This window comes from Planktotalea sp., assembly GCF_049680325.1.
In the GTDB taxonomy this organism is placed as follows: domain Bacteria; phylum Pseudomonadota; class Alphaproteobacteria; order Rhodobacterales; family Rhodobacteraceae; genus Planktotalea.
On sequence record NZ_JBAUHO010000091.1, the window covers coordinates 1 to 42,991 of the forward strand.

Genomic DNA, 42,991 nt, shown 5'->3' on the forward strand with positions numbered 1-42,991 from the left:
GCACATTGCCGATATAGCGAGCAAGCTGCACATAAAAAGGTTGATCGAGCCCGTAGTCGGCGCGAATGCGATCTAGCACTTCTTGGTCGGCACCGCCCATGCTTTGGCTAATCGTATCAGCCACATCACCCGGGGCCATATGCATCATCGAGAAGTTAAGCACCAAGACAGCCAGCAGCAAAATCACTGCATAGCCTGCGCGAATGCCAAAGTTTTGCAAGATCTGCATAATCGCCCCTCAAGGGTTTGAAACTTTAATTGAAAATGTGAGGGCGCAGCACAGACTGCGCCCTCGGTTAGATCAACTTACTCGTCGATCCAGACCATATCGATTGGCGTAGACGTGCCCCAAATGCCCATCGGCGCGTTCTTCACCTTGTTGTTGAAGACCGTGTGATACGGCAGCGTGTTCACGTGATACACAGGCAATTCCGTCGCGATAATCATCTGGAACTCGTCATAGAGCGCCTTACGTTTCGCCGGATCACTTTCTTTGGCCGCCATATCCAAAAGCTCGTCTACACGTGCATTGGAATAGCCTTGCGTGTTGGACCACACGCCTTTGCCGATGTTTGAGCTGACATAGGTACGGTGAACACCGATCACTGGATCACCCCAGTTAAACACGGTGTCCCAGCTCATGTCGAAGTCCATCTCACCCATGCGCTTGGCCCATGTGGGGAAGTCAGCAGAGGCACGGACAGTCACATCAATGCCGACTTTCTTCAGCGAGGCTTTGACATATTCTACCTGCGGCTTCACATCTGGCCAGCCGAAATCAATCGTTAGCGCAAAGCGTGTGCCGTCTTTCAAAGGAAAGCCGGCTTCGTCCAGAAGCGCGTTCGCCTTGTCCAGATCAAGCGGGTAATCTGGCACATCGCCGTTGTAGAGCGGGCTATCAGGGTGAATACCTGTACGGCTGTCCGCCGCCGTGCCTTGCATAATTGCCTTGTGAACAAAGTTCTTGTCCACGGCATGGGCAATCGCCTGACGCACGCGCACATCCTTTAGCGGGCCGCTTTGCGTGTTCATCGCGAGCCAATCGAGCGGACCGATTGCACCGTAGCCTTTCGGTGTGACCGTCAGGCTATCGACCTTCTTCAAACGGTTGATGATACGCGGAGCTTGCTCGAAAGCGCCCAACATAATTTCGCCGTTCTCATAGGCAATCGCGCGCGCAGCAGGATCAGCAATGATGCGCATGACAACCTTGTCTAGGTACGGACGTCCTTCCATAAAGAAATCATCAAAGCGCTCAAGGATCACATGCTCGCCGCTCTTGTATTCAAGCAACTTGAACGGACCCGACCCAACAGGGTTCTCGTTGTTGCGCGGGTGCGTTTTGACTTCCTCAACAGGCACATCGCCATAGATGTGTTTCGGGATGATCGACATCAACTGACCTGACATCGCCAGCATCAGCGCAGGGTGCGGCTGGCTGAGATTCAGAACCGCAGTATGCGCATCCGGCGTGTCCACGCTTTCCACAGGTGCAAACATGGATTTGAACGGGTGGTTCGCCTTGATGACATCAACCGAGAAAGCGACATCTTCCGAAGTCAGTGGAGTGCCATCATGAAACTTGGCATTCTTGACAAGGTTCAGCGTAACAGTCAGCCCGTCTTCAGAAACGTCCCAGCTTTCGGCCAGATAGGGCTGCGGATCCCAGTTTTCGTCATACCGCAAAGGCGATGCAAAAAGCTGCGAACCGGGGAAACCCGTCGCGATGCCCGACTGCACAGCCGAGTTCAGGTTACGCACATTGGTGCCGATCACAGTAACCAGCGTGCCACCTTTCTTGATTTCTTCAGCGACGACGCTCGTCGCCATGACTGCGGCAAGCGCAACGCTTGCGGTCAGCCCTTTGACAAAATGCTTCATGATAACTCCCGTGTTGGTTGGATTGTTATTTTTCTTGTTTTTGTAAGGTCAGACTAAACGCCTCCTTTACGTTTATGCAACTGTTTTCCCTGTCTTGACCAAGAACGTAACGGCAAAAGGAATATGTGCAAAATTTGTTTGCACACGAACAAAACCCGCTTACGGTGAAGAAACTGACCCATGTGCTGCAAAGGGATTCCTATGAAAACCACCGTATTTTCTGCCAAAAAAATTGTGACGATGAACCCTCAAAAGCCCGACGCCAGCCATGTGGCGATTCGCGAAGGGCGCATTTTGGCGGTAGGTTCCTTGGAAGAAGTCGCGAAATGGGGTGACTTTGAACTTGATGAACGCTTTGCAGACAAGGTGCTGTTTCCGGGTCTTGTTGAAGGCCACGCACATACGATGGAAGGCACGCTTTGGCGGTATGTGTACTGCGGATACTTTGATCGCATGGACCCCGACGGCAAGGTCTGGAAAGGTAGCCAGAGCATTGAAGAGGTGCTCGAAGCCTTGAAGGCAGCCGAGGCAAAGCTGGAAGACCCTGACGCACCTTTGACGGGCTGGCAGCTTGATCCGATCTATTTGGAAAACAAACCCGTCACCCGCGCCCAGCTGGATAGCGTTAGCACGACGCGACCTGTCGGCGTGATGAATGCCTCTGGTCATATCCTTTATGTGAATACAAAGGCTTTGGAACTGGCGGGCCTGATGAAGAGCGGTATCAACCACCCCGGCATCACGCTTGGCAGCGATGGCAAACCTACTGGCGAACTCAGGGGCCCCGATGCGATGACACCTGTCGGTGTGCACGTAGGCATGAACCGCTCGATGACCGACGCTGACGAGCGCGGCTTGCGTGACTTCGCGCGGCTTTGTGTGCGCACCGGCGTTACGACCGTGACCGATCTGGCCGCACGTCTTGAACCCGATTCTGTCGAGATGCTGCTGCGCGTTACGGGCGAGGCGAGTTTTCCCGCATGTGTCGTGCCGCTGCGCTTCTTCCTCGGGCTGTCGCCGTCCGAGCTTATCCCCGAAGTCGCGCGTTTGAAAAAGTTATCGACCGATCGGCTCAGCCTCGGACGGATCAAATTGGTTGCAGATGGGTCGATCCAAGGCTTTTCCGCGCGTTTGCGCTGGCCTGGTTATCACAATGGCGCACCGAACGGACTTTGGTACGTTTCGCCCGAACAGATGCAAGAGATTTACGAACTCGCCTTAGAAGAAGGCTTGCAAATCCATACGCATACGAATGGCGATCAGGCCACCCAGCTTGCCATTGAAAAGCTTGAACTGGCGCTGAAGAAACACCCCTCGAACGATCACCGCTTTGTGCTACAACATTGCCAGTTGGCGGACCGCGCACAGTTTGAAAAAATGGCCAAGCTGGATATGTGCGTTAACCTGTTTGCGAACCACCAGTTCTATTGGGGCGATGAACATTACAACCTGACTGTTGGTCCCGACCGCGCGCTTCGTATGAACGCGGCGCGCACCGCGCTGGATTGCGGCGTTCCGATTGCAGTGCATTCGGATGCGCCGATCACGCCACTTGGGCCTTTGTTCACCGCATGGTGCGCCGTGAACCGCCTGACGCGTTCAGGACGCGTTCAGGGCGAGCACGAGAAGATCACAGTAGATGAGGCGCTCTGGGCGATCACGATGGGCGCAGCTTATACGCTACATATGGATGGGGAAATCGGCTCGATCGAGGTCGGCAAACGCGCTGATTTTGCCGTGCTGGAAAGCGATCCGCGTGAATCGAAGCCCGAAGATCTGAAAGACGTTGACGTCTGGGGAACCGTCCAAGGCGGGCGTGTGTTTGCTGCCGCCGATGCCTGAACCGATCCCGGTCACGATCATCGGCGGATATCTGGGCGCGGGTAAAACCACGCTCGTGAACCATTTGCTGCGCACCGCGAACGGTCGCAAGCTGGCGATCCTTGTGAACGAATTCGGCGCTCTTGCGATTGATGAAGACCTGATCGAGGCGCAAGGCGATGATCTCATCTCAATCGCTGGCGGATGCATTTGTTGCTCTTTCGGATCTGATCTAAGCGCAGCGTTGATGGATATGACCAAGCTTGCAACGCGCCCCGATCAAGTTGTGATCGAATGCTCTGGCGTCGCAATTCCATCCGCGATCTCTGCCTCCGTCAGCCTGCTGGATGGTCTTGTTCCCGACGGAACTGTTGTTCTGGTAGATGCAGAAACCGTTCGCACCGCTGCCTCGGATGAATATATCGGTGACACGATCACGCGCCAGTTGGCCGATGCTGATCTGGTGGTGATGAACAAGACTGATCTGATTGATGATGTCGCGCCCCTGCAAGAGTGGTTGAGCCTGATTGCGCCGCATGCGCGATCTCTGCCGGCGGAACATGGCAAAGCCCCTATCGAAATGATCCTCGGCCTTGGCGCAACGCCTCAAACCGGTGGACCAGCAGGGCATGCCGACGGCCTTTTTGACAGCATCGCCCTGCCCTGCACCGAAGCGTTGGATGGCGAGGCGTTGGTGAAGGCCCTTACTTCTGAGGGCATGCATGTCACCCGTGCGAAGGGTTTTTTCGACCCTCTCCCCCATGGCCAACGCAAAGCCCTACACATCGTTGGCAAGCGCTCAGAGATCACCGAAGCACCCGCGAATGCGCCTTTAGGGATTGTGTGTATCGGCATCAAAGGGCAGTTTGACGGCGATCTGATACGCGAGACCGTCAGCGAGGCATCATGACCAACCCACTATTTGACGCACTCTTTGCTCCGCATTTGGGTAAGGATACAGCTTTTTTGCATCTGCTCGATGGCTCGACCCTGAGCCACGATGCTTTTTTGCGCATGGCGGCACAAATTGGCGGGGTGTTAGACGCGATCGGTTTGAACGCTGGCGACAGATTGGCCCTGCAGGCTGCGAAGTCGCCCGAGGCACTCGCGGTCTATGCTGCCTGCGTGCAAAAGGGCGTTATCTTCCTGCCCCTTAACACCGCCTACACAGCGCATGAACTAGCGTATTTCATCGAAAATTCCGAGGCGAAACTCGTCGTGTGTGATCCAGCTAAAGAGGCTGATATTGCCAAGATCACAGCACGAACAAACGCCCGACTTATGACCCTTGCCGCAGATGGTAGCGGCACGCTGATGCAGGCTGCCGCAAAGCAACCGGAAACAACCCAAACCGTCGCGCGAAGTGCGGATGATCTGGCTGCCTTCCTTTATACATCAGGTACAACGGGTCGCTCCAAGGGGGCCATGCTGACGCAGGACAACCTTTTGTCCAATAGCGAAGTTCTGAAGGATTACTGGGGCTTCACTGAAAGCGATGTGTTGCTTCATGCGCTGCCAATTTTCCACACGCATGGTCTTTTCGTTGCCAGCAATGTGATGTTGCTTGCGGGCGGGGCGATGGTTTTCATGCCCGCGTTCGACCCTGACACGATCCTGGCACACATGCCGCGCGCCACGTCGATGATGGGCGTGCCGACTTTCTACACGCGTTTGCTGGATCATGATGGATTCACCCGCGAGGCGGCGGCGCATATGCGTTTGTTCATCTCAGGCTCTGCGCCGATGCTCGCAGAAACCCACGAACAATTCGAGGCGCTCACAGGTCAACGCATCCTTGAACGCTACGGGATGACCGAAACCAATATGAACACTTCCAACCCGCTAATTGGGACACGCAAGGCCGGCACGGTCGGCTTTCCATTGCCCGGCGTCGAGCTGAAAGTATGCGATCCCGTCACCGGCGCAGAATTGGCGCAGGGCGAAATTGGTGTGCTCGAAGTGCGCGGACGCAATGTGTTCAAAGGCTATTGGCAGATGCCTGAAAAAACCCGTGAAGAGTTGCGCGAGGATGGTTTCTTTATAACTGGTGACTTGGGTTTGCTCGATGAAGACGGCTACGTTCAGATTGTCGGACGCGGCAAGGATTTGATTATTTCCGGCGGCTACAACATCTATCCTAAGGAACTGGAACTGGTGATTGACGCGCAACCCGGCGTGAAAGAAAGCGCCGTGATTGGCGTCCCGCATCCAGATTTCGGGGAAAGCCCTGTTGCAGTCGTGGTGTCCGACGGCGACGGACCTGACATGGCCCAGATCATGGCCGCTTGCAACGTAGAGCTTGCCCGATTCAAGCACCCCCGCAGAATAATCGTCATCGACGCACTGCCCCGCAACACCATGGGCAAAGTCCAAAAGAACGCTCTTCGCGAGGACTACAAAACCTTATTCACTCCAAAAGAAAGCTGATTCAATGAGCGATACGACTGAATATACTCCCCCTGAAGTTTGGACATGGGATCAGGAAAGCGGTGGCAAATTCGCCTCGATCAACCGACCGATCGCCGGGCCAACCCACGACAAAGATCTGCCGCGCGGCGAACATGACTTGCAGCTTCACTCCTTGGCGACGCCCAACGGCGTGAAAGTCACGGTGATGCTGGAAGAGCTTCTAGCCGCAGGCCACACAGGCGCTGAGTACGATGCGTGGATCATCAACATTGGCGAGGGCGAACAGTTTTCATCGGGATTTGTCGATGTGAATCCTAATTCGAAAATTCCTGCGCTGATGGATTTCTCTGGCGATACGCCTGTTCGCGTCTTTGAAAGTGCTTCGATCCTGATGTATCTGGCCGAAAAATTCGGGGCTTTCATTCCCGAGGGCCAAGCGCGCGTCGAATGCTTTAACTGGTTGTTCTGGCAAATGGGTAGCGCGCCCTATTTGGGGGGCGGATTTGGCCACTTTTACGCCTATGCGCCTTACAAAATGGAGTACCCGATCAACCGCTTTGCAATGGAAGTGAAGCGCCAGATGGACGTTCTGGATCGCCACTTGGCCGAGAACGAATATCTAGCAGGAAGTGAGTATTCCATCGCAGATATGGCAACTTGGCCTTGGTATGGCCGTCTGGCCATGGGCGGTGCCTATGATGCGGGCACATTCCTTGATGTGAAAAGCTACAAGCACCTGCAACGCTGGACGGCGCAGATTGGCGCGCGCGAGGCCGTGAAACGTGGCAAGATCGTCAATGCGTCATGGGGTGCAGAGAACGAACAACTTCCCAACCGACATAGCGCCGCCGACATCGATGCGGTTTTGGCAAAAGGTTGAAAAAGCCAACAAACGGGGCCCTGCGCAATGCGAGGGCCCCGATCCTTATTCGTGCTTAAAACAGAACCGATGGCAGCCAAGTTGCAATCGATGGCAGAAACCAGATCAAGATCACCCCGACAGCCTGAATCCCGATAAAAGGTACGACGCCCGCATAGATATGTCCTGTCGTGACCTCTTTCGGCGCGGCCCCTCGCAAGTAGAACAACGAGAACCCAAAAGGCGGTGTTAGGAAACTGGTTTGCAGGTTGATCGCGATCAGCACGCCCAGCCAGATCGGGTCATGTCCCAACAGAATAAGCGTTGGTGTAACAAGGGGTAGAACGATGACCGAGATTTCAACGAAGTCCAAAAAGAACCCCAGAAAGAAAATAAAGATCATACAGAACACCAACGCCCCGGTTGCACCGCCCGGCATGTTGCCGAGGATGGCCGCGACGCGCTCTTCTCCGCCCAGACCGATAAAGACCAGGCTGAACATCCCTGCTGCCAGAATGGTCGCAAAGATCATTGAGGTCATCGTCAAGGTTGATCCAATCGCCTCGTGCACGACTTTCTCTTTGAACGCGCTGCGCAAGGCCAGAAGAACCGCAATCGCGCCGCTTACTGCCAGGGCTGCATAACCTATGCCCAGCGCGAAAGTGCCCGTGCTCAGATCATTGCGTTGAAACCTGACCGGAAAGATGCCCGCCAGAATACCCAGCGCAATAAAGGCGAAAGTACCCAGCAAGATCAGTTTTGGGTTAACGCCCAAACGATGACCCGTCATCAGCAGCGCGCCGACAGCACCCACAGACGCGGCTTCGGTCGGGGTAGCAATACCGCCAAGGATAGCGCCAAGCACTGCGAAGATCAGCAGAACAGGTGGAACAACAGCGCGGATCACTTCAGCGCGATCGGGTTTAGCCAGATCAGCGGGTGCAGGCGGCATGTCCTGCGGACGCCACCAGCCGCGCAAAAGGATATAGATCAAGTAAAGGCTGACCAGCATCAATCCTGGAATGACCGCGGCCGCGAAGAATTGGCCAACAGACAGCGCCTCAACAGTGAACTTGCCTTGCTCGTATTGCGCCTGCTGAAATGCATTCGACATCACATCCGCAAGGATAATCAACAAAGTCGAAGGCGGGATGATTTGCCCGAGCGTCCCTGCCGTGCACACGATACCAGAGGCAACGCGCGGATCATAACCAGAGCGCAGCATCGTTGGCAGCGCGATCATACCCATGGCAACCACAGTCGCGCCCACAATGCCCGTCGAAGCTGCAAGCAGCGCACCAACCAAGACAACCGAAATGCCCAAGCCGCCGCGAAGCTGACCGAATAAGCGGCCCATCGTGTCGAGCAATTCTTCTGCGATGCGACTTTTTTCAAGCACTGCACCCATAAGAACGAACAGCGGGATCGCAATCAGAACGTTGTTGGACAAAAGGCCAAACACCCGTTGGCCCATGGCACCAAGAAGGGTGACATCCATATGCCCTGTGTACCAGCCGATATAGGCAAAAATGATGGCAACACCCGCAATAGAGAAAGAAACGGGAAAGCCCAAAAGGATCGCGCCCATAAGCGCGGCGAACATTATAAGGTCAAGATATTCCATCATGATGAGGGCCTTTGCATAAAGAGCCGGATCAACAAGGACACGGATTGAAGCATCACAAGAACGCAAAAAGCGGGGATCAGCGTCTTCATCAGAAAGACCGCTTCAATGCCGCCAACTGAAAGGGGGCCTTCGAGAATTTTCCAGGAATTGCGCACAGAGGGCCATGACCAGTAAAGCAGCGCGGTCATGGACGGCAGCAGCAAGAACAGATGGCCGAAAATGTCGATGCGTCTTTGATTTTGCGGGCTGGCCTTGGCGTAAAACACATCCACGCGCACATGCTTATCGACCAGTAGCGTATAACCAGCACCCAGCATGAACAAAGTGGCATGCATATATAGCACGCTTTCCTGGGCCGCGATGGAGTTCACACCAAACGCATATCGCCCAACCACGATGGTGAATTGCACCAGCACCATAAATAGCGCCAGCCATCGCGCAACATGCGCAACACCCGTGTTAAAAGCGTCAATTGTATTCGCTAGTTTTTCCATCTGCGCCTCCCAAAGCGGTGAAATGCCCGCGCGAAAAACTCCGCGCGGGCAAGCGTCTTAGTAACCCATGACCGCCGCACGTGCGTTCATTTGGCCGTTATCCGCATAGACCATGTAGGCACCGACGGAATCGCGGTAGGAGATGAAGCTCTCTGTGATGCGCTTGACCAGCTCGTCGTCGTCCTGACGCAGCTCGTCGATGACTTCACCAGCAGCTTTACCCATCGCTGTGATGACGTCCTCCGGGAACATTTTCACCTGAACGCCTTCATCGGCAACCAATTTCTTCAACGCCGCCGCGTGCTTGGTTGTGTATTCGGTCCAGACCGGGTTGTAGAGGCTTTCGCAGGCAAGGCTGACAACCTGTTTCAGATCATCTGGAAGCTCGTTGTAAGCGCCGTTGTTGACGCCGCATTCCTCTGCAGAAGAAGGTTCGCCAACACCGGGCCAGTAGTAGTTCTTAGCAACCTGATGGTAGCCAAGTGCGCTATCGGTCCAAGGGCCGATAAACTCGCCCGCATCAAGAGCGCCGGTTTGCAGCGCCTGGAACATTGCAGGGCCGGACATGGCTTCAGCGGCCATTCCCAGTTTCGCCGCCATTTCAGAAGCTAGACCGGTTGTGCGGAACTTCAGCCCCTTAAGATCTTCGGCAGAGTTGATGTCGTTGCGGAACCACCCGCCCCACTGTGGGCCAGAGTTACCGCAAAGGAATGGCTTGATGCCAAAACGTCCATACATTTCGTCATAAAGCGCCTGACCACCACCGTGGTAAAGCCAACCGAACTGTTCGTCTGCGCGCAGACCGAAAGGCTGGGAACCGAATAGAAGGATACCTTTGGACTTGCTGCCCCAATAGGCAGGAACGGCGTGATAAAGCTCGGCCGTACCCTCGCTGACCGCGTCAAACACGCCGCGACCCGGGACAAGTTCACCTGCTGGAAAAAGACGCACTTCAATGCGGCCACCAGACAAGGTTGTGATGCGATCTGCAAGAGTTTGGGCAGCAACGCCCGGGCCAGGCAGGTTCTTTGGCCATGCTGTGACCATTTTCCACTGGCGCTTGTCTTGCGCAATCGCTGGCGCTGCAAGTGTTGAAGCGACGGTGCCGACACCTGCAGCAGCGAGAAATTTACGTCTATCCATTGGTATTCTCCTAGTTGGTATTGGTTGAGGTTGGTTTTCCTTCGAGGCCGTCTTCCGCGACCCCTGATGCGCTTGGAATGCGCATTTCGAACGTCTCGCTGATGCGAGCGTAATCGTAGTAACCCATGCGAGCGATGGGTTGGATTTTGGGGATGTCGATCTTGCCCGAAGGCAAAATTACCTCGTCAGCCACATGAATGCGCATGACCTGCCCGTAGACCACATCTATGGTGCCAACCGGGCTATTGCCCGGCAGACGATGCGTAGACAGATACTTACACTCAAAGTGACAGGGACTTTCCGCGACCCGCGCACCCGGTGCATCCATGCAGGCTGCTTTGGTGACGCCAGCACGCTCGAACTCGTCCTCATCACGCGCAAGCGCCATCGCAGAGATATTCACCGCTTCGCGCAGATCATAGGTTGCCATGTTCCAGACAAACCAACCGGTTTCTTCTGCGTTCAGCACCGTGTCTTTGCGCCGCCCGTCGGGATACTGGTTTGCTGCAAACATCACCATGGGCGGATCAAAGGTCAGGTTTTGCCACTGACTATAAGGTGCCAGGTTGTGAACGCCGTCCTTACTGACGGTCGAGAGCCAGCCAATCGGGCGCGGCACAGTACAGGCCTTAAAAGGCGAAAAGGGCAGCGGGCAGTCTTCTGTAGTGGGATCGTAATGCATGGGCCTTAATTCCCCAGGATACGTGGCAGGCGAAGTCCGTTAACCTTTGCGCACTCGATGGCTTCCGGATAACCGGCATCTGCATGACGCCATACGCCTGAGGCCGGATCATTCCAAAGCACACGCTCGATCCGCTTTGCGGCTTCGGGCGAACCATCGGCACAGATCACAACACCGGAATGCTGCGAGAAGCCCATGCCAACGCCGCCGCCGTGATGCAGGCTGACCCATGTGGCACCAGAAGCGGTGTTCACCAGCGCATTCAAAAGCGGCCAGTCAGACACAGCGTCAGAGCCATCCATCATCGCCTCTGTTTCGCGGTTAGGCGAGGCGACCGAGCCTGAGTCCAGATGGTCGCGGCCGATGACAACGGGGGCTTTCAGCTCGCCGTTGGCAACCATTTCGTTGAATGCAAGGCCCGCACGGTGGCGATCCCCCAGGCCGATCCAGGCGATACGCGCAGGCAAGCCTTGGAACGCAATCCGCTCACGCGCCATATCAAGCCAGTTGTGCAAGTGTTTATTCTCGGGGAAGAGTTCCTTCATCTTCTGGTCGGTCTTGTAGATATCTTCGGGATCACCGCTAAGAGCAGCCCAGCGGAACGGGCCGATGCCGCGGCAAAACAGAGGCCGGATATAGGCAGGGACAAAACCCGGGAAGGCAAAGGCATCTTCAAGCCCTTCTTCCAAAGCCATCTGGCGGATGTTGTTGCCGTAATCGACGGTCGGTACGCCAGCGTTGTGGAAATCAACCATCGCTGCAACCTGTGTCTTCATCGACGCCCGCGCAGCTTTTTCAACGGCCTTAGGATCGCTTTCGCGCTTTTCCTTCCACTGCGCCATCGTCCAGCCTTGGGGCAGATAGCCATTGATTGGGTCATGCGCGCTGGTCTGGTCGGTGACGATATCGGGGCGAATACCGCGCTTGTAGAGCTCGGGGAAGACATCAGCCGCATTGCCAAGCAAGGCAACGGATTTAGCTTCGCCAGCGGCAGTCCATTTTTCGATCATCGCCAAGGCTTCATCAAGGTTGTCGGTTTTTTCATCGACGTAGCGGGTGCGCAGGCGGAAATCGATGCTGTCAGGGTTACACTCAACCGCAAGGCAGCAAGCACCAGCCATGACCGCCGCGAGAGGCTGTGCGCCGCCCATGCCGCCAAGCCCGCCTGTAAGAATCCATTTGCCAGTCAAATCACCATCGAAATGCTGACGTCCCGCTTCAACAAAGGTCTCGTAAGTGCCCTGAACGATGCCTTGTGAGCCGATGTAGATCCACGAACCGGCGGTCATCTGGCCGTACATCGCCAGACCCTTTTTATCGAGCTCGTTGAAGTGATCCCAAGTAGCCCAATGAGGCACGAGGTTAGAGTTGGCGATCAAAACGCGCGGGGCGTCTGTGTGTGTTTTGACGATGGCAATCGGCTTGCCCGATTGCACGACGAGCGTTTCGTCCTCTTCAAGATCTTTGAGGCTGGCAACGATCGTGTCAAAATCTTCCCAAGTGCGTGCCGCGCGTCCGATGCCACCATAAACCACCAATTCATGCGGGTTTTCAGCCACATCAGGATGCAGGTTGTTCATCAGCATCCGCAATGGTGCTTCGGTCATCCAGCTTTTCGCGTTCAATTCGGGTCCAGTGGGGGGATAGATATCGCGTGTATTTTTACGTGGATCGCTCATGCGGGCCTCCAAGCTGTTAGTGTTTCAAGAATAATTTTGAGATGTCCGCGCAAGCGATTGGCGCACTCATCAACGTAGATCCAAGGAGGTTCCTCGCCCATGTAATTTGCTTGGGCGATTTCCATCTGAATAGCGTGCTGGCCATTTGCGGGCTGGCCATAGTGGCGCGTTGTCCAGCCGCCTTTAAAGCGACCGTTCAGAATAGTGCTGTAAGCTTTGGCATCTTGGCAAATACCGACGACAGCGCTTTCAATTTCAGGCGCGCAAGTGGTGCCCAGATTAGTGCCGATGTTGAAATCAGGCAGCGTTCCGTCAAACAGAAACGGAATGTTGCTGCGGATGGAATGGCAGTCATACAGGATTGCAAATCCGTGGATTGCGCGAACGCGGTCCAGCTCTGCTTGCAAAGCCGCATGATAAGGCGCGTGATACGCAATGCGGCGGCGCTCGATCTCTGCTGCATCCGGCTCTTGTCCGTCGCGATAAAGCGACAGCCCGTCAAAGTCCGTCAACGGGCAAAGCCCCGTGGTGTTTTGCCCAGGATAAAGACTTTCGCCTGAAGGATCGCGATTGGTATCAATCACATAGCGATGGATCGGCGTGCGTACACTGCTTACGCCCTCAACCAGCCCTTCATAAAGCGTATGTATATGCCAGTCCGTGTCCGAAATCGCGCGGCCTGTTTCGTTCAAGCCCTCAAGAATACCCTCTGGGATATGGGTTCCAGTATGGGGCAAACCTAACACGAGCGGGCTATTGCCCCGAGTGATTTCAAGGTCGATCATAACGCCAACATCGCCCCGCTCGCCCGTGTGAAAATCCCGGATGATATCAGCTCGGCAGCCGCCTTGATGTCACCTGCCATGTAGCGATCATCTTCAAGCCGCGTAACTTGGCTACGGAAGGCCTGCACTGCTTGTTGAAGTGCATCTGAGGTTTTGAGCGGCCCGCGTTCTTCTACGCCTTGGACGGCACACATTGCCTCAATTCCCAAGATAACGGCCAGATTTTCGTTCATCCGCTTGAGCCTGCGCGCACCATGCGCGGCCATGCTGACGTGGTCTTCCTGATTGGCCGAGGTCGGTGTGGAATCGATGCTGCACGGATGTGCGAGATGCTTGTTCTCGGACATCAGCGCTGCCGTCGTCACCTCTGCAATCATAAAGCCGGAATTGATCCCGGGCTTGGGTGACAGGAATGCTGGCAAATCGAATGAAAGGGTCGGATCAACCATCAAAGCAACACGTCGCTGCGCGATAGAACCTATCTCGGAAACAGCCATGGCAATCTGGTCGGCTGCAAAGGCTACCGGCTCGGCATGGAAATTGCCGCCCGACACGATATCGCCGCTCTCGCTCAATACCAGCGGGTTGTCTGTGACCGCATTGGCCTCGATCTCTAGCGTGCGCGCCGCAAATCGAAGCAGATCGAGCGCAGCCCCCGTGACCTGTGGTTGGCAACGAATGCAGTATGGGTCCTGCACTCGTGTGTCACCGTCGCGGTGGCTTTCGCGAATTTCGCTCCCGTCAAGAAGAGCGGACATAGCCGCCGCAACGTCGATCTGACCTTGATGTCCGCGTAGTGTGTGAATTTCCGAACGCAAAGGCGCGGTCGAGCCCATGATCGCATCGGTGGATAGGGACGCCGTAACGAGGCAAGCCTCAATCAAACGCCAGCTATCGAAAAACCCGGCCAACGCACAAGCGGTCGAAAATTGCGTGCCATTGAGCAGCGCCAGTCCTTCTTTGGCCTTCAACTCGATCGGCGTAAGTCCAGCCTTTTCGAGTGCCGCTGCGCCGCTCATAACCTGCCCATGGATGGCAGCTTCACCTGCGCCCATCATAACAGCAGCCATATGGGCCAACGGAGCAAGATCGCCAGATGCGCCAACTGATCCCTGCACGGGAACAAGCGGCATGACATCCGCTGCAATCATCTGCTCTAATAGGGTGCATACCTCGACACGCACGCCAGAGGCACCGCGCCCGAGGGACAGTAGTTTGAGGACCATCATCAACCGCGTTGTGGCGCGCTCCAATGGTTCACCCACGCCACAGCAATGGGACAGCACCAGATTACGTTGCAACTGCGCCGTATCTTCCGGCGGAATCTTCACCGAGGCCAGTTTGCCAAAGCCGGTGTTGATCCCGTAGATCGCTTCCTTGCCTTGCGCTGCAGTTGCAACCAATTCGGCAGAACTTTGGATTGCAGCATGCGCACTTCGAACGAGCGCAACAGGTTCAGTACCACGCCAAATTCGCGCAAGCGTTTCGAGGTCAGTTGATCCAGGAAATAATTCAATGCTCATAGCTCACCCCCGAAAATGCGTTTGTGCAGTGGATTGATGCCAATGCCGTAAGAAAGTTCCGCAGGGCTTTGCACATCCCAGATCGCCAGATCGGCGCGCATGCCCGCGGCCAGCACACCGCGATCCGCCAGACCCAGCGCGCGCGCTGCGTTTTTGGTGGCACCGCTCAGCGCCTCGGCGGGTGTAAGGCGGAACAGAGTGCAGGCCATGTTCATTGCCAACAATAGCGATCCCAGAGGCGAAGAGCCGGGGTTCCAGTCCGTCGCAACCGCCATGGGCACACCATGCTTGCGAAACGCATTAACAGGCGGGGCTTGTTCTTCGCGAATGGCATAGAATGCGCCGGGCAAGATCACCGCGACGCTTCCCGATTTGGCCAGCTTGGCCGCATCCGCGTCTGTTGCATATTCCACATGATCGGCAGAAAGCGCCCCGAATTCTGCGGCTAGCGCGGTGCCGCCAATGTTACTTAGCTGCTCGGCGTGTAGCTTTACTGGCAATCCCAACGCTTTGGCCGCCACGAAAACCCGGCGCATTTGCGCGGCATCAAATGCAATACCTTCGCAAAATCCATCCACCACATCCACAAGGCCTTCAGCGTGCGCCGCTATGAGCGTGGGAATGCAAATTTCGTCAATATAGACGTCCGCATCACTGCCAGCAGGCACAGCATGCGCACCCAGAAAGCTGGTCGAGACATGGATAGGGCGCTCTTTCGCAACAGCGCGCGCAACGCGCAGCATTTTTAGTTCCGTCTCTTGATCCAGGCCGTAGCCGGACTTGATTTCAACAGTTGCAACGCCCTCGGCGATCAGAGCGTCAACGCGGCGCAAGGCACTCGCCAGCAAGTCAGCGTCACCCGTGTCGCGTGTCGCTTTCACCGTCGAGACGATGCCGCCACCCGCCCGTGCGATCTCTTCGTAACTGGCCCCTTCAAGGCGCATCTCGAATTCTTGCGCGCGATTGCCGCCATGAACAATATGGGTGTGGCAGTCGATCAAAGCCGGTGTAACCAGCCGCCCGCCGCAAGGATACTTGTCGAACGAGGCATATTCACCCGGACACTCTGCCATAGGGCCGATCCATGCAATTTTCCCCTTCTCAATCGCGATGCCTGCATCGGTTACAAGACCGTAACCAGCCAGTTCATCAGCCATCGAGGCTGCCGTTAGATCAGTGAGCAGGATCGTATTGGTCATTGATGCACCTTGATTAAGAGCGTACTTTTAATTAATATGTAGCTACATAATTAAGTCAAGGAATTCTTGTCGTGCAAAAAATCATCGCCAAACAAGCGCTTACGCCAAACGGTTGGGAACAGGACGTCGAAATTGGCGTGCAAGGTGGACGAATCGTGCATCTGCAAGCTGCCCCTGCTGGTGCCAAGCCCACCGTTGGACTGGCGTTGCCAGCACCGCTTAACCTGCACAGCCACGCCTTTCAGCGCGCGATGTCGGGGCTGACCGAAGCACGTGGCCCTGACCCGCGCGATAGCTTCTGGACGTGGCGGCGGTTGATGTACAAGTTCCTCGATCAACTGACACCAGATCAGATCGAGGCCATCGCAGCACAGGTATTCCTTGAGATGCTAGAGGCTGGTTATGCGGGCGTCGCAGAGTTCCACTATCTTCACCACGACGCAGGTGGCGTGCCCTATGCCAATCTTGCAGAGCTTTCCGAACGTATCATTGCAGCCGCAAGCCAGGCGGGGATTGGTCTGACCCTGCTCCCCGTGCTCTATCAGTTTGGCGGTTTGGACAAGCGCCCCTTGGCAGGCGGGCAGCGCCGATTTGGAAATGACCCTGAGCAATTCACCCGCTTGCACGAAGGCGCGCGCCAAGCCATCGCCGCTGGCGCGCAAGATTTCCGCATCGGCGTCGCCCCACACTCGCTTCGTGCAGTGGATAAATTCGGCTTGGACCGCTCCGTCGACTTGGGTGGGTCAGGCCCGATCCATATGCATCTGGCCGAACAGGTCGCTGAAGTGGACGAAGTGCTGGCCCACGTCAACGCACGTCCGACTGAATGGCTTTTGGCGAATTACAACGTCGATCCGAACTGGTGCCTGATCCATTGCACCCAAATGACCGAACAGGAAACCCAAGCGCTGGCGCACACTGGCGCAGTTGCAGGCCTTTGCCCGATCACCGAGTCCAATCTTGGCGACGGGATTTTCAATGGCACGCACTATTTGGGCCTGAATGGCAAAGTCGGCTTTGGCTCGGATTCAAACGTGCATATTTCGCTCTTTGACGAATTGAAAACACTCGAATATTCGCAACGCCTTCGCGACAAAAGCCGCGCGGCACTGGCAACCCCGGATCGCTCGACTGGTCGTGTGTTGTTTGATGCTGCAGTCGTTGGCGGCGCACAGGCAGGCGGGCGCGACAGCGGCGTTTTGGCTGTGGGCAAGACCGCAGATATTCTCGGCCTCGATCTGGACAACGAATGGGGTGCGAACCGCACAGGAGATATGGCGCTGGATACGCTCATCTTTGGCGGAAACGGGCAACACTGCATCAGCGATGTCTGGAGCGCGGGGCGTCATATGGTTAAACAGGGTCGCCACATCGCCCGCGAGCAGATAACAAAGACTTTCATCGCCACAATGGCAGAGTTGGAGCAAGATATTTGACCCAAGGCACACGACAGTCCTGGAAAGAAGTACGCGACCAGATCCGTGCCAGCATACTTAACCGCACTTATGCGCCCGGCGACAAGCTACCGCGCGATGCGGACATTGCCGCTCAGCTGGGATGTGCACGCTCTACTGTGCAGCGCGCAATGCGCGATTTGTCTGACGCAGGCATTGTCGAGCGCAAGCGCAAGGGCGGCACCAACGTGCGTGCCGACCCGGTCACCCGCGCCACATTGGATATCCCCATTACAAGGCGCGAAGTCGAAAAGCGCGGGAGCGTCTATGGCTATCAACTGATAGATCAGCGATTTGCTGAAGTTCCGATCGAAATTGCGGGCAAGTTCGAGCAACCGGAACCAAGCACAATGCTGCGCGTTAGGGCGCTACATCTGTCCGATCACAAGCCGCATATCTACGAGGATCGCTGGATTAGCACCAAAACCGTTCCCGATATCATCGATGTCGATCTGAACCGTGAAAGTGCAAACGAGTGGTTGGTTAGAAACAAACCCTACACGCGCTGCACGCTTAGGTTCTATGCAATTTCCTCGGATGAGGCGTTGTCCGAGACCTTGAATATCCCCGAAGGTAGCGCGCTTTTGGTTATTGAGCGAACAACGTGGTTTGCTGAGGAGCCAATCACTTTGGTCAAAGCCTATACGACACCGGGTTACGAGCTTTTAAGCTCAACCTAGACCATATCGGGCGCGCGTTAACCCAACGCTTTTCAATCGTCAGGCTACCCGTTATCCCGCCAGCGGTTTACAATCGGATAACGCCGGTCAAGCCAGAACGCGCGGCGCGACAGGCGCGTACCGGGCGCGGATTGGAAGCGCTTGTATTCAGAAATATAAAGCAGATGCTCGATCTTTTTCACAACAGCACGGTCATATCCAGCCGCCACACAATCGGCGACAGATGCATCGTCATCGACCAACATTTCCAAGATTCCGTCAAGGATCGGGTAATCTGGCAGACTATCGCTGTCTTTTTGGTCAGGGCGCAGTTCTGCCGATGGTGGTTTGTCGATGATTGAGGGCGGGATCACTTCGCCCTTTGGGCCCATCATCCAGTCAAAGTGGTTCTTATTGCGCCAGCGGCACACCTCGAACACGCGCACTTTGTACATGTCCTTGATCGGGTTATAGCCGCCAGACATGTCGCCATAGATCGTTGCATAACCAACGGCGACCTCGGATTTATTGCCTGTCGTCAGCAACATAGAGCCGAATTTGTTGCTCATCGCCATAAGCAGTAGCCCCCGCAAACGGGACTGTATGTTCTCTTCGGTTACATCCGCCTCATAGCCCTCGAACAAAGGTGCAAGCGTATCTGTGATCGCATCGCGCCCACTTTTGATCGGTACGAAATTATACTCTGCTCCGATCCGCTCTGCACAATCTTTCGCATCATCCAGCGACCCTTGAGAGGTGTACTCGGAGGGCAACATTACGCAGCGCACATTTTCACCGCCCAGCGCATCCACCGCGATGGTCGCAACCAGCGCACTATCAATCCCGCCCGACATACCAAGCAAGACTTTCTTGAAACCCGTCTTGCCCATATAATCGCGCAACGCTTGCACACAAACGCGGTAATCTTGCTCGAACTGGCCAGGGATGATCGCTTTTGCACCATCTTCGATGCGCCAGCCCTCTTCGGTCCGCGTCAAATCAACATGTGCAATTTCTTCATCAAACACAGGCAACTGCATCGCAAGCTTGCCGCCCGGGTTAAGCGCGAAAGAACCCCCATCAAAGACCTGATCGTCCTGGCCACCAACCATATTGAGGTAAATCAACGGCAAACCCGTTTCGATTACGCGGGCAACCATCTGGTTCATACGGACATCGAATTTGCCGCGGTAATAGGGGGAACCATTCGGAACAAGCAGAAACTCTGCGCCCGTCTCTTCCAGCGTTTCAGCCACATCTTCATGCCAGGCATCTTCACAAATCGGGCTGCCGATACGCGTATTTCCAACGGAGTAAGGGCCGCCCAAAGGTCCGCTGTCAAAGACGCGCACTTCGTCAAAAACGTCCTCGTTGGGCAAGTGATGCTTCAAAGATTTACTGCTGATCTTGCCTTTGCGGCAGATGAAATAAGCATTGTAGAGCTTGCCACCTTCGACAAACGGCCCCCCGATTGCCAAAGCTGGACCGTCCGCACACTCATGCGCCAGTGCTTCTATCGCGGACAGACATGCCGCTTGCACAGCGGGCTTCAGCACCAAGTCCTGCGCGTTGTACCCCAGAATGAACATTTCCGGCAGCGCCACAAGATCAGCACCGGCTTCGCGCCCGGCCTGCCAAGCCGCTCGTGCTTTTGCAGCGTTGCCAGCGATATCGCCCACTGTCGGGTTCAACTGACCAAGGGTTATGCGAAAGCGATCAGAGGATGGGACAGACGTCATAGTATGCGCTCCGGCAGTTCATGTTTTTGCAGATGTATCACAGCTAGGCGCGAGGGAAAGAGCCACGCAAAGACACGCGCCGAAAATCCATTGTTCTTGCAGGGGGCCTGATTTAGGCTCTGCGCAAAGTTATTGACCCAAACATTGGATGCCTTTCATGCGCTTCGCTACACTTGCCATAGTCTCCAGCCTTGCATTGGCCGTTCAACTGCTCCCGCTTGCAGCCCAGAACAGCGGCGTTCAGACCAAGCAATATGACGATGGCGGCGTTTACGAGGGCACTTTCAAGGACGGCTTACAGCATGGTGCGGGTGCCTACAGTTTACCTAATGGCTATTCGTACTCAGGCGAATGGGTCATGGGCGAGATTTTGGGGCTTGGACGGGCGCAGTTTCCTGATGGTGCCGTCTATGAAGGGGCATTCGCCAAGGGCAAGCCCGAAGGCATCGGCAAGATCATCTATAGCGATGGATCAACCTATGAAGGAAGCTGGCAAAACGGCGTCCCCCAAGGCACAGGCGTTTCGATCAGCGCCGATGGCAGCCGCTATGAAGGATCGTTTCGCGGCGGCAAACAGCATGGAAAGGGCGTGCTCCGCCGCGCAGATGGCTACGTCTACAACGGCGATTGGGTAAACGGTGCCAAAGAAGGCGCAGCGACAATCGCCTATCCGGACGGGTCTGAATATCAGGGGCAGGTTCAGGCAGGCCAGCGTGAAGGCGTCGGCATATTTACCCTGAGCGACGGCATGGTGCTGGACGGCCCGTGGCGCGGCGGACAACTCAGCGGATTGGGCAAAGTCATCCAGCCAAACGGTGATCTCTACGAAGGGGCATTGGTTGCTGGACGCCGTGAAGGCAAAGGCAAAGTCACCTATCAAAATGGCGACATTTACGAAGGTGATTTTCTCGATGATTTGCGCCAAGGGATCGGTACGTTCACAGCCACTGATGGCTACATCTATGAGGGCGAATGGAGCAAAGGGCTAATCGAAGGCACGGGCCGCGTGAGCTATCCTGACGGGTCGATCTATGAAGGGCAGGTGAAAAATGGCCTCGCACAAGGCAAGGGCAAGATCACATATCCAAATGGCGCAAACTATGAAGGTCACTGGGTTGAGAATGTGATCGAAGGCTCAGGCCGCGCCGTTTACGCGGACGGAACAATTTATGAAGGCGCGTTCAAAGGCGCACGCCATCACGGACAAGGCATCCTGACGCGACCCGACGGATATCGCTATGAGGGGGCTTGGGTAGACAATGTTATCTCTGGTCTGGGCAGCGCGACGTTTACAGACGGTTCAATCTATGAAGGCCAGTTCAAAGACGGGCAACGCGACGGCCGCGGCGTTTTCCGAATGGCTGACGGTTTTACTTATGAAGGCACATGGGCGCTAGGAGCAATGACAGGCCAAGGAACGGCGCGCTATGCAACGGGCGACACCTATGTTGGCGCATTTGTCGACGGCAAACGCGAAGGTCAGGGCGAAATGCAATATGCCGATGGAAAAGTCGTGTCAGGCATTTGGGCGAATGGTCAATTGGTTGAGCCAGCCGAGGCAGGCAACTAAGGACAAACTCTGGACGTGGTGAAAATCACCACGGAACCTCTGCTCCCGAGTAATCGTAGAACCCGCCGGTGTGCGCCGGGCTCATCTTCCCAAGCACATCGAGCAAATTTTCAGCCGCCCTGGACGCAGGCACAGATGCGTGGCGTTCTACATATTTCTCGGTAAATGCCGTTTGAACAGTTCCGGGATGCAGCGCCACACAGGCGAGATGCCTGTGCGAGCGCGCCAGTTCAATCGACGCTCCGCGCACGATTTGGTTCACCGCCGCCTTCGCCGCGCGATAGGAATACCACCCGCCAAGCCGATTATCCCCAATAGAGCCAACGCGCGCGGACAGCACCGCTATATGCGCAGGTCTATCACGCACCAACAAACGCGCCGCGTGCCGCATAACCAGCGCTGGCCCGATTGCATTCAGCGCGAACTGATCCAGCATGGATTGCGCTGTAAGTTGCTTCAACGATTTCTCGGGCTTTGCCGCGTTAATCTCAAGCGCGCCTGTCGCAACGACAAGCAAATCAAAACGCGTGTCCAAAGCCCCGATGACACGCTCAACAGCTGCTTCATCCGTCAGATCAAGACCATCAGCGCCTCGCGATAGCCCCATGACCGCCGCCCCGCGAGCGTCAAGCGCGCTCACCAGCGCGGACCCAATTCCGCCAGAGGCCCCAATTATCAATGCATTCTGCCAAGTCATTTGCACCATCTAAGCTGCACATTGCCCCCGTCAATCCAAATAGGGGTTTTCCTTAATTGGAATCGCGTTATAACAGAACTCATGAACATGTATGGCCATATCCAGATCGATGCACAGCGCGCACGCGCTGCGTCTCTGCTTGGCCTAGCGCTACTTATTTGCCTCTGAGCGTGCCGGTTCGGCGCGAGCGCTCAGAGGATGCAATATCGCGCCACTTCACCTTGAAATCCGGACTTCAGACCTGACAGATCAGGTCACATGCAAATGAGACATACTATGAGCAATACAGAAAAAGACCGCGTCATCATCTTTGACACCACTCTGCGCGACGGCGAACAAAGCCCTGGCGCGACCATGACCCATGAAGAAAAGCTGGAGATCGCCGGCCTTTTGGATGACATGGGCGTTGATGTGATCGAGGCAGGCTTTCCCATCGCATCCGAAGGGGATTTTCGCGCTGTCAGCGAAATTGCGAAGGCCTCTCGGAACAGCGTGATTTGTGGCCTTGCGCGCGCGAATTTCGGCGACATTGATCGCTGCTGGGATGCGGTGAAACACGCCCCGCAGCCGCGCATTCACACCTTTATCGGCACATCACCGTTGCACCGTGCAATTCCGAACCTCACCATGGATGAAATGGCGGAGCGCATTCATGATACGGTAACCCACGCGCGCAACCTGTGCGACAATATCCAATGGTCGCCCATGGACGCGACGCGCACGGAAGAGGACTACCTCTGCCGTACAGTTGAAATTGCGATCAAAGCGGGCGCGACCACGATCAATATCCCTGATACGGTCGGCTATACAGCCCCGCGCGAAAGCGCCGATTTGATCCGCATGTTGATTAATAAAGTCCCTGGCGCGGATGAAATCATCTTTGCCACCCACTGCCACAACGATCTGGGCATGGCGACGGCGAACTCTCTGGCTGCGGTCGAGGGCGGCGCACGACAGATCGAATGCACAATCAACGGTCTGGGTGAGCGCGCGGGAAATACCGCCCTCGAAGAAGTGGTCATGGCGCTGAAAGTGCGCGGCGATATCATGCCCTATACGACAGGCATTGATACCCGCAAAATCATGAACATCTCGCGCCGCGTTGCCGCGGTGTCCGGGTTTGCCGTGCAGTTCAACAAAGCTATTGTTGGCAAAAACGCCTTCGCACACGAAAGCGGCATCCATCAGGATGGCATGTTGAAGAACGCCGAGACGTTCGAGATCATGCGCCCCGAAGATGTGGGCCTGACAGAAACGAATATCGTTATGGGCAAACACTCTGGCCGCGCCGCGCTGCGCTCCAAACTGGAAAACCTGGGCTTCGAGTTGGGTGACAACCAGTTGAAGGACGTCTTTGTGCGCTTCAAGGAACTGGCCGATCGCAAGAAAGAAATCTTCGACGACGATCTGGTCGCTCTGATGCGCACATCTGTCGATCCGGAAAAAGAGCGCCTGAAGGTAAAATCCCTGCGCGTCGTGTGCGGCACAGAAGGCCCGCAAGAGGCGGCGCTGACAATGATCGTTGATGGTAAAGTGGTTTCTACGACCGCCACTGGTGATGGTCCCGTGGATGCGACCTTCAATGCCGTGAAAGAGCTTTTCGATCACAACGCGCGTTTGCAGCTTTATCAGGTGCATGCGGTGACCGAAGGCACCGACGCGCAAGCGACGGTTTCGGTGCGCATGGAGGAGGATGGCAAGATCGTCACTGGCCAATCCGCAGATACCGACACCGTCGTCGCCTCCGCCAAAGCCTATGTTAGCGCGCTGAACCGCCTTTTGGTTCGCCGTGAAACAACTGACGTCGGCTATGACACCAAGGGCGTTAGCTACAAGGATGTCTCTTAAGCTTCGCTTTGCCGATTAAACTCTCGCCAAAGGCGAAACCGGATTTTTCAAAAAAATCCGCTCAGCGCAATAATCAAAGCCGCCCTTAGTAAAATAAGGGCGGTTTAGCGCCTATTGCTTCTCAGCCCCCCCTTTTCCCCGCTTCAAAACAGCCTATAAAGGCATCTCGTTCGCCTCATCGGAGTCGCGGACCCAAAAGAATTCAGAACAGGACCACAACACATGGCATTCTGGGAAAAAATTTCCGGCCTTTTCACATCTGACATGGCTATTGACCTCGGCACAGCAAACACGCTGATCTATGTCAAAGGAAAAGGCGTCGTTTTGTCAGAACCATCCGTGGTTGCTTATCATATCAAAGACGGTGTGAAAAAAGTGCTCGCAGTTGGCGAAGATGCCAAACTGATGCTTGGTCGCACGCCCGGCTCGATCGAGGCCATTCGCCCCATGCGCGAGGGTGTTATTGCGGACTTTGATACAGCCGAAGAAATGATCAAACATTTCATCCGCAAGGTTCACAAGCGCTCGACCTTTTCCAAGCCAAAGATCATCGTCTGTGTCCCTCACGGTGCGACGCCTGTTGAAAAACGCGCGATCCGCCAGTCGGTTCTTTCCGCTGGTGCCCGCCGCGCGGGTTTGATCGCAGAGCCGATTGCTGCTGCCATTGGTGCTGGCATGCCGATCACCGACCCGACCGGTAACATGGTGGTCGATATCGGCGGTGGTACGACCGAGGTCGCGGTTCTATCCCTTGGCGACATCGTTTATGCGCGCTCTGTGCGCGTCGGCGGCGACCGTATGGACGAGGCAATCATCTCCTATTTGCGCCGCCAGCACAATTTGCTCGTCGGAGAATCGACTGCCGAGCGCATCAAAACCTCTATCGGTACAGCGCGTATGCCTGACGACGGTCGAGGTGCATCCATGCAAATTCGCGGGCGCGACCTGCTGAACGGCGTTCCTAAGGAAACCGAAATTTCACAAGCGCAGATTGCCGAAGCACTGGCTGAACCTGTTCAGCAAATTTGCGAAGCTGTAATGACCGCGCTTGAAGCAACACCGCCCGATCTGGCGGCTGATATTGTGGATCGCGGTGTCATGCTGACGGGCGGCGGCGCTCTGCTGGGCGATCTTGATCTCGCGCTTCGCGAGCAGACGGGTCTGGCGGTGTCCATTGCAGATGAAAGCCTGAACTGCGTCGCGCTCGGAACCGGCAAAGCGCTGGAATATGAAAAACAGCTACGTCACGCTATTGATTACGATAGCTGATTTCAGTTTCGTGATATGCAAGGGCATCTAGCCTTCTCGTAGCGGAGACCAATTTGGCCAAAGACCGCGCACAAAGCGAAGACTTTACCGGCCCCCTCAAGCGTTTGCTTTTGGGTTCACTGGTGCTTTGCCTGCTTGCGATATTTCTCATTTGGCGAATCGACAGCCCACGCGTCGAGCGGTTTCGCATGGCCGTGATAGACCGTGTTGTGCCCAATTTTGACTGGGTCATGATTCCTGTGACGGCAAGCATTAATCTGGTGCGCGACTTCCAAAGCTATCAGCGTATTTACGAACAAAACCAAGAGCTTCGTCGAGAACTCCAGCAAATGAAAAGCTGGAAAGAAGCCGCTCTTCAACTCGAGCAGGAAAACGCCCGACTTCTTGATCTGAATTCTGTCCGTCTTGACCCCCGCCTGACGCATGTGACGGGCGTTGTGATGGCTGACAGTGGTTCGCCCTTTCGCCAATCCGTCCTTTTGAATGTCGGCCAGCGCGACGGTGTCTTGGATGGCTGGGCGACGATGGACGGGCTTGGGCTGGTCGGGCGCATTTCGGGGGTCGGTAAAAATGCATCGCGTGTCATCCTGCTGACAGACACGTCCAGCCGAATTCCAGCGATTATCCAACCGTCAGGACAGAATACAATTGTCGTTGGCGACAACACGCGCTCGCCCCCGATTGACTTCATTGAAAACCCTGACCTTGTTCGCCCTGGCGATCGCGTTGTTTCCTCAGGCGACGGCGGCGTTTTCCCGGCTGGCCTGGTCATCGGGCAAGTTGCTAAAGACCCTGGCGGGCGACTTCGTGTGCGCCTTTCGGCAGACTACGAGCGCCTCGAATTTCTGCGGGTCCTGCGCAACTATGGTGTAGAACGCATTGAAGACACGGGTCGCTTGATCCGCCCGGAGGCACTGCCCTCTAATCCAGAGGCTGTTCCCGCACCCGCCGAGGTTCAAACCAACGGTGGCGACAATGGTTGAAAGCCAAATGTCTCGCGTTTGGATGATGCGCGCGCTCTATATCGCGTTGTCCCTAGCTATCATCTTCTTGCATTTGCTTCCGCTTGCAAGCGCCCCGAGCACATGGGCACCCCCCGATTGGATTATGGCGCTTTCACTTGCCTGGGCAATGCGCCGCCCTGAATATGTACCCGCCTTAAGCGTCGGGGGTATCGTTCTACTTGCTGATCTGTTGTTTCAACGTCCGCCGGGTCTGTCGGCTGCATTGGTTGTCATCGCCGCCGAAACACTGCGCACCCGCGCCATTGCCAATAGGGACCTGCCCTACCTGGTCGAATGGGCAACGGTCGCAGGAATGATGATCGCCGTCGCCGTATCGCTGCGTTTATTGTTGGCAATCTTCTTTATTCCTGCCCCCGCACTCAGCTTGGTCTTGATTCAATTGGGAATGACCATAGCCTTATACCCAGTCGTCGTCGTGATCTCGCACTTCGTGTTCAATGTGCGAAGGGCCGCGCCGGGCGAAGTCGATTCATTGGGTCATAGGCTATGAGACGTTCAGCTTCAGAAACTGCCGAAAGCGCAGCAAAGATCACCCGCCGCGGTTTGATTGTTGGCGGTGCACAGGTGGCGTTCGTTGGGGTCCTCGGCGCGCGCATGCGCTTTATGCAGGTCGATCAGGCGGACGAATTCCGCCTTCTGGCTGATGAAAACCGCATCAACGTCCGCTTAATCCCCCCTGCGCGCGGGCAGCTGTTTGATCGCAACGGGGCCGTGATCGCAGAGAACGAACCAAGCTACCGTATTACAATGGTGCGCGAAGATGCGGGCGACGTGAATACCGTGATCGCACGGCTATCAACTTTGGTCGAGTTGGATGACGATGAGCTGAATCGCGCGCTAAACGAGATGAAACGCAGCGCACCGTTTTTGCCCGTCACCATCGCAGACCGTATCACTTGGGAAGAACTGTCGCGCGTTGCGGCCAATGCACCTGCATTGCCAGGCGTGACGCCAGAAGTTGGCCTGTCGCGGCGCTATCCATTGGGCAAGGATTTTGCCCATGTCGCGGGCTATGTCGGGCCCGTCAGTCAACGCGATCTGGATCGCATAGACGACCCCGATCAATTGCTGCGCATTCCGCGCTTTCAGATCGGCAAAGTCGGCGTAGAAGCCAACTACGAAGACATCCTTCGTGGAAAAGCGGGGGCGAAACGTGTCGAGGTGAATTCCGTTGGCCGTATGATGCGCGAACTGGATCGCCGCGAGGGCCAATCCGGTGCGAACGTGCAATTGACCGTCGATCACAAATTGCAAAACTACGTTCAGGCGCGTCTGGGCGAAGAAAGTGCCTCCGTCGTCGTGATGGACCTTAAGCGCGGCGATTTGCTTTCGATTTATTCTTCACCAAGCTATGATCCCAACAAGTTCGTGCGTGGAATTTCGGTCGCTGACTATGCTTTCTTGCGCGACAATAACCACCGCCCCCTAGCCTCTAAAACGGTTCAGGATGCCTACCCGCCCGGATCGACTTTCAAAATGGTCACCGCTTTGGCCGCCCTCGAAGAGGGTGTTATCACTGCTGAAGACACGGTGCATTGCCCGGGTCACCTCGAAGTCAGTGATCGCAAGTTCCATTGTTGGAAGCGCTCCGGCCATGGCCATATGAACCTGGAGCTTTCGCTGCGAGAAAGCTGTGATGTCTATTACTATGATCTGGCCCTGAAGATCGGCATCGAAAAGATCACAGAAATGGCGCGCAAACTCGGCATGGGCGTCAAGCACGATATCCCGATGTCGGCAGTTGCGTCAGGTCTTACTCCGACCAAAGACTGGAAGCTGCGCACACGCGGCAAGGAATGGGTGATTGGCGATACGGTCAACGCGTCTATCGGTCAGGGCTTTGTGCTATCCTCGCCGCTGCATCTGGCCGTGATGACGGCGCGTCTAGCGACGGGTCGCAGCATCACGCCGCGCTTGATAAACACGGTGAACGGCATCGCTCAACCAAGCGGCGCCGGTGAGGATCTGGGATTGAACGAAAACAATCTGCGCAAGATCCGAAAGGCGATGTTCGCCGTGTCCAATAACAGGCGCGGCACCGCCTATGGCAGCCGCATTATCGAAGATGCGTTTCGGATGGCGGGAAAAACAGGCACCAGCCAAGTCCGAAACATTTCCGCGGCTGAGCGCGCGCGCGGTGTGACAAGCAACGCAAACCTTCCTTGGGAGCGCCGCGATCACGCGCTATTTGTGAACTTTGCACCCTATGACAATCCAGAAATCGCAGTTGCCGTGGTCGTTGAACATGGCGGCGGCGGCTCTACAGCAGCGGCCCCGATCGCACGTGATGTCACCTTGCAAGCGCTTTATGGCGAAGACCCGCCGTTGACCGCCTATCCTAGCAAAGACAGGGGCCGCGTGCGTACCTTGCAAAAGCGTCTTAAGGAACTGCGTCCGTCCGAACAGGACGACGATAAGGGCCGCGCATGAGTTATCTTGAATATACCGTCAAATCCGTTCCAACCGGATTTTCCAAAGTGCTCCATTTGAATTGGGCGTTGATCGTCCTTCTCAGTAGCGTCGCGGGAATCGGCTTTCTGATGCTCTATTCCGTTGCGGGCGGTTCCTTCACGCCTTGGGCAGAGCCACAGATCAAACGCTTTTTGCTGGGCTTCACTGTGATGCTCTTTGTTGCGATGGTCCCTATCTGGTTCTGGCGTAACATCGCCGGCGTCGCCTACGGGGTATCGATCATACTGTTGCTCTATGTGGAATTTTTCGGCTCTGTCGGAATGGGCGCGCAACGCTGGATCAATCTGGGTTTCATGCGTCTCCAGCCGTCAGAGCTTATGAAGATCGCTTTGGTTATGTTGCTGGCAGCCTATTATGACTGGCTTCCCCTTACGCGAACGTCCCGGCCCATTTGGGTGGCCATCCCTGTCGTTATTATTCTGCTCCCGACAATGCTGGTTTTGCGCCAGCCTGATCTGGGCACATCCCTTTTGCTTATCTGCGGCGGCGGTCTGATGATGTTCGTTGCAGGCGTACATTGGGCATATTTTGCAGCGGTGATCGCCAGTGGTTTCGGCCTTGTCGCGGCAGTATTCCAAAGCCGCGGGACAGAGTGGCAGCTTTTGAAAGACTATCAGTTCCGCCGCATCGACACCTTCCTTGATCCCGCTAGCGATCCACTTGGCGCGGGGTATCATATTACCCAGAGCAAGATCGCCCTCGGGTCGGGCGGCTGGACGGGGCGGGGCTTTATGCAAGGCACACAGTCGCGGCTGAACTTCCTGCCTGAAAAGCATACCGACTTTATCTTTACGACGCTGGCCGAAGAATTCGGCTTTGTCGGGGCGTTTTCGCTGCTTTTGCTCTACACATTAATCATCGTGTTTTGTGTGGCTTCAGCCTTTAGCAATAAAAACCGTTTTGCCGCCTTGTTGACTTTGGGCGTTGCGGGCACCTTCTTTTTGTTCTTTGCGGTCAATATGTCGATGGTTATGGGCTTGGCCCCTGTCGTCGGCGTACCGCTTCCCCTTGTCAGCTATGGAGGCTCTGCAATGCTTATCTTGCTGCTCGGTTTCGGCCTCGTTCAGAGCGCACATGTGCATCGGCCACGCTAATGACGACGCAGGTTCTTTTCGCCGCAAAACCTGAACGCTGGATTGAATATCAGGCGCCGCTCGCACGTGCATTGAAAGAGGTGGGCATTGACGCAAACCTTGCGACAGACATCCCTGCATCGGACGTCGAATATATTGTTTATGCGCCGAATTCGCCCGTTCAAGATTTCTCGATCTTTCCAAAGCTGAAGGCCGTGCTGAACCTGTGGGCAGGCGTTGAGACAATTGCCCCAAATCCCACACTTAAGGTGCCATTGGCGCGGATGGTCGATCACGGATTGACCCAAGGCATGAAGGAATGGGTGACGGGTCATGTGCTGCGCCATCACTTGGGAATGGATGCGCATATCATCAACCCAGATCGCAATTGGGTGCCAAACGCACCCCCTTTGGCCGAACAGCGCCCTATTGCCATGCTTGGCCTAGGTGAACTTGGCGCGGTCTGTGCGCAGACCCTCGCAAGTTTGGGTTTTCCCGTTTCGGGCTGGAGCAGGAACCAGAAAAACATCGATGGCGTGAACTGCTTCAGCGGAAATTCCGGCCTTCAGGATGCCTTGAGCGGCGCTGAGATTGTTGTTCTCTTACTGCCTAACACCCCTGCAACCGAAAATGTCCTGAACGCTAGTAGCCTTGGCCTATTGGCCAAAGGCGCAGCAATTATCAACCCTGGTCGCGGACCTTTGATTGATGATGACGCGCTTCTTGAAGCACTTGAGAGCGGGCAAGTCGGCCACGCCACGCTTGACGTTTTTCGCACCGAACCCCTGCCCCGGGGCCACCCGTTCTGGACACACCCTAACGTAACAGTGACGCCGCATATCGCATCTGAAACGCGCACATGGACTGCCAGCCAATGCGTCGCCGAAAACGTGCGGCGAGGCGAGGCAGGTGAGCCTTTTCTACATCTGGTCGATCGAAGCGTCGGTTACTAACGCAGCTTGGGTGGCTTGTCGGGGTCTGACCCCGGTGCAGGGCGGATTGTTTCGCTTCGGGCTTCCACCTTAGGTAATTCAAATCGCAATCCGACCTTAGCCATCGCTGCGGCCATCGGATCGCTCGCAGCAAAAAAACCGACGTCGATACTGCCCGCTTCGAGGCCCGAAAATGTCAGCGCTTCGCCAGCAGCTTTCGCCAGCGCGCCTTCAGCACCTTCGATTGAGCCAACAAATCCCAGCAAATGCCCCGTTCCCCCGCCCTCGTATCGGATCGCAGTGAGATACGCATTCTGAGCGAGACCGGCTGTCATTGCCAGTTTGGCATCAAGCGCGGTCAGCAATTCTTCAGGAAGACCTTTGGGTGCATAAAGCTCTTCAGCGCGCGCCTCGACCTCATCAGGACTATGGGCCAGCGTATCGCAAAGCCACGCGACCGCTTCTGGCGGTACAAGCATCTGTGACGGCGCGACTTCTAGGTTCACGCCCAATCCAATGCCCTGCCCTGCAAGCATCTGCGAAATAACGCGCCCTGAAAGTGCAGCGTAGGGCGCAGGCTTGCCTACAAATTGTGCAAGGCGCTCTTCGCGGTCAAACACCAGGACAAAGCTTGCATCGCCGAGGTCAAATATTTCAGGGCTGATCTGATCGCCCACCGCTTCCTTGGTCAGCAACAAGAATAATTCGCTATCCGAAAGACGTTCGTAAAACTTCAGGCGCGCGGCATCATTGTCGCACGCAGCTTCCATCGCACGATGGGCCAGATCAAGCGGGGTTTCGTCACTCATGTCAGCACCTCTTGCACCCGCCTGCGCAAAACTGGCAGCAAATCTGCCTCAAACCACGGGTTTTTCTTGAGCCATGCGGTATTGCGCCACGACGGATGCGGCAAGGGAAAAACCGCAGGGACATGGCTTTTCCAATCTTGCACTGTCCTGCTCACATTGCTCTTGGCACCCAAATGCCACCTCATCGCATGTCCACCGACAAGCAGGGTCAATGGCACAGGGCCCATCGCCGCCATCACCGATGCGCGCCAGGTTTTTGCACAGATCGGTGGCGGAGGCAGATCGCTCCCCCTCGCGTCGTATCCCGGGAAACAGAAGGCCATTGGAACAATTGCGATTTTGGTGGCGTCGTAGAAAACTGTCTCATCAATTCCCAGCCAATCACGCAACCGATCACCGGATGGATCCGTAAAGGGGCGTCCGCTTTGATGAACACGCAAACCCGGCGCTTGGCCTGCGATCAGGACTTTCGGTGTTGCTGCATCGGGCGAAAACCAAACCACAGGACGCGGTGCATGCTGGCTCGCCGATTGGGCAAACCGAGCAGTGCAAAGCCGGCAGTCGCGAATGTCGCGGGTCAGATTTTGCAAATCCTGAGACATATCATGCCAATCTGGCCCGAGCACGCGTTGCTCACAAGGCGCGATTGCGTTATCGCATCCCGCAACTTAGACATTAATTCAGATATCGACGGAAATCGGGGAGCACTCATGTATCGCGTTTGGAATTTCCTAGCCAACTATTCACTTTTGCTAATCATCGGAGCACTTATTGCGCTTGGGTGGGCAAACACGAATCCAGAGAGCTATCACCACTTTGTTGAGTATGTAATTTGGGATCATGCCCCGATTGGTCACTTGCATGACGGGCATCGTACACTGACGCTGCACTACCTTGTGAACGATCTGCTTATGGCACTCTTTTTTGCAATTGCCGCTAAAGAGGTGTGGGAAGCGGTCATTCTCAAGAACGGATCACTACGGGGCAAAAAGGCGGCAACGCCCTTGTTTGCAACGGCTGGCGGAATGTTTGGGCCAATTGCGGTTTATCTTGGCCTTGCGGCATTTATGGGTAGCGACACTTATAATGCGGTCGCGAACGGTTGGGCGATCCCGACAGCGACGGACATTGCCTTTTCTTATCTGGTTGGGCGTATCGTCTTTGGCGCAGGGCATCCAGCCGTGCGTTTCTTGCTGCTACTCGCGATTGCAGATGATGCGGCTGGCCTCATTATTCTCGCGATCTTCTACCCTTCAGGCGAACTTGCACCCGAATGGCTGCTGATGTCGCTCGGCGCAGCGATCGCGGTTTTCATTCTGTTCAACTGGCTTCCTCGCTATATGGATCGAGGCAATGAGGCACGTCCAAATTCCACATGGGTGCGCAACAAGCTCAGCTTCCTGCCCTACCTGATCGCTGGCTGCGTCAGCTGGTATGGCTTCATGCGCTCGGGCATTCACCCCGCGCTTGGCCTGTTGTTCATCGTTCCGACGATCCCGCATGCGGACCGCGCATTTGGTATCTTTAGCGAGGCCGAGCAATATCTGACCGACCTGCTCAACACGATCGAGCATTGGCTGAAACACCCTGTCGAAATCATCCTGTTCTTCTTTGGCCTGCTTAATGCTGGTGTAGAGTTCTCTTCGATGGGTGACGCAACATGGCTAGTTCTTGCAGGCCTGCTGATTGGTAAGCCAGTCGGGATCCTGCTCTTTGGCTGGATCGCTGCGCGCCCGCTTGGCCTTGGTCTACCGCAAGGCATGCGCATTATTGATCTGGTGGTCATCGGCTGCGTTGCGGCGATCGGCTTTACCGTTTCGCTGTTCGTAGCCTCTGTCGCCTTTGATGCAGGCCCGGTTCAAGACGCGGCGAAGATGGGTGCCTTGTTCAGCTTTGCTGCTGCTCTCATTTCAATCATTGCAGGCAAGCTGACACGGGTTCAAAAACAAGAACTTTGAACCGCTGTTCATGAAAATTTAGGCCCTTTCCAATTCGGAAGGGGCCTTTTTTACGAACATTCCCATTTCAGGCGTGGCACATTGTCTGCAACTATTGAAACAATCGCTTTCGTTGTGACATACTGTGGACAAAATTGGCACATAAAGAATGCTTAAGACACCTGATGTATAGGTGTGCGGCAGAGCAGGCCGGATAGGTGAATGTTAGAGTTTGAAAACGTCAGCAAGTCCTTTTGGACCGGGACGCAGCGTAAGGTCATTCTTGACCGTGTATCGTTTCGCGTGGAGCTTGGCCGCTCCATTGGCATTCTTGCGCCTAACGGGACTGGCAAAACCACCCTTGTAAATATGATGGCGGGTCTTGAAAAACCCGATGAGGGCGAAATTCGCAGAACCTGCAAGATTTCCTTCCCGCTGGGATTTATGGGCGGTGTTGTTACGCGGCACACGGCGATGGAAAACTCGCGCTATATCGCCCGGCTCTATGGGCTTGATCCAGATTACGTCGAAGCCTTCTGTCGTTGGCTCTGCGGCCTTGGCGAATACTTTGACCAACCGCTTGGCACCTATAGTTCCGGCATGCGCGCACGCTTTACTTTTGCGCTGCTTTTGGCGCTGGATTTTGATATGTATCTCATTGACGAGGGCATGCCGAATAGCACCGATGTGGAATTCAACCGCAAGGCTGGCGAAATCCTGCGCGAGCGCCTGCGCACCACGACGATTATTATTGTCTCGCACCAAGCCGAGACATTGGAGAGATTTGCAGCCTCCGCAGCCGTTTTAATGAACGGCAAGCTGCATATGTTTGACACCTTGGAAGAAGCGAAACAGCTCTATGACTACGAAACCCAAGGCTAAGAAGTTCCGCATCAAGCGGACTGGCTCACTCGCAGATGGTCAATCTGCACCCGCGCAAGCACCTGCTGGCGCGCCTGAACCTGTGCGCCCGACCCGCCCGACAGCTGCGCAGGCACCGCAGCCCCAGCAGCAAGCACAGCCAAAGCCCCAAGCCGCAGCAGCGCCCACGCAGCAACCAATGGGCCGTATTGAGCCCGTCAAACAGGCAACCCCAACTGGCGCAACACCTGCACAGGCGGCGGCGAAGGTACAGCAAACGGCACAAGCCAAATCAGGTCTTGTTTCTTCCGCCGCCGAAGCCGCAGCCGAGCAAGATATAGACGCGATCAAGCGCGAAGGCCTGACGGGCCGCCAATTGCGCATGGCGCGCCGCGCCGCCCAGAAATATGGGCTTGCGCCTACCTCTGACTATGATGCAGTGCGCCAGCTTCGCGTGCGCGGGATCGATCCATTCCAGCGCACGAATATGCTGGAACTGGTGGTGCCGAGCGCAGGGGCAGGCAACGGCGGTTCTTCTGCGACGCAGCCATTGATGCCGCAAGATCCAACGCTTGAACCTATCAATCTGCCCCAGACCATGCCTGCCAGCGGCAACCTGCCTGCCCATCCCGACGGCATTAGCCCCGCCGAGCGACGCGCGGAAGAAATCACCAAAATCCAGCGCGACATCGCGAAACGCCGCCGCCGCAAACTGGCGCTTCTCTTCACGCGCCTAGCGTTCTTCGTCTTTTTGCCAACGCTGATTGTTGGCTATTATTATTACTTCATCGCAACGCCCATGTACGCGACCAAGTCCGAATTCCTGATCCTCAAGGCTGAAACGTCAGGTGGTGCTATGGGTGGTTTGCTTTCTGGTACACAATTCGCAACCAATCAGGATGCGATTGCGGTTCAGTCTTATCTAACATCAAAGGACGCGATGCTGCGATTGGATGCGGATGCGGGTTTCATGGCGCATTTTTCGAACCCCGAAATCGATGCGATTCAACGTCTGGAAGACAACCCTTCCAACGAGGACGCCTATAAGATTTTCAAGAAAGCGATCGAAATCGGTTATGATCCGACCGAGGGCGTAATCAAAATGGAAGTCATCGCAGCCGACCCTGTCGTCAGCGCTGTCTTTTCGAAAAAGCTGATTGGCTACGCGGAAGAACGTGTCGACAACCTGTCGCTGCGCAAACGTGAAAATCAGGTCGCGGACGCAGAACGCAGCTTCAAGCGCGCCGATGATGAGCGCCGCGAAGCCCAAGAGCGTATGGTGCGTTTGCAGCAAGAAGGCTCCATCCTGGACCCCGAGGCAAAGATCGCGTCGCTGCGCAGCCAGATCAACAACATTGAAGTTCAGTTGCAAGAAAAAGAACTGCAATTGGCAGCGCTGCTGGACAACAACCGCCCAAACCGTGCCAAGGTTGAGGGCGCGCAAGGCGATGTACGACGGTTCCAAAACTTGCTTGCACGTTTGAACGATCAAATGACCAAAGCAAGTCAGGGCGAAGATTCACTGGCTGAACTTGCCTCGCAAATCCAGTTGGCCCAACTGGATGTCGCCGCGCGAGACATGTCATTGCAATCGGCACTTGAGCAGCTCAATTCAACGCGCCGCGAAGCCGCTTCGCAGGCGCGTTATCTCACAACCAGCGTCGAGCCTGTGCCAAGTCAGGACCCGACTTATCCGCGTAAATTCGAGAACACTATTCTCGCTTTTCTCGTCTTTGCTGGCATTTACCTCATGATCTCGCTCACTGCGTCGATCCTACGTGAACAGGTTTCTTCCTAATATGAAAACTCTAGATATCGCCGGTCTGACCGTCGGCAATGCGGCCCCGCTGACAATCATCGCCGGGCCGTGCCAATTAGAAAGCGCCGATCACGCGCAAATGATTGCGGGCACGATGAAAGAGGCCTGCAAGGCCGTTGGCGCGCAGTACATTTTCAAAGCCTCCTTCGACAAGGCCAACCGCACCTCTGTTAAGGGTGTGCGCGGTCCCGGCATTGATGCCGGTTTAAAGATGCTGCAAAGCGTGAAGGACGAGATCGGCGTTCCTGTGCTGACAGACATCCATTGGCCCGAACAATGCAAGGTCGTTGCCGAGGTGGCAGATGTCCTGCAAATTCCTGCTTTGCTGTGCCGCCAAACCGATCTGATCCTTGCCGCCGCCGAAACAGGCGCTGCGATCAATGTAAAAAAGGGACAGTTCCTAGCCCCTTGGGACATGGCAAACATCGTGGCAAAGATCGAATCCACTGGCAACACAAACATCTTGCTAACTGAACGCGGGACGTCCTTTGGCTACAACACACTTGTGACCGATATGCGCTCTCTGCCTCAGATGGGGCAAACAGGTTATCCTGTTGTGATGGATGCTACGCATTCTGTTCAGCAACCCGCGGGGCTTGGTGGCTCCACAGGTGGGCAACGCGAATTTGCGCCGCTCATGGCGCGCGCAGCCGCAGCAATCGGTGTCGCGGCAATCTTCATTGAAACGCATGAAGACCCGGACAAGTCGCCCAGCGACGGACCGAACATGATCTATTTGGATAAAATGCCTGCGCTATTGAAAATCCTGATGCAACTGGATGTGATCGCAAAAGCCAACCCTTTGGAAGTTTGAGCGAGCACAGTATGACAAAGCCCGCACCAACCGTCTCCCCGAATACTTGGGAATTCTTGCGCGATGCGATGATCGTGCCTACTGGTTTTCGCGAATACGATGCGCGTTGGAAATTCCCGGATGACATAAACCTGCCCGGCATTACCGCCCTTGGCCTTGGTCTTGGTACGCAAATGCAACGTCGCGGGATCGAGCCTGTGATCGCTGTCGGCAACGATTATCGCGAGTATTCGCTTTCGGTGAAGAACGCGTTGATGTTGGGGTTGATGCAAGCGGGTATCCACGTCAAAGACATCGGCCCTGCCCTGTCCCCCATGGCCTATTTCGCGCAGTTTCATTTGGATGCGCCTGCGGTTGCAATGGTCACGGCCAGCCACAATCCGAACGGCTGGACAGGCGTTAAGATGGGCTTTGAGCGTCCTTTGACCCATGGCCCCGACGAAATGAACGAGCTGCGCAATATCGTTCTGAACGGTGAAGCCAAGTCCGCCGCGGGCGGGGGCTATGAATTCGTGCATGGCGTGCGCGAAGCATACCTTGATGATCTGGTCGGCAATTTCAAAATGACGCGCAAACTGAAGGTTGTGTGCGCGACAGGCAATGGAACGGCCAGCGCGTTTGCACCCGAGTTGTTCAAGCGGCTCGGCGTTGAAGTGGTGCCCAGCCACAATGCGCTGGATTACAATTTCCCGAACTACAATCCCAACCCTGAAGCGATGGAAATGCTGCACGATATGTCAGCGTCGCTCAAAGCCTCGGGCGCGGACTTTGCGCTTGGCTTTGACGGTGACGGAGATCGTTGCGGCGTTGTGGATGATGAGGGCGAAGAAATCTTCGCTGATAAGGTCGGCGTCATCTTGGCGCGCGATCTAAGCAAGCTTTACCCCAACGCGACCTTTGTCGCCGACGTTAAATCGACGGGACTGTTTGCCTCTGATCCGGAACTTATCAAAAATGGCGTGACCGCGGATTATTGGAAGACAGGTCACAGCCATATGAAACGCCGAGTGAAAGAGCTTGGTGCCTTGGCGGGCTTTGAAAAGTCCGGTCACTACTTCCTCGCCGAACCTATCGGGCGCGGCTATGATTGCGGGATGCGGGTTGCCGTCGAGATTTGTAAACTGATGGATCGCAATCCAGGCATGTCCATGTCCGATCTGCGCAAAGCTTTGCCAGTGACTTACGCGACACCTACAATGTCGCCCTATTGCGCGGATGAAGAGAAATATCAGGTGTTGGAGCGACTTGTTGCCAGGCTGGTCGCAATGGCCGACGCTGGTCACCCCTTGGCTGGCCGGAAAATCGCGCAGGTCGTGACTGTGAACGGCGCGCGCGTGATCCTCGATAATGGGTCTTGGGGGCTGGTACGTGCCAGCTCAAACACGCCCAATCTGGTTGTGGTTTGCGAAAGCTCTGAAAGCGAGGCTGAAATGCGTGCCATTTTCGAAGCCATAGATGCGGTGATCCGAACCGAACCACTGGTTGGCGAATACGATCAATCGATCTGAGCGCGAAATTCCTTAGAAAGGAATTTGAAAAACTCTTTCAAAGAGTTTTCGCCCATGAGCCAATTTAGCGCGGGTGACAAGCGATGCGCGCGCGACTATAAGGCGCGCAATCACACATATTTTGCAGGAATAGCGCAATGACAATTCAGGTTTTCGGCCACAAATCCCCCGACACTGACAGCACCGGCTCTCCACTTATCTGGGCATGGTATTTGTCTGAAATCAAAGGCACCGCCGCCGAGGCAAAGCTGTTGGGCGAACCGAACACAGAAGCCAACTTCATGCTGGAGCGTTGGAATCTTGCCAAGCCTGCAATCATGTCCGACGTGGACGCGGGCGCGCCTTGCGTTGTTGTCGATACCAATAACCCTGCAGAATTGCCCGCCTCTATCAACGATGCCGATGTGCTGGCGATCATTGACCACCACGCACTGATTGGCGGTCTCAAGACCAAAGGTCCGATCGACATCACAATCCGCCCGCTCGCCTGTACAGCGACAATCATGCACGATCTGATGGGTGATGACGCAGCCAAAATGCCCGACGCGATCAAAGGCGCGGCGCTGACCTGCATCCTTTCTGACACGCTGGAATTTCGCAGCCCAACAACAACGCCGCATGACCGCGCAGTTGCTGAAAAGCTGGCTGGCGATCTTGGCATCGACATTCCTAGCTATGCCGCCGAAATGTTCGCGGCGAAGTCCGATGTGTCCAGCTTCTCGGACGCTGAATTGCTGCGCATGGATTCCAAAGAGTATGAAGTTGACGGCACCAAATTCCGCGTATCTGTTCTGGAAACAACTTCGCCCGCAACGGTACTGGATCGCAAAGCGAGCCTAATGGACACCATGACAAGCGTTGCAGCAGAAGACGGCGTAGATCAGGTTCTTCTATTCGTTGTCGATATCCTGAACGAACAGAGCACATTGCTGGTCCCGAATGATCTTGTCAAAACAGTTGCAGCGAAGTCATTTGATGCGGCCGCAACTGGAGATACTGTCGTTCTGCCCGGCGTTGTCAGCCGCAAAAAGCAGATTATCCCGAACCTCAAGCTTTAAGCACGATCCTATTGAGCGCGCCCTTCGGGGCGCGCGCTTTATTTTTTGGTTTTTGCCTCCGGCGGGGATATTTTTGGAGAGAGGAAACGTGTAGGCAGGGCAAGAAATTGCTTTGAGGCTTGCACAATGACCCGAATTATCCCTTCCCTTGCCGAGATTTCCCATCAGTATGACGCTTTGTTCGTAGACCTTTGGGGCTGCGTGCATAATGGCGTGAAGGCTTTGCCTGACGCTGTGCTGGCATTGCAAGAGTATCGCAAAAGCGGTGGCAAGGTCGTGCTGGTTACCAATTCACCCCGTCCGCGCGCAGGCGTTGAAAAGCAACTTATTCACTTTGGCGTTCCAGATGATGCGTGGGACAGCATTGCGACCTCAGGCGATTCTGCGCGCGCTGCGATGTATCGTGGTGCGGTTGGCGAGAAAGTCTATTTCATTGGCGAAGGCCACGATCAGGGCTTTTTCAAACCGCTGGATATCGTTGAGAACCCTGTTGATATCCAGCAGGTCCCTTTGGAAGAAGCCGAAGGATTAGTCTGTGCTGGGCCATTTGATCCTATGGCTGATCCTGCCGAGATGCGGCCACAATTCCTGTATGCGAAGCAAAAAGGAATGAAGCTTCTATGTGCCAATCCCGACATCGTTGTGGACCGCGGTGAAACCCGTGAATGGTGTGCAGGTGCCCTTGCCGCGCTCTACACTGAAATGGGCGGCGAGAGCCTTTATTTTGGCAAGCCACATCCACCGATTTACGATCTGGCGCGTCGCAGACTTGCCGCGCTTGGTAAACCGATCCGTGATGATCGCATTCTCGCAATTGGCGATGGGGTACAAACTGACATAGCAGGCGCAATGGGGGAGGATATTGATTCCCTCTTCATCACCGGCGGCCTTGCACGCGAAGAGACTAAAACCGGCAAAGACCCTGAAAGCGAAGCTTTGCAGGCTTATCTTGCACAGGAAATGTCATCCCCTACCTTTGCAATTGGTTTTCTAAGGTAAATTTCCCCTTGCTTTATGCTGCGCTTGCAAAGTAATAATATTTCAACTTAGGCGTCCATTGCGCCTTTTTATTACCTGACCAAGCCAGATGGAGGATCTCATGTTGGACAATTTGCCCCGCGGTACGATCTGTATCGAAGACATCGAGATGGGAATGACACGGCATTTGCGCAAAGTTGTCACGGATCGCGACATCGAAATGTTCGCTGAGGTTTCGACCGATCGTAATCCGGTCCATTTGGATGACGATTATGCGCAAGATACCATTTTCGAAGGACGTATCGCGCACGGAATGCTGACCGCTGGACTGATTTCAGCGGTCATCGGTGAGCAATTGCCAGGTCACGGCACGGTCTACATGGGGCAATCGCTAAAATTTCTGGGGCCCGTGCGTCCCGGTGATATGGTTCATGCCGAGGTCGAAGTGATCGATATCGAGCACGCGAAGCGCCGCGTGAAACTGGATTGCCGCTGCATGGTGAACGGCAAGAAAGTGTTGATCGGCGAAGCAATGGTTCTGGCACCAAGCCGTAAGTTCGACTGATCCACGCGCGCCCTCTTGCACATCGCTTTTTGGGCCGCTAGGCCAGAACAATGCGGATCATTCGTGACTATACATTTCTAGACCCCGATGCCCGCGGCGCAAGCGCTGCGATTGGTAATTTCGATGGCGTGCACATTGGCCATCAGGCCGTAATCGACATTGCACGCACGGCTGGCGAGAAAATATCTGCGCCTTTGGGCGTACTTACCTTTGATCCACACCCACGCGAATATTTTGCCCGTGATGCGGCCCCTTTTCGCCTGATGAGCGCCGCCGCAAAGGCGACCCGTTTGGAGAAAATCGGTGTGGAGCGGCTGTATCAGCTGAACTTCAACAATGCACTGGCGGCCCTGACGCCAGAAGATTTTGCAACGCGTGTTATTCACGAAGGGCTTGGCCTGCGCCATGTCGTTGTTGGATCCGACTTTTGCTTTGGCAAAGGGCGCGCGGGCAAGGCCAGCGACCTCAAAAATTTCGGCGCAAAACTGGGATTTGGCGTCACCATTGCAGAGCTGATCGAGGGCGCGCAGGGGCAGGTTTCTTCAACGCGCATCCGCGAGGCCTTAAGCGCAGGCAAGCCGCGTGACGCGGCCGATATGCTGGGTCATTGGCACCGTATCGAGGGCATGGTTATCGGCGGCGAACAGCGCGGCCGCGAATTGGGGTACCCGACAGCAAATATGTCGATTGACGGGCTGCATCCGCCTCGTTTTGGCGTTTATGCAGTATTGGCCGATGTGCAAGATGGGCCCCACAAGGGGCGCTATCATGGCGTTGCCTCAATGGGTGTACGGCCCATGTTCGGCGAAAACCGCCCGAACCTTGAAACCTTCCTCTTTGATTTTTCGGGTGATCTATATGGATCAACCCTATCCATCGCTTTGGTCGAGTATCTGCGCGGCGAAGAAAAATTCGACGGGCTGGATGCGCTGATAACCCAGATGGATGCAGATAGCCTTCAATCGCGCAGCATTCTGGCGGCACTATGAGCAGCGATCCGATCAAGCGCGACGGTTTTAGCCCGCGTTTTTGGGAACGCAAAAAGATGGCGCAGATGTCTCAGGAAGAATGGGAAGCGCTGTGCGACGGGTGCGGTAAATGCTGCCTAAACAAACTGGAAGACGAGGACAGCGGCGAAGTTGCATTGACCAATGTGGCGTGCCGCCTGCTGGATGATAGCACCTGCCGCTGTGCGCAATATGACATTCGCCACCAATTCGTGCCAGAATGTATTGTAATGACACCCGCCAATATCGAAGAACATCTCTATTGGATGCCCCAAACCTGCGCCTATCGCTTGATCCATGAAGGCCGTCCTTTGGAAAATTGGCACCCGTTGATTTCCGGCTCTGCGCAAAGCGTCCACGACGCGGGCGTTTCGATCAAAGACAGAACAGTTCCGGAATTCGAAGTCGATGAAGACGATTGGGAAGATCACATCATTGAGGAGCCAGTTTGATGTTTTTTGCCTCTGACAACGCCGGGCCCGTTCACCCGCAAGTTCTAAGCGCCCTGGCACAAGCCAACGAAGGCTTCGCCATGCCCTATGGTGCTGATGCAGGCACCCTGCGCGTGCAAGAGCAGCTGCGCACATTGTTTGAAGCCCCCAATGCTATGGTGCATCTGGTTGCAACGGGCACGGCGGCCAATTCGCTTGCTTTGGCCTGTTTGTGTCAGCCTTTTGAAACAGTCTTCTGTTCTGCCGTGGCGCATATCCACGAAGATGAATGCAGCGCGCCCGAGTTCTATTCCGGCGGTGCGAAGTTGACGGTCGTTCCATGCGCCGTGGACAAGATGAGCCC

At 55.4% G+C, this 42,991-nt stretch carries 38 protein-coding genes and 1 pseudogene; 25 read left to right on the forward strand and 14 right to left on the reverse strand.

From position 1 onward, the window contains the following. A pseudogene (locus tag WBC85_RS03625) lies at window positions 1-229 on the reverse strand (ABC transporter permease); the annotation flags it as partial. Window positions 230-306: 77 nt separating this feature from the next. After that, entirely contained in the window at window positions 307-1,881 is a 1,575-nt protein-coding gene (locus WBC85_RS03630; protein ID WP_424433312.1) for an ABC transporter substrate-binding protein, read from the reverse strand. Window positions 1,882-2,082: 201 nt separating this feature from the next. On the opposite strand from WBC85_RS03630, the gene WBC85_RS03635 reads away from it, so the two are divergent. From WBC85_RS03635 to yghU, 4 genes are read left to right on the forward strand one after another with little or no spacing between them, the layout of a single operon-like run. Continuing rightward, window positions 2,083-3,723, forward strand: a complete 1,641-nt coding sequence (locus WBC85_RS03635; RefSeq protein ID WP_424433313.1) for an amidohydrolase — start codon at window positions 2,083-2,085, stop codon at window positions 3,721-3,723. Beyond that, entirely contained in the window at window positions 3,716-4,612 is an 897-nt protein-coding gene (locus WBC85_RS03640; RefSeq protein WP_424433314.1) for a CobW family GTP-binding protein, read from the forward strand. The genes WBC85_RS03635 and WBC85_RS03640 overlap by 8 nt, the downstream gene beginning before the upstream one ends. After that, window positions 4,609-6,129 carry a malonate--CoA ligase gene (locus tag WBC85_RS03645; RefSeq protein ID WP_424433315.1) on the forward strand — a complete coding sequence of 507 codons (1,521 nt, stop codon included), beginning with the start codon at window positions 4,609-4,611 and terminating at the stop codon, window positions 6,127-6,129. The genes WBC85_RS03640 and WBC85_RS03645 overlap by 4 nt, the downstream gene beginning before the upstream one ends. A 4-nt stretch (window positions 6,130-6,133) precedes the next feature. Next, on the forward strand, window positions 6,134-6,991 hold the full coding sequence (yghU, locus tag WBC85_RS03650; protein WP_424433316.1) for a glutathione-dependent disulfide-bond oxidoreductase: 858 nt from the start codon (window positions 6,134-6,136) through the stop codon (window positions 6,989-6,991). 55 nt (window positions 6,992-7,046) lie between these two features. Here yghU and WBC85_RS03655 read toward each other — a convergent pair whose 3' ends face one another. From WBC85_RS03655 to hutI, 8 genes are read right to left on the reverse strand one after another with little or no spacing between them, the layout of a single operon-like run. Continuing rightward, window positions 7,047-8,597 carry a TRAP transporter large permease gene (locus tag WBC85_RS03655; RefSeq protein WP_424433317.1) on the reverse strand — a complete coding sequence of 517 codons (1,551 nt, stop codon included), beginning with the start codon at window positions 8,595-8,597 and terminating at the stop codon, window positions 7,047-7,049. Next, the gene (locus WBC85_RS03660) at window positions 8,594-9,091 is read right to left on the reverse strand and encodes a TRAP transporter small permease subunit (RefSeq protein WP_424433318.1); all 498 of its coding nucleotides are present in this window, start codon (window positions 9,089-9,091) and stop codon (window positions 8,594-8,596) included. The genes WBC85_RS03655 and WBC85_RS03660 overlap by 4 nt, the downstream gene beginning before the upstream one ends. A gap of 57 nt (window positions 9,092-9,148) precedes the next feature. Further along, on the reverse strand, window positions 9,149-10,234 hold the full coding sequence (locus tag WBC85_RS03665; RefSeq protein WP_424433319.1) for a TRAP transporter substrate-binding protein: 1,086 nt from the start codon (window positions 10,232-10,234) through the stop codon (window positions 9,149-9,151). Between the two features lie 10 nt (window positions 10,235-10,244). Further along, window positions 10,245-10,916 (reverse strand): flavin reductase family protein, encoded by a 672-nt coding sequence (locus tag WBC85_RS03670; protein ID WP_424433320.1) that lies wholly within the window; start codon window positions 10,914-10,916, stop codon window positions 10,245-10,247. 5 nt (window positions 10,917-10,921) lie between these two features. Next, entirely contained in the window at window positions 10,922-12,595 is a 1,674-nt protein-coding gene (hutU, locus tag WBC85_RS03675) for a urocanate hydratase (RefSeq protein WP_424433321.1), read from the reverse strand. Further along, window positions 12,592-13,380: an N-formylglutamate deformylase gene (gene hutG, locus WBC85_RS03680; protein WP_424433322.1), complete on the reverse strand. Its 789-nt coding sequence runs from the start codon at window positions 13,378-13,380 to the stop codon at window positions 12,592-12,594. Before hutG ends, hutU begins: the two co-directional genes overlap by 4 nt. Beyond that, the gene (gene hutH, locus WBC85_RS03685) at window positions 13,377-14,903 is read right to left on the reverse strand and encodes a histidine ammonia-lyase (protein ID WP_424433323.1); all 1,527 of its coding nucleotides are present in this window, start codon (window positions 14,901-14,903) and stop codon (window positions 13,377-13,379) included. Before hutH ends, hutG begins: the two co-directional genes overlap by 4 nt. Next, entirely contained in the window at window positions 14,900-16,090 is a 1,191-nt protein-coding gene (gene hutI / locus WBC85_RS03690; RefSeq protein ID WP_424433348.1) for an imidazolonepropionase, read from the reverse strand. Before hutI ends, hutH begins: the two co-directional genes overlap by 4 nt. Before the next feature lie 83 nt (window positions 16,091-16,173). On the opposite strand from hutI, the gene WBC85_RS03695 reads away from it, so the two are divergent. Further along, on the forward strand, window positions 16,174-17,538 hold the full coding sequence (locus WBC85_RS03695) for a formimidoylglutamate deiminase (RefSeq protein ID WP_424433324.1): 1,365 nt from the start codon (window positions 16,174-16,176) through the stop codon (window positions 17,536-17,538). Next, window positions 17,535-18,236 carry a GntR family transcriptional regulator gene (locus WBC85_RS03700; protein ID WP_424433325.1) on the forward strand — a complete coding sequence of 234 codons (702 nt, stop codon included), beginning with the start codon at window positions 17,535-17,537 and terminating at the stop codon, window positions 18,234-18,236. The genes WBC85_RS03695 and WBC85_RS03700 overlap by 4 nt, the downstream gene beginning before the upstream one ends. A 44-nt stretch (window positions 18,237-18,280) precedes the next feature. Here WBC85_RS03700 and WBC85_RS03705 read toward each other — a convergent pair whose 3' ends face one another. Next, window positions 18,281-19,954: an NAD+ synthase gene (locus WBC85_RS03705; RefSeq protein ID WP_424433326.1), complete on the reverse strand. Its 1,674-nt coding sequence runs from the start codon at window positions 19,952-19,954 to the stop codon at window positions 18,281-18,283. Between the two features lie 157 nt (window positions 19,955-20,111). Here WBC85_RS03705 and WBC85_RS03710 point away from each other — a divergent pair, with 157 nt between their 5' ends. After that, window positions 20,112-21,524 (forward strand): MORN repeat-containing protein, encoded by a 1,413-nt coding sequence (locus WBC85_RS03710; protein ID WP_424433327.1) that lies wholly within the window; start codon window positions 20,112-20,114, stop codon window positions 21,522-21,524. Window positions 21,525-21,549: 25 nt separating this feature from the next. Here the strand turns inward: WBC85_RS03710 and WBC85_RS03715 are convergent, their stop codons facing one another. Further along, window positions 21,550-22,221 (reverse strand): SDR family NAD(P)-dependent oxidoreductase, encoded by a 672-nt coding sequence (locus WBC85_RS03715; RefSeq protein WP_424433328.1) that lies wholly within the window; start codon window positions 22,219-22,221, stop codon window positions 21,550-21,552. Between the two features lie 276 nt (window positions 22,222-22,497). Between WBC85_RS03715 and WBC85_RS03720 the strand changes: the two genes are divergently transcribed. From WBC85_RS03720 to WBC85_RS03750, 7 genes are all read left to right on the forward strand, one after another. Further along, on the forward strand, window positions 22,498-24,069 hold the full coding sequence (locus tag WBC85_RS03720; protein ID WP_424433329.1) for a 2-isopropylmalate synthase: 1,572 nt from the start codon (window positions 22,498-22,500) through the stop codon (window positions 24,067-24,069). Window positions 24,070-24,291: 222 nt separating this feature from the next. After that, window positions 24,292-25,338: a rod shape-determining protein gene (locus WBC85_RS03725; RefSeq protein ID WP_424433330.1), complete on the forward strand. Its 1,047-nt coding sequence runs from the start codon at window positions 24,292-24,294 to the stop codon at window positions 25,336-25,338. Between the two features lie 53 nt (window positions 25,339-25,391). Further along, window positions 25,392-26,321, forward strand: a complete 930-nt coding sequence (gene mreC / locus WBC85_RS03730) for a rod shape-determining protein MreC (protein ID WP_424433331.1) — start codon at window positions 25,392-25,394, stop codon at window positions 26,319-26,321. 7 nt (window positions 26,322-26,328) lie between these two features. Beyond that, window positions 26,329-26,853 (forward strand): rod shape-determining protein MreD, encoded by a 525-nt coding sequence (locus tag WBC85_RS03735; protein ID WP_424433332.1) that lies wholly within the window; start codon window positions 26,329-26,331, stop codon window positions 26,851-26,853. After that, complete coding sequence (mrdA, locus tag WBC85_RS03740) at window positions 26,850-28,793, forward strand: penicillin-binding protein 2 (RefSeq protein ID WP_424433333.1); 1,944 nt, start codon at window positions 26,850-26,852, stop codon at window positions 28,791-28,793. The genes WBC85_RS03735 and mrdA overlap by 4 nt, the downstream gene beginning before the upstream one ends. Then, a complete protein-coding gene (gene rodA, locus WBC85_RS03745; RefSeq protein ID WP_424433334.1) occupies window positions 28,790-29,929 on the forward strand; it encodes a rod shape-determining protein RodA in 1,140 nt (379 codons plus the stop codon). The genes mrdA and rodA overlap by 4 nt, the downstream gene beginning before the upstream one ends. After that, complete coding sequence (locus WBC85_RS03750; RefSeq protein WP_424433335.1) at window positions 29,929-30,861, forward strand: 2-hydroxyacid dehydrogenase; 933 nt, start codon at window positions 29,929-29,931, stop codon at window positions 30,859-30,861. Before rodA ends, WBC85_RS03750 begins: the two co-directional genes overlap by 1 nt. Here WBC85_RS03750 and WBC85_RS03755 read toward each other — a convergent pair. Together WBC85_RS03755 and WBC85_RS03760 are read right to left on the reverse strand one after the other, a co-directional pair. Further along, entirely contained in the window at window positions 30,858-31,649 is a 792-nt protein-coding gene (locus WBC85_RS03755; RefSeq protein WP_424433336.1) for an SseB family protein, read from the reverse strand. The two genes, WBC85_RS03750 and WBC85_RS03755, sit on opposite strands and share 4 nt — an antisense overlap. After that, on the reverse strand, window positions 31,646-32,251 hold the full coding sequence (locus tag WBC85_RS03760) for a uracil-DNA glycosylase family protein (RefSeq protein WP_424433349.1): 606 nt from the start codon (window positions 32,249-32,251) through the stop codon (window positions 31,646-31,648). The genes WBC85_RS03755 and WBC85_RS03760 overlap by 4 nt, the downstream gene beginning before the upstream one ends. 108 nt (window positions 32,252-32,359) lie before the next feature. Here WBC85_RS03760 and WBC85_RS03765 point away from each other — a divergent pair, with 108 nt between their 5' ends. The 11 genes from WBC85_RS03765 to WBC85_RS03815 all read left to right on the forward strand — a co-directional run. Next, entirely contained in the window at window positions 32,360-33,607 is a 1,248-nt protein-coding gene (locus WBC85_RS03765) for a Na+/H+ antiporter NhaA (RefSeq protein ID WP_424433337.1), read from the forward strand. A 201-nt stretch (window positions 33,608-33,808) separates the two neighbouring features. Beyond that, window positions 33,809-34,468: an ABC transporter ATP-binding protein gene (locus tag WBC85_RS03770; protein ID WP_424433338.1), complete on the forward strand. Its 660-nt coding sequence runs from the start codon at window positions 33,809-33,811 to the stop codon at window positions 34,466-34,468. Beyond that, a complete protein-coding gene (locus WBC85_RS03775; RefSeq protein ID WP_424433339.1) occupies window positions 34,446-36,245 on the forward strand; it encodes a capsule biosynthesis protein in 1,800 nt (599 codons plus the stop codon). The genes WBC85_RS03770 and WBC85_RS03775 overlap by 23 nt, the downstream gene beginning before the upstream one ends. Window position 36,246: 1 nt before the next feature. Continuing rightward, window positions 36,247-37,080: a 3-deoxy-8-phosphooctulonate synthase gene (gene kdsA / locus WBC85_RS03780; protein WP_424433340.1), complete on the forward strand. Its 834-nt coding sequence runs from the start codon at window positions 36,247-36,249 to the stop codon at window positions 37,078-37,080. An 11-nt stretch (window positions 37,081-37,091) separates the two neighbouring features. Continuing rightward, window positions 37,092-38,588 (forward strand): phosphomannomutase/phosphoglucomutase, encoded by a 1,497-nt coding sequence (locus WBC85_RS03785; protein ID WP_424433341.1) that lies wholly within the window; start codon window positions 37,092-37,094, stop codon window positions 38,586-38,588. 137 nt (window positions 38,589-38,725) lie between these two features. Then, entirely contained in the window at window positions 38,726-39,646 is a 921-nt protein-coding gene (locus WBC85_RS03790; protein WP_424433342.1) for a manganese-dependent inorganic pyrophosphatase, read from the forward strand. 126 nt (window positions 39,647-39,772) lie between these two features. Then, window positions 39,773-40,645: a TIGR01459 family HAD-type hydrolase gene (locus tag WBC85_RS03795; protein ID WP_424433343.1), complete on the forward strand. Its 873-nt coding sequence runs from the start codon at window positions 39,773-39,775 to the stop codon at window positions 40,643-40,645. 100 nt (window positions 40,646-40,745) lie between these two features. Then, window positions 40,746-41,189: a MaoC family dehydratase gene (locus tag WBC85_RS03800; RefSeq protein WP_424433344.1), complete on the forward strand. Its 444-nt coding sequence runs from the start codon at window positions 40,746-40,748 to the stop codon at window positions 41,187-41,189. Between the two features lie 50 nt (window positions 41,190-41,239). Then, the gene (locus WBC85_RS03805; RefSeq protein WP_424433345.1) at window positions 41,240-42,178 is read left to right on the forward strand and encodes a bifunctional riboflavin kinase/FAD synthetase; all 939 of its coding nucleotides are present in this window, start codon (window positions 41,240-41,242) and stop codon (window positions 42,176-42,178) included. Beyond that, window positions 42,175-42,648 carry a YcgN family cysteine cluster protein gene (locus WBC85_RS03810; RefSeq protein WP_424433346.1) on the forward strand — a complete coding sequence of 158 codons (474 nt, stop codon included), beginning with the start codon at window positions 42,175-42,177 and terminating at the stop codon, window positions 42,646-42,648. Before WBC85_RS03805 ends, WBC85_RS03810 begins: the two co-directional genes overlap by 4 nt. Further along, on the forward strand, window positions 42,648-42,991 hold a 344-nt coding region (locus tag WBC85_RS03815), incomplete at its 3' end, for a beta-eliminating lyase-related protein (protein ID WP_424433347.1). The genes WBC85_RS03810 and WBC85_RS03815, both read left to right, overlap by 1 nt.

Excerpts from the sequence above, each read along its gene's own strand:
- WBC85_RS03785 (WP_424433341.1), top strand. The coding sequence starts at position 37,092 with ATGACAAAGCCCGCACCAACCGTCTCCCCGAATACTTGGGAATTCTTG.
- mrdA (WP_424433333.1), top strand. The coding sequence starts at position 26,850 with ATGAGACGTTCAGCTTCAGAAACTGCCGAAAGCGCAGCAAAGATCACC.
- WBC85_RS03805 (WP_424433345.1), top strand. The coding sequence starts at position 41,240 with ATGCGGATCATTCGTGACTATACATTTCTAGACCCCGATGCCCGCGGC.
- WBC85_RS03795 (WP_424433343.1), top strand. The coding sequence starts at position 39,773 with ATGACCCGAATTATCCCTTCCCTTGCCGAGATTTCCCATCAGTATGAC.
- WBC85_RS03645 (WP_424433315.1), top strand. The coding sequence starts at position 4,609 with ATGACCAACCCACTATTTGACGCACTCTTTGCTCCGCATTTGGGTAAG.
- WBC85_RS03725 (WP_424433330.1), top strand. The coding sequence starts at position 24,292 with ATGGCATTCTGGGAAAAAATTTCCGGCCTTTTCACATCTGACATGGCT.
- WBC85_RS03715 (WP_424433328.1), bottom strand. The coding sequence starts at position 22,221 with ATGACTTGGCAGAATGCATTGATAATTGGGGCCTCTGGCGGAATTGGG.
- WBC85_RS03670 (WP_424433320.1), bottom strand. The coding sequence starts at position 10,916 with ATGCATTACGATCCCACTACAGAAGACTGCCCGCTGCCCTTTTCGCCT.
- hutH (WP_424433323.1), bottom strand. The coding sequence starts at position 14,903 with ATGAGCATTGAATTATTTCCTGGATCAACTGACCTCGAAACGCTTGCG.
- WBC85_RS03760 (WP_424433349.1), bottom strand. The coding sequence starts at position 32,251 with ATGTCTCAGGATTTGCAAAATCTGACCCGCGACATTCGCGACTGCCGG.
- hutG (WP_424433322.1), bottom strand. The coding sequence starts at position 13,380 with ATGATCGACCTTGAAATCACTCGGGGCAATAGCCCGCTCGTGTTAGGT.
- WBC85_RS03665 (WP_424433319.1), bottom strand. The coding sequence starts at position 10,234 with ATGGATAGACGTAAATTTCTCGCTGCTGCAGGTGTCGGCACCGTCGCT.
- WBC85_RS03755 (WP_424433336.1), bottom strand. The coding sequence starts at position 31,649 with ATGAGTGACGAAACCCCGCTTGATCTGGCCCATCGTGCGATGGAAGCT.
- kdsA (WP_424433340.1), top strand. The coding sequence starts at position 36,247 with ATGAAAACTCTAGATATCGCCGGTCTGACCGTCGGCAATGCGGCCCCG.
- WBC85_RS03635 (WP_424433313.1), top strand. The coding sequence starts at position 2,083 with ATGAAAACCACCGTATTTTCTGCCAAAAAAATTGTGACGATGAACCCT.
- WBC85_RS03655 (WP_424433317.1), bottom strand. The coding sequence starts at position 8,597 with ATGATGGAATATCTTGACCTTATAATGTTCGCCGCGCTTATGGGCGCG.
- hutU (WP_424433321.1), bottom strand. The coding sequence starts at position 12,595 with ATGAGCGATCCACGTAAAAATACACGCGATATCTATCCCCCCACTGGA.
- WBC85_RS03790 (WP_424433342.1), top strand. The coding sequence starts at position 38,726 with ATGACAATTCAGGTTTTCGGCCACAAATCCCCCGACACTGACAGCACC.
- yghU (WP_424433316.1), top strand. The coding sequence starts at position 6,134 with ATGAGCGATACGACTGAATATACTCCCCCTGAAGTTTGGACATGGGAT.
- WBC85_RS03735 (WP_424433332.1), top strand. The coding sequence starts at position 26,329 with ATGTCTCGCGTTTGGATGATGCGCGCGCTCTATATCGCGTTGTCCCTA.
- WBC85_RS03770 (WP_424433338.1), top strand. The coding sequence starts at position 33,809 with ATGTTAGAGTTTGAAAACGTCAGCAAGTCCTTTTGGACCGGGACGCAG.
- WBC85_RS03640 (WP_424433314.1), top strand. The coding sequence starts at position 3,716 with ATGCCTGAACCGATCCCGGTCACGATCATCGGCGGATATCTGGGCGCG.
- WBC85_RS03630 (WP_424433312.1), bottom strand. The coding sequence starts at position 1,881 with ATGAAGCATTTTGTCAAAGGGCTGACCGCAAGCGTTGCGCTTGCCGCA.
- WBC85_RS03660 (WP_424433318.1), bottom strand. The coding sequence starts at position 9,091 with ATGGAAAAACTAGCGAATACAATTGACGCTTTTAACACGGGTGTTGCG.
- rodA (WP_424433334.1), top strand. The coding sequence starts at position 28,790 with ATGAGTTATCTTGAATATACCGTCAAATCCGTTCCAACCGGATTTTCC.
- WBC85_RS03750 (WP_424433335.1), top strand. The coding sequence starts at position 29,929 with ATGACGACGCAGGTTCTTTTCGCCGCAAAACCTGAACGCTGGATTGAA.
- WBC85_RS03775 (WP_424433339.1), top strand. The coding sequence starts at position 34,446 with ATGACTACGAAACCCAAGGCTAAGAAGTTCCGCATCAAGCGGACTGGC.
- WBC85_RS03810 (WP_424433346.1), top strand. The coding sequence starts at position 42,175 with ATGAGCAGCGATCCGATCAAGCGCGACGGTTTTAGCCCGCGTTTTTGG.
- WBC85_RS03765 (WP_424433337.1), top strand. The coding sequence starts at position 32,360 with ATGTATCGCGTTTGGAATTTCCTAGCCAACTATTCACTTTTGCTAATC.
- WBC85_RS03710 (WP_424433327.1), top strand. The coding sequence starts at position 20,112 with ATGCGCTTCGCTACACTTGCCATAGTCTCCAGCCTTGCATTGGCCGTT.
- WBC85_RS03705 (WP_424433326.1), bottom strand. The coding sequence starts at position 19,954 with ATGACGTCTGTCCCATCCTCTGATCGCTTTCGCATAACCCTTGGTCAG.
- WBC85_RS03800 (WP_424433344.1), top strand. The coding sequence starts at position 40,746 with ATGTTGGACAATTTGCCCCGCGGTACGATCTGTATCGAAGACATCGAG.
- WBC85_RS03720 (WP_424433329.1), top strand. The coding sequence starts at position 22,498 with ATGAGCAATACAGAAAAAGACCGCGTCATCATCTTTGACACCACTCTG.